This is a genomic window from Pseudoalteromonas sp. JC28 (assembly GCF_013319255.1).
GTDB lineage: Bacteria > Pseudomonadota > Gammaproteobacteria > Enterobacterales > Alteromonadaceae > Pseudoalteromonas.
Genome location: NZ_QOKX01000001.1, coordinates 807048 through 864718, shown reverse-complemented (window position 1 = coordinate 864718; position 57671 = coordinate 807048). Strand labels below are relative to the sequence as shown.

Annotated in this window: 56 protein-coding genes (2 of these 56 cut by a window edge); 25 read left to right on the top strand and 31 right to left on the bottom strand. The window is 42.1% G+C overall.

Features of this window, described 5'->3' with window-relative positions:
• From DS891_RS03725 to DS891_RS03650, 16 genes are all read left to right on the top strand, one after another.
• On the top strand, positions 1-340 hold the end of the coding sequence (locus DS891_RS03725; RefSeq protein WP_174168882.1) for a 6-carboxytetrahydropterin synthase. The gene continues 515 nt to the left of window position 1, outside the view; 340 of the gene's 855 nt are visible here — the last part of the coding sequence; its start codon lies beyond the left edge, outside the window; the stop codon is at positions 338-340.
• A complete protein-coding gene (locus DS891_RS03720; RefSeq protein WP_102056791.1) occupies positions 333-1157 on the top strand; it encodes a M23 family metallopeptidase in 825 nt (274 codons plus the stop codon). Before DS891_RS03725 ends, DS891_RS03720 begins: the two co-directional genes overlap by 8 nt.
• On the top strand, positions 1154-1588 hold the full coding sequence (locus DS891_RS03715; RefSeq protein ID WP_010372783.1) for an acyl-CoA thioesterase: 435 nt from the start codon (positions 1154-1156) through the stop codon (positions 1586-1588). Before DS891_RS03720 ends, DS891_RS03715 begins: the two co-directional genes overlap by 4 nt.
• 284 nt (positions 1589-1872) lie before the next feature.
• Positions 1873-2238 carry a response regulator gene (locus DS891_RS03710; protein ID WP_010604737.1) on the top strand — a complete coding sequence of 122 codons (366 nt, stop codon included), beginning with the start codon at positions 1873-1875 and terminating at the stop codon, positions 2236-2238.
• Entirely contained in the window at positions 2235-2816 is a 582-nt protein-coding gene (locus DS891_RS03705; protein WP_010604738.1) for a chemotaxis protein CheX, read from the top strand. The genes DS891_RS03710 and DS891_RS03705 overlap by 4 nt, the downstream gene beginning before the upstream one ends.
• A 2-nt stretch (positions 2817-2818) precedes the next feature.
• Entirely contained in the window at positions 2819-4117 is a 1299-nt protein-coding gene (locus DS891_RS03700) for an ATP-binding protein (protein WP_174168881.1), read from the top strand.
• A gap of 323 nt (positions 4118-4440) precedes the next feature.
• The gene (locus tag DS891_RS03695; RefSeq protein ID WP_174168880.1) at positions 4441-4956 is read left to right on the top strand and encodes a chemotaxis protein CheW; all 516 of its coding nucleotides are present in this window, start codon (positions 4441-4443) and stop codon (positions 4954-4956) included.
• Positions 4956-6143, top strand: coding sequence for a methyl-accepting chemotaxis protein (locus tag DS891_RS03690; protein WP_174168879.1), 1188 nt, complete (start codon positions 4956-4958; stop codon positions 6141-6143). Before DS891_RS03695 ends, DS891_RS03690 begins: the two co-directional genes overlap by 1 nt.
• Positions 6144-6151: 8 nt before the next feature.
• Positions 6152-6517, top strand: coding sequence for a response regulator (locus DS891_RS03685; protein WP_010604742.1), 366 nt, complete (start codon positions 6152-6154; stop codon positions 6515-6517).
• Positions 6518-6527: 10 nt separating this feature from the next.
• Positions 6528-6812, top strand: a complete 285-nt coding sequence (locus DS891_RS03680) for an STAS domain-containing protein (RefSeq protein ID WP_010604743.1) — start codon at positions 6528-6530, stop codon at positions 6810-6812.
• 1 nt (position 6813) lies between these two features.
• A complete protein-coding gene (locus tag DS891_RS03675) occupies positions 6814-8790 on the top strand; it encodes a chemotaxis protein CheA (protein ID WP_069020652.1) in 1977 nt (658 codons plus the stop codon).
• A 14-nt stretch (positions 8791-8804) separates the two neighbouring features.
• Entirely contained in the window at positions 8805-11039 is a 2235-nt protein-coding gene (locus DS891_RS03670) for a methyl-accepting chemotaxis protein (RefSeq protein ID WP_174168878.1), read from the top strand.
• Between the two features lie 11 nt (positions 11040-11050).
• Complete coding sequence (locus DS891_RS03665; RefSeq protein ID WP_010604746.1) at positions 11051-11851, top strand: protein-glutamate O-methyltransferase CheR; 801 nt, start codon at positions 11051-11053, stop codon at positions 11849-11851.
• Entirely contained in the window at positions 11845-12345 is a 501-nt protein-coding gene (locus DS891_RS03660; RefSeq protein ID WP_254605667.1) for a chemotaxis protein CheD, read from the top strand. The genes DS891_RS03665 and DS891_RS03660 overlap by 7 nt, the downstream gene beginning before the upstream one ends.
• On the top strand, positions 12345-13397 hold the full coding sequence (locus tag DS891_RS03655) for a chemotaxis response regulator protein-glutamate methylesterase (protein ID WP_174168877.1): 1053 nt from the start codon (positions 12345-12347) through the stop codon (positions 13395-13397). Before DS891_RS03660 ends, DS891_RS03655 begins: the two co-directional genes overlap by 1 nt.
• A 54-nt stretch (positions 13398-13451) precedes the next feature.
• Positions 13452-14303: a lysozyme inhibitor LprI family protein gene (locus tag DS891_RS03650; RefSeq protein ID WP_174168876.1), complete on the top strand. Its 852-nt coding sequence runs from the start codon at positions 13452-13454 to the stop codon at positions 14301-14303.
• A 13-nt stretch (positions 14304-14316) separates the two neighbouring features.
• On the opposite strand, the gene DS891_RS03645 is transcribed toward DS891_RS03650, so the two are convergent.
• The 19 genes from DS891_RS03645 to ggt all read right to left on the bottom strand — a co-directional run bounded on the left by DS891_RS03645 (position 14317) and on the right by ggt (position 35383).
• Positions 14317-14727 (bottom strand): hypothetical protein, encoded by a 411-nt coding sequence (locus tag DS891_RS03645; protein ID WP_174168875.1) that lies wholly within the window; start codon positions 14725-14727, stop codon positions 14317-14319.
• 62 nt (positions 14728-14789) lie between these two features.
• Complete coding sequence (locus DS891_RS03640; protein ID WP_174168874.1) at positions 14790-17087, bottom strand: diguanylate cyclase; 2298 nt, start codon at positions 17085-17087, stop codon at positions 14790-14792.
• A 2-nt stretch (positions 17088-17089) separates the two neighbouring features.
• Positions 17090-18067, bottom strand: a complete 978-nt coding sequence (locus DS891_RS03635; RefSeq protein ID WP_174168873.1) for a response regulator — start codon at positions 18065-18067, stop codon at positions 17090-17092.
• Entirely contained in the window at positions 18039-19178 is a 1140-nt protein-coding gene (locus DS891_RS03630) for a response regulator (protein WP_010604753.1), read from the bottom strand. The genes DS891_RS03635 and DS891_RS03630 overlap by 29 nt, the downstream gene beginning before the upstream one ends.
• Entirely contained in the window at positions 19168-21066 is a 1899-nt protein-coding gene (locus tag DS891_RS03625; RefSeq protein ID WP_174168872.1) for an EAL domain-containing protein, read from the bottom strand. Before DS891_RS03625 ends, DS891_RS03630 begins: the two co-directional genes overlap by 11 nt.
• A 2-nt stretch (positions 21067-21068) precedes the next feature.
• A complete protein-coding gene (locus DS891_RS03620; RefSeq protein WP_010604755.1) occupies positions 21069-21668 on the bottom strand; it encodes a response regulator in 600 nt (199 codons plus the stop codon).
• Positions 21669-21817: 149 nt separating this feature from the next.
• Positions 21818-23146 carry a Na+/H+ antiporter family protein gene (locus DS891_RS03615; protein ID WP_010372843.1) on the bottom strand — a complete coding sequence of 443 codons (1329 nt, stop codon included), beginning with the start codon at positions 23144-23146 and terminating at the stop codon, positions 21818-21820.
• Complete coding sequence (locus DS891_RS03610) at positions 23146-25089, bottom strand: DUF3488 and transglutaminase-like domain-containing protein (protein WP_174168871.1); 1944 nt, start codon at positions 25087-25089, stop codon at positions 23146-23148. The genes DS891_RS03615 and DS891_RS03610 overlap by 1 nt, the downstream gene beginning before the upstream one ends.
• Complete coding sequence (locus tag DS891_RS03605) at positions 25079-26008, bottom strand: DUF58 domain-containing protein (RefSeq protein WP_254605665.1); 930 nt, start codon at positions 26006-26008, stop codon at positions 25079-25081. The genes DS891_RS03610 and DS891_RS03605 overlap by 11 nt, the downstream gene beginning before the upstream one ends.
• 14 nt (positions 26009-26022) lie before the next feature.
• Positions 26023-26928, bottom strand: coding sequence for a MoxR family ATPase (locus tag DS891_RS03600; RefSeq protein WP_010604759.1), 906 nt, complete (start codon positions 26926-26928; stop codon positions 26023-26025).
• Positions 26925-27308, bottom strand: a complete 384-nt coding sequence (locus DS891_RS03595) for a response regulator (RefSeq protein WP_010372856.1) — start codon at positions 27306-27308, stop codon at positions 26925-26927. The genes DS891_RS03600 and DS891_RS03595 overlap by 4 nt, the downstream gene beginning before the upstream one ends.
• A 260-nt stretch (positions 27309-27568) precedes the next feature.
• Positions 27569-28825 carry a S41 family peptidase gene (locus tag DS891_RS03590; protein ID WP_174168869.1) on the bottom strand — a complete coding sequence of 419 codons (1257 nt, stop codon included), beginning with the start codon at positions 28823-28825 and terminating at the stop codon, positions 27569-27571.
• A gap of 45 nt (positions 28826-28870) precedes the next feature.
• Positions 28871-29443, bottom strand: a complete 573-nt coding sequence (locus tag DS891_RS03585; protein ID WP_174168868.1) for a tRNA-(ms[2]io[6]A)-hydroxylase — start codon at positions 29441-29443, stop codon at positions 28871-28873.
• 42 nt (positions 29444-29485) lie between these two features.
• Positions 29486-30139, bottom strand: a complete 654-nt coding sequence (locus tag DS891_RS03580; RefSeq protein ID WP_174168867.1) for a sulfotransferase family protein — start codon at positions 30137-30139, stop codon at positions 29486-29488.
• Between the two features lie 2 nt (positions 30140-30141).
• Positions 30142-30516: an MAPEG family protein gene (locus tag DS891_RS03575; protein ID WP_017217387.1), complete on the bottom strand. Its 375-nt coding sequence runs from the start codon at positions 30514-30516 to the stop codon at positions 30142-30144.
• 56 nt (positions 30517-30572) lie between these two features.
• Positions 30573-31277, bottom strand: coding sequence for an SIMPL domain-containing protein (locus DS891_RS03570; protein ID WP_174168866.1), 705 nt, complete (start codon positions 31275-31277; stop codon positions 30573-30575).
• 137 nt (positions 31278-31414) lie between these two features.
• On the bottom strand, positions 31415-31630 hold the full coding sequence (locus tag DS891_RS24765; protein ID WP_320076054.1) for a hypothetical protein: 216 nt from the start codon (positions 31628-31630) through the stop codon (positions 31415-31417).
• Positions 31631-31755: 125 nt separating this feature from the next.
• Positions 31756-33450, bottom strand: coding sequence for an NAD-dependent malic enzyme (locus DS891_RS03565; protein ID WP_010604769.1), 1695 nt, complete (start codon positions 33448-33450; stop codon positions 31756-31758).
• Positions 33451-33622: 172 nt separating this feature from the next.
• The gene (gene ggt, locus DS891_RS03560) at positions 33623-35383 is read right to left on the bottom strand and encodes a gamma-glutamyltransferase (protein WP_174168865.1); all 1761 of its coding nucleotides are present in this window, start codon (positions 35381-35383) and stop codon (positions 33623-33625) included.
• A gap of 82 nt (positions 35384-35465) precedes the next feature.
• Here ggt and rrtA point away from each other — a divergent pair, with 82 nt between their 5' ends.
• A complete protein-coding gene (rrtA, locus tag DS891_RS03555) occupies positions 35466-36050 on the top strand; it encodes a rhombosortase (protein ID WP_174168864.1) in 585 nt (194 codons plus the stop codon).
• Positions 36051-36075: 25 nt separating this feature from the next.
• Here the strand turns inward: rrtA and DS891_RS03550 are convergent, their stop codons facing one another.
• From DS891_RS03550 to DS891_RS03535, 4 genes are all read right to left on the bottom strand, one after another.
• The gene (locus tag DS891_RS03550) at positions 36076-38559 is read right to left on the bottom strand and encodes a prolyl oligopeptidase family serine peptidase (protein WP_174168863.1); all 2484 of its coding nucleotides are present in this window, start codon (positions 38557-38559) and stop codon (positions 36076-36078) included.
• A 358-nt stretch (positions 38560-38917) separates the two neighbouring features.
• Positions 38918-40066, bottom strand: coding sequence for a 5-(carboxyamino)imidazole ribonucleotide synthase (locus DS891_RS03545; protein ID WP_174168862.1), 1149 nt, complete (start codon positions 40064-40066; stop codon positions 38918-38920).
• A gap of 1 nt (position 40067) precedes the next feature.
• Positions 40068-40550 (bottom strand): 5-(carboxyamino)imidazole ribonucleotide mutase, encoded by a 483-nt coding sequence (gene purE, locus DS891_RS03540; protein WP_102056812.1) that lies wholly within the window; start codon positions 40548-40550, stop codon positions 40068-40070.
• A 132-nt stretch (positions 40551-40682) separates the two neighbouring features.
• Positions 40683-40889: a hypothetical protein gene (locus tag DS891_RS03535; RefSeq protein ID WP_174168861.1), complete on the bottom strand. Its 207-nt coding sequence runs from the start codon at positions 40887-40889 to the stop codon at positions 40683-40685.
• Positions 40890-41018: 129 nt separating this feature from the next.
• Here DS891_RS03535 and DS891_RS03530 point away from each other — a divergent pair, with 129 nt between their 5' ends.
• Together DS891_RS03530 and htpX are read left to right on the top strand one after the other, a co-directional pair.
• On the top strand, positions 41019-41543 hold the full coding sequence (locus tag DS891_RS03530; RefSeq protein WP_174168860.1) for a TetR/AcrR family transcriptional regulator: 525 nt from the start codon (positions 41019-41021) through the stop codon (positions 41541-41543).
• A gap of 148 nt (positions 41544-41691) precedes the next feature.
• Positions 41692-42552 carry a protease HtpX gene (gene htpX / locus DS891_RS03525; RefSeq protein WP_010604776.1) on the top strand — a complete coding sequence of 287 codons (861 nt, stop codon included), beginning with the start codon at positions 41692-41694 and terminating at the stop codon, positions 42550-42552.
• A gap of 43 nt (positions 42553-42595) precedes the next feature.
• On the opposite strand, the gene DS891_RS03520 is transcribed toward htpX, so the two are convergent.
• Complete coding sequence (locus DS891_RS03520; RefSeq protein ID WP_010604777.1) at positions 42596-43075, bottom strand: GNAT family N-acetyltransferase; 480 nt, start codon at positions 43073-43075, stop codon at positions 42596-42598.
• Between the two features lie 115 nt (positions 43076-43190).
• Between DS891_RS03520 and DS891_RS03515 the strand changes: the two genes are divergently transcribed.
• Both DS891_RS03515 and DS891_RS03510 read left to right on the top strand, forming a co-directional pair.
• Positions 43191-43394 (top strand): hypothetical protein, encoded by a 204-nt coding sequence (locus DS891_RS03515; RefSeq protein WP_174168859.1) that lies wholly within the window; start codon positions 43191-43193, stop codon positions 43392-43394.
• A 187-nt stretch (positions 43395-43581) separates the two neighbouring features.
• On the top strand, positions 43582-45087 hold the full coding sequence (locus DS891_RS03510) for a hemolysin (RefSeq protein ID WP_174168858.1): 1506 nt from the start codon (positions 43582-43584) through the stop codon (positions 45085-45087).
• Positions 45088-45334: 247 nt separating this feature from the next.
• On the opposite strand, the gene bioD is transcribed toward DS891_RS03510, so the two are convergent.
• The 4 genes from bioD to bioB are packed head-to-tail and all read right to left on the bottom strand — an operon-like array spanning position 45335 to position 48992.
• Complete coding sequence (gene bioD, locus DS891_RS03505) at positions 45335-46030, bottom strand: dethiobiotin synthase (RefSeq protein WP_174168857.1); 696 nt, start codon at positions 46028-46030, stop codon at positions 45335-45337.
• A complete protein-coding gene (locus tag DS891_RS03500; RefSeq protein WP_174168856.1) occupies positions 46027-46806 on the bottom strand; it encodes a methyltransferase domain-containing protein in 780 nt (259 codons plus the stop codon). Before DS891_RS03500 ends, bioD begins: the two co-directional genes overlap by 4 nt.
• Positions 46803-47945, bottom strand: a complete 1143-nt coding sequence (locus DS891_RS03495) for an 8-amino-7-oxononanoate synthase (protein ID WP_174168855.1) — start codon at positions 47943-47945, stop codon at positions 46803-46805. The genes DS891_RS03500 and DS891_RS03495 overlap by 4 nt, the downstream gene beginning before the upstream one ends.
• A gap of 3 nt (positions 47946-47948) precedes the next feature.
• The gene (gene bioB, locus DS891_RS03490) at positions 47949-48992 is read right to left on the bottom strand and encodes a biotin synthase BioB (protein ID WP_010604783.1); all 1044 of its coding nucleotides are present in this window, start codon (positions 48990-48992) and stop codon (positions 47949-47951) included.
• 148 nt (positions 48993-49140) lie between these two features.
• On the opposite strand from bioB, the gene bioA reads away from it, so the two are divergent.
• The 3 genes from bioA (at position 49141) to DS891_RS03475 (ending at position 53513) form a co-directional block, all read left to right on the top strand.
• The gene (gene bioA / locus DS891_RS03485) at positions 49141-50430 is read left to right on the top strand and encodes an adenosylmethionine--8-amino-7-oxononanoate transaminase (RefSeq protein ID WP_174168854.1); all 1290 of its coding nucleotides are present in this window, start codon (positions 49141-49143) and stop codon (positions 50428-50430) included.
• A 188-nt stretch (positions 50431-50618) separates the two neighbouring features.
• Positions 50619-51956 carry a KamA family radical SAM protein gene (locus tag DS891_RS03480; protein ID WP_174168853.1) on the top strand — a complete coding sequence of 446 codons (1338 nt, stop codon included), beginning with the start codon at positions 50619-50621 and terminating at the stop codon, positions 51954-51956.
• Between the two features lie 585 nt (positions 51957-52541).
• A complete protein-coding gene (locus DS891_RS03475) occupies positions 52542-53513 on the top strand; it encodes a transposase (protein ID WP_174168852.1) in 972 nt (323 codons plus the stop codon).
• Positions 53514-53674: 161 nt separating this feature from the next.
• On the opposite strand, the gene DS891_RS03470 is transcribed toward DS891_RS03475, so the two are convergent.
• From DS891_RS03470 to DS891_RS03460, 3 genes are all read right to left on the bottom strand, one after another.
• Positions 53675-54769, bottom strand: a complete 1095-nt coding sequence (locus DS891_RS03470) for an AAA family ATPase (RefSeq protein WP_174168851.1) — start codon at positions 54767-54769, stop codon at positions 53675-53677.
• 93 nt (positions 54770-54862) lie between these two features.
• A complete protein-coding gene (locus DS891_RS03465; protein ID WP_174168850.1) occupies positions 54863-56539 on the bottom strand; it encodes a lactate permease in 1677 nt (558 codons plus the stop codon).
• A gap of 18 nt (positions 56540-56557) precedes the next feature.
• Positions 56558-57199: a hypothetical protein gene (locus tag DS891_RS03460; RefSeq protein ID WP_174168849.1), complete on the bottom strand. Its 642-nt coding sequence runs from the start codon at positions 57197-57199 to the stop codon at positions 56558-56560.
• A 356-nt stretch (positions 57200-57555) separates the two neighbouring features.
• On the opposite strand from DS891_RS03460, the gene DS891_RS03455 reads away from it, so the two are divergent.
• Positions 57556-57671, top strand: the 5' portion of a protein-coding gene (locus tag DS891_RS03455) for an integron integrase (protein ID WP_174168848.1). Its footprint extends 844 nt past the window's final position; only the first 116 of its 960 coding nucleotides appear in the window; the start codon lies at positions 57556-57558; the stop codon falls past the right edge of the window.

Here is a 57671-nt window from a genome sequence, read left to right as displayed (position 1 = left end):
TGGTGTAAAGCTCAACGATATCAGCATGCCTAGATTACAAAAACAATGGGCGGATAAATGGCAAGATATTTATCTTGGCAGTGAAGAAGACTTGATTGATCCTAGTTTGCTTCAGTATGTAACCGCTCAAGATGAAGATTATGCATTCGCGTATACCTCGTCGCAGGGATATTTTGAGTTGGCGATCAGCAAATCACGTTGCGATATATTACCTTGCGATACAACAGTTGAATGTATTGCGGACTATCTTGCAGGCCAAATAAAGGCGCAAAATCCACATGATAAGGTTGAAGTAAGAGCGTACGAAGGGGTTGGAAAAGGAGCGATCGCGTATGCTTAAACGTGCAATTGTTATATTGCTAGCGAGCACCACATTATTTGCTGAGGCGCTTGAATTAAAAGGTAACCTGACACAAGGTGGCTTGGTCGTCGGCAAGCTTGAAAATGCAACTGAGATAAAGCTAAACGAAACAGAATTAAAGCGCTCTAAAGATGGCTATTTCGTGTTTGGTTTTGGTCGTGATGCTGAACTTAACCACATCTTGAGTTGGCAATCTGATGATGGCCAAAAGCATCGCCAAGCGATAGTGATCACGAAACGAGATTACGATATAGACAAGATCACGGGGGTGGCGAAAAAGTATGTTTCGCCACCAGAGTCGGTGCTAAAACGCATACGTGAAGAAGCACAAGCTGTGTCAAAAGCAAGGCAAGGCAATTCGGATTTATTATTCTTTAAAGACCCTGTTTTCAGGCCTGCGAAGGGCCGTATTTCAGGTGTTTATGGTAGCCAAAGATATTTTAATGGTGAGCCAAAACGACCACATTTTGGATTGGATATCGCAAATAAAACGGGTGAGCCGGTCTTAGCGCCGGTATCGGGTAAAGTGGTGTTTGCAAATCCAGATCTTTATTACAGTGGCGGCACTTTGATTATCGATCACGGTCACGGCATTACCTCTACGTATATCCACCTTAGTAAACTGGATGTTAAGGTTGGCGATACGGTAAAAACAGGCGATAAAATCGCTGAAATTGGCGCGACGGGCAGGGTAACTGGCCCGCATTTGGATTGGCGCTTTAATTGGTTCGGGGAACGACTCGATCCAGCTCTACTTATGAAAGATACACTAGCGGATAAAGCAGTAAAAAAATGACAGACGAACAAAGACAAGCCATTGTTGAGCAACGCATCAAAAGCTCAATCACACATGTAACAAAGACCGTTTTCCCAGGCCGAACAAACCACCATAACACTTTATTTGGTGGTGACGCACTGGCTTGGATGGACGAAGTTGCCTTTATTGCTGCAACGCGTTTTTGCCGCAAACCTTTGGTGACTATCTCTTCAGACAGAGTTGATTTCAAAGAGGCAATTCCTGCAGGTACTTTCGCAGAATTAGTATCGAAGGTAGTGCATGTTGGTAATACCAGCTTAAAGGTTGATGTTGAAATCTATCTTGAAAGAATGCACAAAGATGATAAACACTTAGCAATTACAGGTAGTTTTACCTTTGTTGCCGTAGATGACAATCATAGGCCAACTCCTGTTGTTTGTGACAAAATGCTAAACGGCTTTGATAGCTAGTTTTTCGCTAAGATTTTATTTTTAAAATCTCTAAAGCAAATATAGGGCTAAGCCCTATATTTTACCGACCTAAAAGAACACATCATACAAGATTGTAAAATTGCTACTCGTCAAGAACCGCTAAAACTCATTTACGATAACTAATCGAGCCATTATTTGTTATTTCTAAGTTGAATCTCTTTCGTTCAGAGGACAAATGAGTCATTTTTTACTCATAATTTTTTGACAGTCAAAAAGCCAAAGACCATACTTTTTACCAATATAGTGAAATAGGAGTGGTGCTCATGGCAATTCCAGTAACCGTTGCAGACGATTCTATGATGTCGAGAAAGGCTGTGCTTAGGGCAATACCTGAAGGCTGGGATGTCGAAGTCAGTGAGGCAAAAAATGGCAAAGAAGCATTGGTGATGGTTGAGCAGGGCAAAGCAGAGGTGTTATTTTTGGATCTAACTATGCCAGAAATGGATGGTTTTGAAGTTCTTACGCATCTACACGAACACCATGCAAAAACCGTGGTAATCGTTATTTCCGCCGATATTCAGCCCGAAGCGAAGAAGTTGGTGGATAAACTCGGCGCATTTCGCTTTTTGCAAAAGCCATTACAAAAAGAAGAGTTACATAACACGCTACAAGAGCTAGGTTTATTATGAACATGCCACTCAGTGAAGAGCAAAGGGACGGCTTGCAAGAGCTAATGAATATATCCATGGGCCAAGCAGCGAACTCTTTAGCTCGATTAATTGAAACGAAAATTAGTTTATCTATCCCTGAAATAACTTCGGTCAGCCCAAATCAACTCAATGAGATCTGTAATACCGCACATGTTTACAGAACGAGGCAGTCATTTTTAGGGGAAATTAAAGGTGAAGTCATTAATCTATTGTCACCGCAAGGCTTACAAGAAATAGCCGAACTTATGGACTACGATAGTCCACTGGATGACTCTGATCTTAATGAAGTCTTATTAGATTTATCTAATATCTTGGCTGGTGCATGTTTAAACGGCTTTTCTAGTCAGTTAGAGCTTAAAACCTCATTGACTATGCCGACTATTTACAAACATCAACTATCCGACGACATTGCCGAGTGGAAAACCACATTGGTGATGAAAATTGCATTTATAATCGAGTCTATTGCTTTTGATTCGAGAGTGATTATTTGTTTGGATGAGAAATCCATTAAAACTGTGATCCAAAAGCTCAATGCCATGCTTGGAATAGAGGACTGACTGTGTTTAACGAATTGCAGCGTTATATTCCGGTTGGAATTTGTGTACTCGACCAATCACATACGGTGGTTTTTGCGAATGAATTTTTGAAAAACCGCCTACCGGATAACACTCCCAAAAATATTGAGGGCATGTCTATCGATGAGGTATTTCCTGAAGCTGCAAAAATCATTAAGCGGAAATTGAAGAGTGTTTTTGCTTTAAAAGCAGCAAGTTTTAGCTACTGGGAGCATCGTCCTCATGTTTTTGAACTAAGCAGCAGCCGTCCTGTTACTGGTGATGAAACTTCAATGTATCAGAATATTCAATATGTGCCGATTTTTGAGCATTCTGAAGAAGTGAAAAAGGTATGCGTGATCATACAAGATGTGACGGAGCTTGCGAGCTATTATCAAGAGCAAAAACGTCTAACCGAAGAATTGGAGATAGAAAAGCAGGAGTTAAAAACACTCAACCTTAAGTTGGAAGCTGCACAAAACCAATTACTACAGTCTGAGAAAATGGCAGCAATTGGCCAACTAGCCGCTGGCGTGGCGCATGAAATCAACAATCCAATTGGTTTTGTGAATTCCAATATTCAAAGTTTAGAAGGCCAGACTAGCGGACTGTTTGCGATGCTCGATTTTTATGAATCGAATTTTAGTACACTTGCCGACAGTGATCTAGCACAGCAGGAGCAGCAGCTCCAAAGTCAGCATAGTATCGACTTTTTAAAGGAGGATGTGCCTGAATTACTGCAAGAGTGCTTAGAAGGGCTGGACCGAGTCTCTAAGATAGTTGAGAGTTTAAAATCCTTTTCTCATGTTGATAACCAGGAGTGGCAAGAGGCAGATCTCATTAAAGGGATTGAAAGTACGCTGAAAATAGCCAACAACTCAATTAAGTACCATGCGGTTATCAACAAAACTTACTCGCTTGATGATGAAGTGTTGCTATATTGTCAGCCAATGCAGATTAATCAGGTATTTTTAAACTTAATCATCAATGCAGCGCAATCAATAGCGTCAAGCGGTACGGTAACTATCTCTATCGAAGATAAACAAAACGAGGTAATTATTGCTATCCAAGACACTGGCAAAGGGATCCCAGCTGAGGACATCAATAAAATTTTTAATCCATTTTTTACCACCAAACCTGTTGGTCAAGGCACTGGCCTTGGGCTGTCTCTATCATATAGCATCGTCGCCAAGCACAAGGGTCGCATTCAAGTTGACTCACAAGTCGGTGTCGGCACAACGTTTACGGTATCCTTTCCTAAGCTCAGCGAAGCAGATTTCTCCGACGAATTTACGGATAATTAATCAATCAAACCCAGTTCATAAATAAAATTAGCCTTCATTAGGTTAGCGTTTCTTTGCAATTCATGTACTCCCTTATTGTTTTTGTTCTGATTATCCAGTTCTCAATTATTTGGCTTTAGCTTTCTGACGCTTTCATCATCATAAAATCCAATGCAAGACCGTCACAGCGACAATGCTAAATACTGAAAAATAATTTATAACCACATGTTTTTAAAGTTATTTTTACCACTCAAAAATAGATAAAATAAATTATTGCTCAAATTTTGACAGATAAGAAATACAAGACTAAAGTAACATATAAGACAAATGAGACGGGGCAAAAAATGCAAGCGATCACAGAAAACACACAGTCATTGCAATATCTCACTTTTCAGTCAAGACAGGATTGCTATGCAATTGAGATCCTGTCAATAAAGGAGATTATTGAATTGGGCTCCGTGACAAAAGTCCCTTTGATGCCTGAGTTTATTAAAGGAGTGATTAATTTAAGAGGCTCAGTCGTACCCGTTATCGATCTGTCAGCTCGGCTTTGTGGAGAAGTAATAGAAGTGGGCAGACGAACCTGCATTATCATTTGTGAATTCAGTATTTCTGACAACCTCATTGAGATGGGTGTCATTGTTGACGGCGTTAATGAAGTCATAGAAGTTGACGCAAAAGATCTAACCAACTCACCTCTGTTTGGCGCGCAAATCAGAGCCGACTTCATTGCTTCCATGGTAAGACGCGGAGATGAGCTACTCATCGCGCTAGACCTTGAAAAAGTTCTCTCAGTTGAAGAGATGGCTGAGCTGATAGAGTTAAGCGAGCGTGGTAGTCATCTTGGGGAGTCAGCATAATGCAGATACTTCCAATTAATGAGCTAAAGGCAATCTACAAGTACTACATTAGCGCTGCGGTGTTGCTCAGCCTAGTATTGTCTCTCACGCTATTGCTCAGTGTTCGCGTTGATATTTTGTCGCTATCGTCTGTGCTCATCACCAGTGCACTCTTAGCGGTAACGTTAAGGCAGCGTCATTTAACTGCAAAAGTCATTCTTGATTGTGAGGCATTTGCTAGTTATTCGAGTGAGATGCAAGAGCATTGCGAGGTGGAGCAGCACAATGCAGAATCTGTTGCCGCGATTTTAGAAACCGTTATTAATCAGGTCTACAGTATTAAAACCTTGGGTAATGGCTCGGTTTCTGGGCTGACCTTGCAGTTTTCAGAGCTAAGACAGGCACTAAATAACACGATCGAATCGGCACGAGGTTCTGTAGAAAATTTTGGTGATGATGAACACTGTTTTGCCAAACACAGTCAAGAAGAACTCAATGAAGTCCTGCATAGTTTGCGCGTGGCTCTCGGTTCAAAACTCGAGGTCGTCAATTCCAATCAAGCTGTAAGTCATGCTGCCAAAGAACTAACTGAGCAAACCAAATCCATTCAAAAAATCTCAAAAGAGATCACGTTATTGTCACTCAACGCATCAATTGAAGCTGCAAGAGCGGGGGAAGCCGGTCGGGGGTTTGCCGTGGTAGCGGAAAGGGTGCGTGAGCTTTCGGATATTACCTCAGAAGCTGCAGAGCTTATTATTGAAAAGATGAATGGCTTAACCAATGCCGTTGCTGACAATACTCAAAAGCTCACCGAATCACAGGCACAAGACGTTACGCTTATGGATGATGCTGAATTACATATCCGAAAAGTGCTCAATGAGATGGCGTCGGTCGCTAATGAGCTGACGCAATCGGTACATGGATTAGATGATACCGCAAGCAAGATAAAAGCGAACGTCGACGACGCGATAACCGATTTTCAATTTCAAGATAGAGTGAGCCAAAAGCTAGAACACATTTGCAAAGGGCTTACTTCATTAGTCTCACTATACAGGACAGAAGGTGAGCTAGGCGAGGAAGGGTTGGCTGCATTACAGCAAGAAATGTTCAACTCTTACACCATGAAAGAAGAAAGGGAATGTCATGTTTCAACCACTGAAAATACGTCTCAACACGACCATGTTGAAGATGAGGTAACATTTTTCTAGGAGGTCTTATGACTAAGAAAATTATGATAGTAGATGATTCGGCTTCAATTCGTCAGGTGGCAAAAATGACACTACTCGCTGAAGGTTATGAAGTCATTGATGCCTGTGATGGTCTTGACGCAATCAACAAGTTAGATGAAGGCAAAATCAACCTGATCATTAGTGACTTGAATATGCCAAACATGGACGGGCTGAGCTTGTTGAAGAAAGTGAAAGAAATGGGTCAATATCGCTTTACGCCTTTTTTGATGCTAACCACAGAATCGGGCTCTGATTTCGTGAGTCAAGGTAAGCAAGCGGGAGCAAAGGCTTGGATGATAAAGCCATTTAAACCCGAAAAGCTGATTAATACCGTTTCACGTATTTTGGCTTAGGAGCATAAATATGAGCAACTTAACCATTGTGCTGCCAGAAGTATTGACCATTTATGAAGTGAGCAAAGTGGCAGCAAAATGGCAGCTCATGTTAAGCGATGACACGACGGCGATAGCGATTGACCTTAGCGAGCTGTTGGAGGTGGACGCTGCAGGCTTTCAATTAGTTGTAGCACTCGCACAGTGTTGTACGGAAAAGCCGTTATCTGTGATAGGTGTCGATGAGCATCACTCACCTTGTGCCTTATGGCTACTCAATACCTTAGTTGCATCAAACTGCGCGCAAAGGAGGTAAGATGGTTGATTTATCCGAAATTCAAGCGGTCTTTATTGAAGAAGCCAAGGAGTTGGTACTTCAATTTGAAGAAAGTCTCTTGGCAATGGAGTCTATACTGCCAAATAGTGACGACGAGATCATAAACGAGGCGTTTCGTGCTGCACATACCATAAAAGGCTCAGCCGGTGTTGTTGGCTATGACCATATTGTCGATTTTACGCATTTTGTTGAAGCAACAATGGAGCTTCTTCGTGATCACGCGCTAAATCCTTGCGAAAAACTGATTTCGACTTTGCTCGAATGTAATGACCATATAAATGCGTTAATTAAGTGCTTAGAGTCAAACGAAGATTTTCCTCAGGCGTTGACCGATGCTGAAACTGGGCTGCTAGAAAGTTTAAAGTCATATAGTGGTTTGCAAGACCAAGTCTCAAGTGAGCAAACCGTTGTCGAAAATCAAGAAGCAACGCAGAGCTTTCGAGTCTCAGCGCAGTTTTATAAGGCCTGCATGGTGGATGGTTTTGATCCGCTCTCGATTATTCGCTACATCGAAAGTAAAGGTAGTACGGTAGAAGTAGATTGGCTAATTGATGAGGTACCTGCGCTTAACGCGGTCACACCAGATGAACTAGAATTATGCCATTTTAGAATGCAGCTAGAGATACATCACTCTACGCGAGAAGATATTGATGAAGCATTTGAGTTTATTGCTGCAGAATCAAATATTGAGATAGCCCCAATTGAAGATGATAAGCCAACGCCAACACTTGTCAAAACTGATAAACAGCCCACCAAAAATAACAAAGTCAAACCAAAGAATCCCGAGCGAATGATGAAAATTCCGGCGCAGAAGCTAGATGAATTAGTCAATGAACTTGGCGAGCTGGTTATCGTGTCTGCGGCACTTGAAGATCACACTAAAACAATACGTGACTCGGCCCTTACTGAAATTGTTGAACATATTCAACAACTCGTTAGTGATGTGCAAAGCAGTACACTACAACTCAGAATGGTACAGATAGGCGAAACGTTTAATCGTTTTAGCCGTGTGGTGCGAGACACCTCAAAGGAGTTAGAAAAACAAGTTTCTTTAGAAATTATGGGGGCTGAAACCGAACTTGATAAATCAATGGTTGAAAAGATAGTCGACCCTCTTACACACTTAGTTCGCAATGCCATTGATCATGGGATGGAGTCACCAGCACAACGAGCGGACAGTGGAAAGCCTGAATACGGTACCTTATCACTCAAAGCCTTTCATGATTCTGGCAGTATTGTAATAGAGATCAGCGACGATGGACGTGGGCTAGACAAAGAAAAAATTAAAGAAAAAGCAATTCAGCGTAATCTGATCTCACCTGATACTGAGCTTACCGACAAAGAAATTGCTAACTTAATCTTCGAACCAGGCTTTTCCACAGCCGAAAAAGTATCAAATATCTCGGGACGCGGTGTTGGCATGGATGTGGTGAGAAAAAACATTGAAGCGGTACGTGGAACGGTGAGTGTTGAATCTGTCGAGCACCAAGGTACGTGTTTCCAACTCAGGTTGCCGTTAACCATGGCCATTATCGATGGTTTTATGGTGAGTGTTGCTGATGCTAAGTTCGTCATTCCACTGGATATGGTTACAGAGTGTATTGAACTTCCGCTTGGCAATGGGGCAACTCGTCAAACCGATTACATTAATCTGCGCGGTACAGTGCTGCCATTTATTCATTTGAGTCGTATTTTCGACTTACCAACGAACCCTAAGATCAGACCAAGTATTGTCGTTGTGAAGTACGGTCAGTTGCGAGCAGGCATCGTCGTCGATCAGCTGTTAGGTGAGTTTCAAACGGTCATCAAACCACTCGGTGCGTTATTTGAAAAGATGTCGGGGATCAGTGGCTCAAGTATTTTAGGGTCAGGAGACATTGCGCTCATTCTTGATGTACCAAAGCTTATTCATGATTTTGCTCATGAACCTGAATCTAGAAAATTAGCTAACTCTTAATAAGGGGATACATAATGGGAATTTTACCAGCAATCTTTGACAAACAAGTTACTCAACTGTCGAAGGCAGTCGTAAACGCGATTGAACACTCAGATCTTACCCAAGTAAACCCCGCTTTATATGAAGGGGAAGCCAAAACACTCGCGACCAATGTATTAAGTTTGCTTAAAGGCAATGCAGAATTAGAGGCTATCGAGACTACAGGCACATTTGCTGCTCTCCTAGATGGTGCTGGTCGGATTGTTCATCAAAGCAATCAATTCACCCAGCTTATTGCAAATAACGCACAAAGTGATGGTGGATATATTACTGATATGCTGTCGTTGCACAATAACTTTTCCGAGCTGATAGATAAGACCACCAAAGTTAATATGCCAAGCGGATCTTATCAATTAGAAATTATGAATTTAGCACAGCCCATTGCTAACTGTAGTTTCGTGGCTAAATTAATCAGCCAATCGAGTTTGAGCGCTGGAAGTAATAGCGATTTTTATAAGCAAGCCATGGATTACAGTACCGCTTGTATTATGCTGGCTGATGAAAATTACGATATTGTTTATATAAATCGTGCCATGCGAGACATGTTACTCAGGTTAGAAACTGCGATCCAAAGCACGTTACCTACCTTTTGCGTCGACAAACTGGTGGGAGGAAGTATCGACCAGTTCCACCGTAATCCAAGCCACCAGCGCACTATGTTAGCGAGTTTAACCTCTACGCACGTTGCAAAGCTCGGGTTTGGCGAGCACAGCTTGGAGCTCATGATCACCCCCGTATTTGATGAAAGCAATAAGCGTATTTCTACTACGGTTGAGTGGAAAGACGTAACTGATGAAAAGCGCAAAGAGCGCTTGTTAGAAGAAGAGTTTGGTGTTGCCTTCCAAGCGGTAGCTTGCGGGGAATTTGACAGACGCATTGAAGCCAATGAGTTAGAGGGATCGATAGGCAGAATTGCTGAGGCATATAATAAGTCGATGGAAGTGCTGGAATCGGTACTTGAGGACAATTTTGCCGTGCTCAACGCAGTGAGTGAAGGTAACTTATCATTAAAGCCCAAAGTACAAGCACAAGGGCTTTTAGGTGAGCTGGCGCAACGTACAGCCAATCTCACCGATGTGTTAGATACCTTAGCGGCCGATATCGTCGAGTTGGTTTCACAAGCGGTCAAAGGAAACATTCAAAATCGCGCAGACACCTCAAACTATGCCGGCGCATTTAAAACCATGACTGATGGTCTTAACGAGGTATTGGAAGCGACCGAAAAGCCAATTCAAGAAATTGCTAACGTCATGGAGGGGTTAAAAGAAGGTCGCCTTGATGTTGAGATTGCAGGAAGCTATTCAGGTGTCTATGACGAGTTGAAGCAAAGCGTCAATAGTACAATCTCCAGTTTAAGTCGCATTATTTGTGATGTTCGTTCTAACTCTGAATCGCTAGCGCAGGCATCAACTGAAGTCTCCTCTACAGCACAGTCATTGGCACAGAGTGCAAGCGAACAGGCCTCATCAGTTGAAGAGACATCAGCCTCTGTTGAACAAATGACGGCATCCATTGCCCAAAATGCAGAAAACTCCAAAATCACCGACGGTATGGCATCAAAAGCGGCAGGTGAAGCACAAGAAGGCGGTAGCGCCGTGGAAGAGACCGTATCGGCCATGAAACAAATTGCGTCTAAGATAGGTATTGTCGATGACATTGCTTATCAAACGAATCTGTTGGCACTCAACGCTGCCATAGAAGCGGCTCGAGCTGGAGAACATGGTAAAGGGTTTGCTGTGGTGGCTGCAGAAGTCAGAAAGCTTGCTGAGCGTTCTCAATTTGCCGCGCAGGAAATATCTCAGTTAGCATCTGGCTCAGTGAGCAAAGCCGAGCGGGCAGGCAGTCTACTTGCTGAAATCGTACCTGCAATTGGTAAAACCTCTGATTTAGTACAAGAGATCTCCGCAGCGTCAGACGAACAAGCGGCAGGTGTTGGCCAAATCAACGACTCGATGAATCAAATCACCCAGCTAACGCAGCAAAATGCGTCATCGTCAGAAGAACTTGCAGCCACCGCGGAAGAAATGTCCAGTCAAGCAGAGACGCTTACCCAACTCGTCGCCTATTTTAAAATCGGAGACATTGAAAGCCAAAGCGAAATCCGAGTGTTAGAAGGAGGCAAGCCGCAAACAGAAGCACAACCCGTCGCCGAGCGAAAAGAAGTGAGTGCTGGGCAAGCTCGCTCAAAAGAGCACTTTGAACAGTTCTAAGGAGGTGCCACATGATTGGGGACTTTATTAGCGATCAAGAATTTACCTGTATTGCTGACTTCTTCAAAGCCGAATCAGGAATACATCTTAGGGATCATAAAAAGAACTTAGTCTGTGGACGACTAAATCAAAGACTGAGGATTTTAGGATTAAGTAGCTATGGTGAGTACATTGAGTATCTAAAGATACCCAATAACAAAGGTGAGCGAAATATGTGCATCGACTTGCTGACTACCAATGAAACCTATTTCTTCAGAGAGCGTAAACACTTTGAAAAGCTCGCAGAGCTGTTTACCACGTACTACCAAAAGTCTGCACCAGATATTTGGTGTGCGGCTTGCTCTTCTGGCGAGGAAGCATACACCTTGGCCATGTGCACGCAGGAGCATTATGGTCACGGGAATTGGGTGGTGCGTGCCAGCGATATTTCTGAGCGGATGCTGGATTTAGCGAAAAAGGCAATTTACCCCTTACATCGTGCTAAAAACATTCCTGACGAATACCTAAGGAAATACTGTCTAAATGGCGTCGGAGAGAAGACCGGCTATATCATGGTGAATGATGAGCTCTATCATAAAGTTAATTTTTTCAAAAATAATCTACTTGTGCCTTATATCGGTGGTAAAGCTGACATAATATTCCTCCGTAATGCACTGATCTATTTTGAAAAAGATGAAAAGGTAAAAATCCTAGAAAATATTTATAGGGCGATGCCGAAGCAAGGTTTTTTGTTTTTAGGACACTCCGAGAGCTTAAATGGCGTGTATGACAAATTTGAATCAATCGCCCCTGCGGTGTATGCAAAATGTTGATGCCAAACAGAGACGTTGAATCAATATTTTTGCAGCCGGGTAGTTTGGCGATTGAGTCATTTCGTCCAGCAACGCTCAATACCTTGCTGGGGTCCTGTGTTTCATTTGTTTTAGTGTCTAAGCAGCACCAACTAGTTGTTGTGAGTCATATGCTATTGCCAACCACAGAAAAACCGAATGACGATGAGCCGGCTAAATATGTCGATAAGACTTTTTCGTTGGTTCGCCAATATTTAAAGCGGTTTAGTATCCCTGAGGGTTGTGTGGAGATTAAGCTTTTTGGTGGTGGAGAGATGTTCAAAACGTCTTGTTCAGAGACTGTCGGTATGCGAAACATCGAAATGAGTCATAAGCTGATTGACGATTATGGATTTAGGCTTGTCGCGCGTGATGTTGGCGGCCCTTATTATCGGAGAATTCAAGTGGATCTCAAGGACGGCGCATGCCGGGTAGACCGTTTTCATGTTGCGTTATCGAGCAGGAGAGCAACCTGATGTCGAATAAAATTTCCGTCTATATTATCGATGACTCTGCTGTGGTAAGGCAAACGGTCACTGCGATGTTGGAGTATTCGCCTGAAATCTGCGTGACTAAGGTGTTTAGCAACCCTGTCTTGGCGCAGCCCAGCGTGTTGGCAGAGCCGCCAGATGTAATTATTCTTGATATAGAAATGCCACAGATGGATGGTATTACCTTTTTACGCTGGCTCATGGCCAATAAACCTATCCCCGTGATCATTTGTTCATCGCTAACAACCACAGGTGCTCAATTGTCGGTAGAGGCACTCTCCCTTGGCGCATTTGAAATCTTAACTAAACCAGAGTGTGGCTTAAAATCATTTCTTGAGTCTCAACGCGAGCAATTTATTAAAGTGGTTAAGCAAGCGAGATTCTACAGACCAAAGTCCTCTACGGAAGACATAAGCCGTGCGCCTGCTATCAATGTTGCAATGAGCAATACCAACCTTGCCATTAATACCACTGATAAAGTGGTAGCCATCGGCACTTCGACAGGGGGGACGCAAGCGCTTGAGTACATATTTAGTCAATTAGAACCCGAATTGCCTGGTATTGTAGTGGTACAACATATGCCAGCCAACTTCACTAAAGCCTTTGCTCAAAGGCTAAATGATATTTCAAAATTAAAGATTAAGGAGGCTGAGCATAACGAACGCGTACTGGCTAACCATGTGTACATCGCGCCAGGAAGCCATCACCTTCAGCTTGTTCGTCGTGGTGCATTCTATTACACTCAGCTCAAAGATGGGCCGCCAGTGCAGCGCCATAAGCCTTCGGTCAATGTATTGTTTCAATCTGTTGCGAAGCAAGTTAGAAGTAATGCTATCGGATTTATATTAACCGGAATGGGCGCAGATGGTGCATTTGGTTTGTTAGAAATGAAGAAATCGGGGGCGAAGACTTATGCACAAGATGAAAGCTCCAGCATTGTATTTGGAATGCCAAAAGAGGCCATTAAGCTAAATGCTCACAGTAAAGAAGTGACTCTAGCGGATGTGCCGACGACAATAACTCAATGTTTTTCATGACGTTACTGTTGGGGTGAGCTCAACTCTTGTTTACGCGATTAAAAGGAAATTAGCTTGAAAGCGACTACATTAACCCGTAATTTTTATCATGGATTGGCTGTAGTTATAGCCATCACTCTATTTGGATGTGCGTCACAAAATAGGACAGTTTTAACACCCACCGAGAAATTGAACGCTGAAGCGTTTCACTGTGGCGAGCAGTGGATGACAGAGGTCGATGATCTTTTAATAAGTGGCGATGGTAGCGGGCATGGTCCTGATCTTGGCAGCCAAGAATGGCAATCGGTCATTGAGTTTAAACTTGGTGTAAGAAGTTACTTGGATAAGCCTGACCGTAGCACGCAGGATTGGTGTCGCTATATTGACGAGCACTTAAAACAACATACCCTACATACGCCTTCATTCGCTTGTAACGAGGTAAGAGCAGGAAGCATGGAAGCCGTTATTTGTGATAGTGCGGCGTTGTCTCGACTGGATCGCAGGCTAAATTCTGTGTATAAAAAAATTGTAAAAGAGCCGCATTCGAAGCAGCTTAAAGCCGAGCAAAGAGGGTGGATAAAAGGGCGCAATGCGTGTTGGAAATCTAGCGATAGCACGCATTGCTTGAAGCAGTCGTATATTCACCGTATTGCCGAGCTTGAGGCTCGTTTTGCATTAGTGACTAGCTCCGGGCATACGACGTATCTCTGTAACGATAAGTTATTATCCGTTTTTTACTATGATACTCAGCCACTAAGCATAGTCGCAGAATTTAATGACAGTGAAAAGCTGATGTTCATCGATAACTCTGCCAGTGATACTCATTACCGCGGTGGCGATTATCACCTTAAAGTACAAAGTAATGTAGCAATATTAACTTGGGGTTATTATCAACAGCCCATCCAGTGCAAAGTTACAGTAGACTAAATTTAGAAGCAGATTAGCGCTTCGAGTTGAAGCGCGAATCACCGGTTGAATGATAGCAAATCTTGTCGAGCATCATGATAATAAACGAGTCGTCTTTTGCTTTTCCTAAGAACTCCATAGCGTTAAATTCAAACGTCCCATCAGATTTGACTTCGTATTGAAGAAGAAAATCAAACTTTTCGCCTTCTTCTTCTACATAACCATCAATATTTATGTAGTTTCTGCCCCAATCGCTTGTGAGATAATCCCAAGTGAGTTCGGTAAAAAAATTATTCATAACTTGGCGAAAAGTGTAGTCGCTACACTCTTTAAACGGTGTGTCCTGCATTCGGTCAATTTCTAACTCAGCAGTATAATCGGCATAAGCTACAGATGAGGTGACTAAAAATCCAAGTGCAGCTAGGTTAAGTGAGAGCTGTTTCATCATTTTTCCATTTTTATTTCTGACGCGAAATTAAAGTATATCAAGCAATATGAAATATTTTGTTATTCGAACCAAACTACTTTATTTTTGCCAGTATGTTTAGCCTCATACAAAGCTTTATCAGCATCATTTAAATGTGCTGTAATAGACATTTTTTCCATCTCGGGAAGTACCGCTTTTACACCAATGCTGACCGTGAGATGTATTTTCTCTTCTTCTGACAGAGTAATTTCCAAGTTGGATATAGATTCTCTGATGGTCTCGATCAGTCCGCTAGATGATCCATGTGTGGCATCAAGTAACACAAATGCAAACTCCTCACCTCCCATTCGCGCAGTAAAATCATCACTGCGTAGCGCATCCTTTATGGTGTAAGCAATCAGTTTAATAGCTTTGTCACCAGCATCATGACCGTAGGTATCATTAATAGACTTAAAGTTATCGATATCTACCATACCAATTAAATAGGGGAAGGATATCTCACCAACTTCGGCGGCTTTTTCCATAAAGGCACGTCGGTTGGGCAGGCCTGATAAGGTGTCGGTCATTGCAAGTTCAAGCAGTTTGTTTTCTGCTTCTTGGCGCTCTTTATCGAGTTTAACCGCATAGTATAAACCCGCTAGAGAATCGACCAGTGGTTGTAAGAATTTTGCATCTTCTTCGGTATAGTCAAAAAACTTATTCGCAAGTCCTATCATACCGACCAATTCGCCATTGAGCTTTATCGGCAGCCCTAAAAACTTAGAGATCCTTGGGTGTCCTTTTGGCGTGCCTTTCGACGCAGGGTGCTTGCCTCGTTCATTACTAATGACGGTTTTTCCCGTCAGGATCACTGATCCAAACAGATTATTAAAATCAGTAAAATAGAGATCGTTATCATAATATCTCTGTACCAATTGAGAGCTTAAATCATTCCACTGCATTTCTGAAATGGCATGAATAAAGAGCCTTGGTACACCGGCGGTATGCTCAAGCTCGCCGATCAGCGCAAATTGGCTATCCGCAATGTCGATGAGCTCTTCTAGAATTTCACGGCATGATTTAGACAGATCACCTGTCTTTAAATAGGCTGACTGTGCTTTACTGATAAAAGACAGTAATTGCTTTTGCTTTTGCTTTCGCTCTTGCAACTGTGCTTCCATCCGGTAGGTAATATCCCGGTGAGTACCAGCAAGGCGCAGTGCTCTGCCACTATTATCGCGTTCAACCACTTTGCCATAGGTTTCTATCCACACCCAGTGGCCATCGGCATGTTTCATTCTATAGGACGTGGTGTAGGCATCGGTTAACCCTTGTAGGTGTTTGGCTAGGTCTCTTTCTACGTGACTACGATCGGCTGGATGAATAAGTTGGCGGAAGTAATTAACACTGGTCTCAACGTATTCAAATTCAATTCCAAGCATATCACACCACTTTTTATTAACTTTATTGATATCTGCTGGAATATTCCAATCCCATGTACCTAGCTCCGAGGCTTCTAACAACAGCCGCATCTGTCGGTTCGTCTCATTGAGTTTGTCTTCGGTGTACTTTTGCGCAGTATTTTCGGTAATAAAAGCCTGAATGCTTGTCATTCTGCCGTCGTGGTTAAAGTGCGCCACGGTGATCATACGGATCCAGATCTGTTTTGAGTCTAATGCCATCTCTAGCAAAATTTCAGACGCTTCTAAACCATCCAAGTGGTTTTGTAAGTTAAAATGAAATTTCTCAACACTTGGCTCGGTGAGTAAGTCTTCAAAATGCAATTCCCCGGAGCATAAGTGAAAAGCGTCAATACCAATCACGCGCTCAATATTCGGAGAAACCGTACGAATGCGCAGCCCATTATTGTACTTCCACTTAATTAACACGATTGGTGAAAAGCGGATTAACTCTTGATCTTCGAGGTATAACGAATAGTTTTTTTGTAGCTCTAAAATATTGGTGATAAGACCGCTGATCGTCTCGAGTAAATGAACATCTCGCTCGGCATAGTTTTTCGGTTTGGTATCGATTAAACATACGCCACCGATTGGCTTGCCGTCGAGTCTAAAAGGTACACCCAAGTATGAGCGAATGTAGGGCTCGCCAGTCACGAGCGGGTTATTGGCATAATTTTCATCCAAGGCGGTATCTGGAACAAGCAAAGACCTGTTATGTTTGATTAAGCTCTTACAAAAAGCATCTTGCTCCGGTGTCCTATCGGCTAGGATCCCATGTCTGGCGATCAGATGTTGCCATTGCCCTTCGATTACAGTGACTAAAGTTATTGGTACCTCAAAATAATCAGATAGGGAGGTAAGTAGCGTATTGAGGTCGGCGAGCGGAAAGCTTGATTCGACTAAATCTTGTGTTAATTCAACTTTTGCAAAAGTATCCACGCCTACTCTCCATTATTTAAAAATGCAGCAAGTTGAGTGGTGTTACTTTGTATCTCGTGAGGTAGCGCGGTATCGAGTAACTTTTCCAACTGAATTTCTAGCTCTATCTGCTTTCTTGGCAGTAAGGATTGCTCAATGTTATCCAGTACGAATAGATAGTTATGGGTCGGTGATGGTAATATTTTGTAGTTTCTGAAAACTTCTTGAGCTGCAGCTGCCAATTTCGGTGTGGTGAGTTCGCAAGTTGGCAACGCATAGTAAGTGAGCACGGGGTTTATCGAGTAACATAATAGCAGTTCGGTGATAACTTCATAGACGTTAATTTCGTCTGTAACTTCGACTTTTTCTATGGTGATCAGATAGAACTCTTCGTCTTTTGGATTGCTGCGGATCTCACATCTTAAAACACCAAGAGGAGTGTGGTAGATGCCATTACCACTAAAGCATGCCGAGAACTCTACAAGTATCTGAGATTCTATGTCTTTGCTGAGATTATGCTCGACAACTTGGCCTTCATTATTGATTAATACCCGTGGGCAATCACGGTTTTTTAGTTGTTCCTGTAAAACCGTTTTAAAATAATTATTATTGTATACGTCTATTGCTGCATTAACTTCTTCGAGTAATTTGTCGTTCTCCCATGGTTTACACAAAAACTTATGCGCAACCTTGCTATTAATCATATCAATAAGCATATCGGAGTCGGTATAACCGCTAAGAATTAGGCCAATTGCACCAGGGTTTATTTTTTTGGCTCGTTTTAGAAAATCTCCACCATTCATGAGCGGCATTCTAAAATCAGAGATAATAACCTGAACGGGGTGCGTGTCTATGTACTCAAGAGCTTCAAAAGGATTATCAAAACTGACAACCTCTACCGAAGGCAGCCGTATGACTCGTTTTAACGCCTTAAGTATTGACGTTTCATCGTCTAATATCAGTACTTTGTAACTAACTAAAGTATTTGCTTCTGAGTTCATAGAAAAGCTCCAACCAATCTTGGCTCTTTTGATCAAAAAAGGTGTTGATCACCGTCTGATTGACTTCTTTATTGGTGATAGTGTCTATAAGCAACAATAGCTTAGTGGCATTGCAATCTGAGCTAGCCGTTTCTAGGGCATTAATGAGTGCATACAATTGATCTGTGATGGCTGACTCGTAGCCAATTAACGTGGCTGTATAAAGGGCGATGTGTAATTTCTCGATATAGCAACTCTGTGGGGAATGACATTGACTTTCGGTAATAAGCTGAGCTATTTCTGAGCCGAGCTCACCTAGAAATAATAAGGATTGAAGAAAAACAACACGCTCAGAGTCAATTGATGCGTCATGTAGCTTGTGTACCAATTCCTTAAGTAACTTGACCTTTTTAAAGTTAATATCGCTTAACTGCTCACAGTTCGCGATATCATATCTGGCTGCAACCATATTGTGATAACACACAGAGACAATAATTGCAGACACTAAATCTACACCGAGCGTCTTAATCGCGGTAGAGAGGGAGTATTGCTTCGTCGATAATCCCACATAAGCACTGTTACACAGGTGGAATAATTTAGCTTGAATGAGCACCTCTTGTTCTAGCATCGCTTCAAGCTTGTGAAAATCTAAATCAATGTCTTCAATTTTACTTAGCAAGATAGGCAATTCGTTTTCAATGAAAGTTTCATTTAACGCACGCTTTATTGCTTCTCTTAAAGGCAGCTCATTGAGTCGATAAAAAGCGGTGATAACCTCATCGAATTCTTCTCTTCGAAATGGCTTAGCGATGATAAAGGTCGCAGAAATTGAAGATTTGCACAGTACCTTGCCCGTGGTATCGCCCGTTAATAACACGGTGAGGACTTGCGGATAACGGCGCCTCACGATATTGATTAATTCAACACCGTTAATCGATGGCATAAGGTAGTCACTCACAAAGATGTCTATGCTCGCTAACGTATCTAGGGATTCTATGAATTGTTTAGGTGATGAAAAGGTCAGTATCTCAGCGCCTTCCATGCTGATTTTGAAGTGGCGGTGGAGCGACTTCAACATTAACTCATCATCATCAACGAGCACAATCCGTGGCACTTGGCTTTTAATAGACATAGTGAGTAAACTCCTCAAGCAAAACAGGTTTTCCGATGAGATATCCTTGTACTTCATCGCATTTTAACTGTTCTAGAATTTCAAGCTGTTCCACGGTTTCTATACCTTCAGCGACAACTTTTAATTCAAGGTCGTGTACTAATCGAATAACATTTTGGACAAGATCTCGAGCTGATTTTGAACTGTCGATATTTTCAATCAGGCTTTTGTCAATTTTGATAACATCCACTGGCAATTTTGAAATATAGCCCAATGAGGAATATCCCGTACCGAAGTCATCGATGGCAATGGAGAATCCGATTTCTTTTAATTGTAATAATTTAGTTTTAGCTTGCTCGAGATTTTCTAAAACAAAGTTCTCGGTGATTTCTAACTCGAATTGCTCGGGTTTGAGCGAATACCTTTCAATAATCGAATACATGGTTTGTACAAAGCAGGGATCGGAAAGTTGATAAGGTGAAACATTCACTGCAACTTTTTGGATCTCAAGTTCTTCCTTTTGCCATTCGCACAGTGCAATACATGCCTGCTCAAGTACCCAAGTTCCTATTTTTACTATTTGTCCGTCTTTTTCTGCCAACGGAATAAAATAGTCTGGTGAGTTAGCGCCGAACTGGGTGTTCTTCCAGCGAATTAACACTTCGCAACTATTGATTGAATGTTCATTTAAATTAAGCTTAGGCTGGAACCTTAGATAAAACTCATCATTATCAACGGCGTTAAATAATGCCTCAGAGACTTTATGCTCGTTTAGCTTTTCTGAAAGCAGTGATTGCGAATAACGCATATAGAAGTCAGTGCGAGACTCGCAAACAAATTGGGTATAGATAACTAAACTGTCTATTGCTTCCGAGAGTGGTTGCTTAGGCTCAATCATGGTGTACGAGACAGAGAACTTGATTTGGATATTTTTGCGAATGAAAAATTGTTTAATTGAGTTGATTAACTCATCTAAAAATTTGTGTACCTCAATTTCACTTTGTACTGAATCTAGCCAGAAAATGGCTTGGTCAAAGCTAATTTCAAGCATCGAAAAATGAGTCGCTTCGCTCAGTAGAGCATGATCTATGATTTTTTTAAACGTATCTGAATATATTGGGGTATTAGAAATAATATTCTTAACCAACAAGTCTCGAATTTTCAGGCAGATCATGACAGAGTTATCGGTGCGATTGATATGTTCGAGAAAGCCCAGTTTGCTCTGATAAAAGTTAGGATATTTATCCTGCTCGCTGGAGAGGGGTTTAATGATAAGTAGGTAGCTGGATTCTGTTTTTAGCTTGAGCTCAACTTGACATAACACCCCAGAGCTTTTCAATGTTGCAATTCTGCGTTCAGTAAAATCATCAAGGCATTTATCACTTTCAAAATTAAACAGTTGAAAGAAGTTGCCTTTATTGACCTCGTTCAACACTAATTCCGTGTAAGCGTAATTACAGTCAATGACATTACCTATGGTATTAACTTCGACTAAAGGTGCATTATTGTTACGCAATATCTGGGTTTTTAATTCGTTTTTGTGATGGTTTGTGAGTGCCGCTTCTATCGTTGTGTACAGTTCTTCGTTATTCCAAGGCTTGGATAAAAACTTAAAGGTGTTATTCGCGTTGATCAGCGACTTCATATCGTCATAATCAGCTTGCCCACTGAGCACAATGCATTCAATACTGGGATCATGCTTTTTCACTTCTTGGATAAGCTCTTGGCCATTCATGCTGGGCATTCTGAAATCAGTAATAAGCACATGCGGTTTGTGCTCTTGTATTAAACCGAGCGCTTGTCTTGGGTCATCGGTATATACCACTTCATAATGCTGTAAACGCAGAGTGCGCTTAAGCGACTTTAGAATATCAATTTCATCATCAACCAACATGATAGGTGCATTCATAGCTACCCCTGGATTAGCGCATTAATTTTTTCTAACAGAATAGAGTTATCAAACGGTTTAGAAAGGGCATCGTTGGCGCCCATCGCTTTGGCCTTTTCAAGTTCTACATCATTTAACGCAGAGATCACCAAAATCTTAATCGCTTTAAATTCTTCTTTTTCGCGGATAAATGAGATCACTTGAAAGCCATCCATTCCCGGCATGGAAAGATCGAGCGTGATTAAACTTGGTTTAAACTCAGAGATGGCAATGCCTGCCATAAAGCCATCCCCAGCTTCTTGTATCAAATAATCGTTGCCTATCACTCGTCTTATCGCTTTTCTATATTGGGGCTCGTCATCAATGATAAGCACCTTAGCTAAATCCCGTTCTTTATCAGAGTGTAGACCACTTTCTGCGATTTGATAGTCGCTAATAAAGTCTTGCGAAAGGGGGATTTTGTGCTTGTTTAAAAAGGATAAAAAGTCTTCAAGTAAGACACGGTAGTTACCGCGTCCAGGAAGCTTATGACCTTTTAATTCGCCATTGGCAATCCAACGACTTACACTGCGTTGGTGTACGTTACAGTAGCTGGCGATTTCGCTTGGTTTAAGTGTTTGCATAGTCTTATTGCTTTAATTCTCTTACCTATTGGTATAGCACAAGAAAACTAATAAGACAAAAGCGACATTAGAGACAAAGAAAATAGAGTATGTTTGTGAGCTAAAGGTATCAAGGCGGGCAGCCTTGATACCATCATGGATATATAAACCTATAACACCATCGCGGCTATCCAGCCGAAGCAGAGTAGTGGGATGTTGAAGTGAATGAATGTAGGCACCACGGAATCCCATATGTGATCGTGCTGGCCGTCGGCATTTAAGCCAGAAGTGGGTCCAAGTGTGGAATCTGATGCAGGAGAGCCCGCGTCGCCTAATGCACCTGCGGTTCCCACCAAAGCGGCGGTAGCCATAGCGGAAAAGCCAACTTCTAGAGATAAAGGTACAAATAGCGTGGCAATGATTGGCACGGTTGAAAATGAACTGCCAATTCCCATGGTAATAAGTAAGCCAACAAGCAAAATCATCGCAGCAGCGAGTGGTTTATTATCGCCAACAAAATCTGCACAACTTGCTACTAAACTTGCCACATCGCCCGTTGCTTTCATGACGGAGGCAAAGCCTTGAGCAGAGATCATGATAAAACCTATCATTGCCATCATCGCCACGCCTTTGCTGAAAACATCGGAGTTTTGTTCCCATTTCACAATGCCAAAGAGGCTAAAAATCATCACGCCAACGAGCCCACCTAATATCATTGAGCCACTGTTATTTTGTGCAATGAGAGAAGCCAGCACCGCAGCACCGCCGACGATCATGACTTTAGTTGCTTCTTGGCCTTCCGGTACTGTGTTTGACTGAGTACTTTGCTGTTGACTCACTTCATAAACTCGCTTTTTACGATAAGTAATGAAAACGGCAATCAACAGGCCAATCAGCATACCAAGCGCTGGGATCACCATAGCGTACGGCACGTCGAACTTAACCAATTCTAAACCATTGTCTACAAGGTTTTTATGCAAAATAGAGTAAAGGTAAATGCCACCGAATCCATATGGCAACACCATATAACTGGTCGCTAGGCCAAACGTTAAAATACACGCAATCGCACGGCGGTCTATCGTCAGCTTGTTCAGTACGACTAATAGCGGTGGAATGAGGATCGGAATAAACGCAATATGGACAGGCACAAGGTTTTGCGAGGCAATCGAGCAAGCCAAGATGATGACCATTATAAACATGCTTAAAAACGTTGAACCTTCGCTATCATTGGCATTAACCAATTTGAGCAGCTTTTGCGCGAGGATTTGAGTTAAGCCAGACTTTGAAATAGCAACTGCAAACCCACCTAACATGGCATAGCTTAAGGCTATTTCTGCGCCGCCAGATAGCCCATCATTAAAGGCGTTTAAGGTTGTCTTCAAATCTAAACCGGCCACTAAGCCCGCAGCTATTGCACTAACTGTCATGGCGACAATTACATTTATTCTAAAGAGGGTTAACCCCAGCATGAGCAAGACGCCCAAAATAACAGCATTCATTATTTTCTTGCCTTTCTTTTTATTGATTTATACAACCTCTTCAACTCACCAAGCTCAAGTTTATTAAGTGGTTTTTGTTGATACTGTGACTTTTCAATTAATTGATAAAACTGCCAAAGCGACGCTTCTAACTCAGGAAATAACTTACATAACTCAACAATATGTTGTTTCGCCGTAGTGCCACTTAGGTGCTCTTTGAAATCGGACACTATAGCATTGTAATAGACAAGTTCGATAGGGCGTTTATGCCGAGTAAGCTGCTTGCTAAGGTAAAATAGCGCAATTGAGAGCAAAAGCAGCATAAACAGGGAAAATATCCCAGCCCAAAATTGACCATTACTCCCAAACCACTCTTTAAACAGTGCGCCTTGCTTTTCTTTGTCAAAATTAATGACGACGCGAGTCCACTGATAGTCAAGCTCCTCGAGCTGTAATCGCAACCAATTAATAGATTGCCAATTAGACAACCCAATTAAGCTGTAGCCCAAACCACTTTTAAACTCGCTCGATAATTGTTCTAACTGAGAAAGACTCCCTGTCATGCGTTCTGGGGCAATCCAGGCAGTTGGGTCTAAGCGTTGCCAGCCAATTCCCGGTGTAAAATATTCAACCCAAGCATGTGCGTCATATTGATAAACGCTGTAATAGCCTTGATTGTCATTTTTTTCACCGCCCAGATAGCCTGATACTAAGCGAGCGGGGATACCCGCGCTTCGCAGTAGAAACGCCGCAGCAGAGGCGTAATGACCACAAAAACCGTTAAACGAGCTAAATAGAAAGTCATCAATCCTATCGCTCGATTGGGCTATAGTTGGTGTTAAGGTATAGACGAAACCATTTTGCAAAAAATAGCGCTTCATTAATTCAATGAATTGGCTCGTTGTTGTCGATTGACTGTCCCAGTCGCGCGCCAGTTGCCTTGCCTGTTGATTAATGCCGTCAGGTAATGCGGTGTTACGCCTATAATACCAAGGCCTTAACGAGTCTTGGGGTTCAAAGTCAGTGAAATCGATTTGATACTCGACAGGTTTTGCTGATAGGTTTTTCAAATAGACCGTGCCAAACACGTTACTATTCAACTTAGCGTTTTTCGAATAAGAGTATGACAGGCCATACAACCAAGGAAGTTGACTTGGCTGCGCAATAATGGTTGCTGCGCCGATCGGCTCTTTGGGCAACGCTCTGATATTAGTACCTTGATACTCAGAGACTTTCCATTGCCGTCCGTCAAATTCATCATGAATAATTGCACGCCAATAGAAAGGTCCAGTTTGTTGAGTGTTCTCAAATGACGCCCTAAACACCAAGTCGCTGGACTGGGATAAGTTTGCGATATTGAAAGGATCTACATTCTCAGATAATCCTGTTTTTGCTTGATTCTGCGGTGCAGGTAACTGCCAAAATGCCGGGAGTTTTGGTAAAAAAACGACTAATAAGGTAGCTACAGGCAGCACCAATACCAATCCCTTTGCACTTACCTTAAGCGCAGGTTTGAACCTTAGGTTTTGCTCGAGATTAAGCATGATAGCTAAATTAACAGCCAGCAAAATCAATACAAGAAATGCTGCAAATATACTTTGTGTAAAAAGAAATAAGCACGGATAAGTAAAGAAATTCAAAATACATATTTGTGTAAATTGGCGAGCTTGCGTGGCATGCACTTGTTTCAGTAGCGATGCAACCAACATCAAAGCCACAAAAACATTCACGCTGTTTTTTATACCTATTAATGAGGCCGTTGCAATGGCGCCGAGTAAAGTGACCAAGTTGATAAAGCGAATGCTTAACACGCTTGGTTTAGTCACCAACCTCGATGCTTGCCATAGTGTTAAAACGGTACATAACCCGACAAAACCGATACCAAAATCATCGACAAGAATAATGCTCAGCAGCCATAAAAATAGTGACGTGCTGTAGTACCATTTTGGGAAGCTAGAATTCACTTAATGCCTCCAAGCAACATAGTTTATGGGTTTCACCTTGACCGAACGGGATCCTGTTTTGTTGAAGTAACAGGGCATAACTTGTTTGTTGCTTATCGGCGTCAAGCACCATAGTACAAAGTTTACTCAGACGTTCTTCTTTGCTGCCTGAAAGTTTAGAATAATCGAAAATAATGCGGTGTAAATCGGCCGACTCCGGTGCATTCTGTTTAATTAACATCAGTTCCGTCTTGGCGTAATGCTTCCAAGAAACGCGGCTTAAACTCATCCCTTTTTGATATTGCGAGAGATGGTCGAACTCAACTGAACGCTCTTTCTCTTGTATGCTTTGGCTAGTATTCGAGGCACTGCCGAAGCTAAACTCTGTGTCTACAACGGGCAATGGAGTAGGGTACACGTAGAAAGCATCGTTTGGTTTTATATACGACCAGGTACGAATAAGGCCAAATGGGAAGTAGCTGAGGATTTTAATTACCCCCGTATCATATACGCCACGAGGTAATTCAGGGGCACTTAGCTCGAGAATTTTCTCATCACTCACTTCGGAAATATGGGTAGCCGTTTGGTTGTATTCACTTGAAAGTCGAAGTGATTGGATCTCTGCGCTAGATGAAATACTGAGTCTAATAGATGAACTATATGGGCTAAAATTAGCATTACTTCCCAAATATCGGACATTTGTATTGTTCAAGTTAAAAAAACCTAAAAATAGGGCGGCTATCATCATCACAGCCATAATGTAGGACACTGCAAGGATTAGATTATTCTGATAGTTGATCCCCAATACAAAATTAAGCAAAGCCACAGCGATAAAAAAACCGCCATCCTTAGATGGCAGTATGTAGATATTATTATGAGATAACCGTATTTCTGAGCGTTGATGTCGTTTATAAATATGCTGCTTAACTTTCCGTTTCAAGCGGTTAATCATGCTTAATGTACCGGTACGTTTTGAAAGACCTGTGTCTGAACTTCTGCTTCATTAGTCGTGGTAACGCCAAGTCGATGGGCACAGACTGAAGTGAAAACGGCTTGAACATCATCGGGTATGACGAAATCTCGACCACTAATAAACGCATATGCACGACTTGCGGCTGCAAGTGCGATGCTAGCTCTTGGCGACAAAGGATCGCTAAATTGACCTGAGCTTCGTGTGTAGTTAACTAAGCGAAGGATGTAATCAATAATAGCGTCACTTAGCACAATGTTAGGCACAACTTGTTGATAGGCTAACAGTGTTTTACCATCGATCACTTGTGGTGCTTGAGTCAGTTTTCTCGCTTTCCCAGCTAATTTAATTAGCTGCGCTTCTGCCATTTCCGAGGGGTATCCTAAGCTTATACGCATAAAAAAGCGGTCTAGTTGTGACTCAGGCAGTGGATGCGTGCCAGATTGATGCTGAGGATTTTGCGTTGCAATCACAAAAAATGGGCTAGGGAGCTCATGGCTTACGCCATCGATGGTTACTTGATGTTCTTCCATGGACTCCAACAACGCGCTTTGAGTTTTTGGACTTGCGCGGTTGATTTCATCGGCCAGTAAAACTTGGCTGAAAATTGGACCAGGATGGAATTCAAAAGACTGATGTTCACGGTTAAAAATAGAAGTGCCGGTAATATCAGCTGGGAGTAGATCGCTAGTAAATTGCACGCGACGATATGTCAGGCCTAACACATCAGCAAGAGAATGAGATAGCGTCGTCTTACCCATACCTGGTAAATCTTCGATTAGAAGATGGCCGCGACACAAAAGACTGCAGATCGCGAGTTTTATTTGTTCAGGCTTTTCTAAAATAACGGTAGAGAGCGCATCGGTAAGTTTCTTTATTTCTTCATTCATGTAACCAGCTCTAAACGCTTCATTACCGAATCCACTTTATGTGCATTGAAAGGTTTAGCGATAAAGCCCTTAGCACCAAGTTCCCAAGTATTTTGAACATTCTCCATACTATTATGGCCAGAGCACATGATGACATGAGCCACAGGAAAGTTTTCGTTTATGTAGGAAAGAATTTCGGTGCCATCTGTATCGGGAAGCTCAATATCTAAAAAGACAACACTGGGTTGTTTATGTTTTAGTAGCGGCTTTGCAGAATCAAAGTCTTCACAACCATAAACTTCTTCAAACCCTAAGTTCTCCAAAATCTGTGTCAGAAAATCTCTGATCTCAACAGCGTCATCAATTATCAAGATTGGTTCTAGAGGTCTTACAAATTCCATATGTCGATACTTCAAATTACAAATTCAACCACATACTATAAAAAGCGAAACCATAGCTCAATAGAAAATACAGTAAACTTTTTATTAATGTCCGATACCGTCTAGTATTGGACATTAATTGGTGATTTATTTAGCTTCTTGCTGCTGCTAATACTGGAAATAATTGCATCCTATAATTTATATTATGTTAAATACTATAAATTAAAAGAGAGACTAACTTACTCTCTTGTACAATCAAAATTACGTTGGATGTTTATGGGCTACTTTTTGACCTGCTCATCCGTTTTCGAATATAAAACTGACACTGCTGTTTCTAGCGCTACATCCTTACCATTGTTGTCCATGTCGCCAGCCACGATTATATTTGGTTCGAAGTCTTCACGATAACTACCGTTTACGTGATATAAACGTTCAAATCCAACTTCAACCCATGCGTCACTTTGATCAAGGACGAGACGTTTGATGCCGCCAAGCAAATCAGCCATCGGTGCGCCAATTACTGCGTCCGCACCCAAAGCATCAAAGCCAATTGTCATGCCTTCTCCAATACTGCCAGTCCAGCGCCCAGCAAGTACAACAAACGGTACCTTTATTTGTTGCTTTGCTGGTTTAGTGAGCGCGTCTTTTAACTCTGCTTTGTTGAATTGTACAGATCCCGTTTGAGTACGGTACTTTTGATACACGCTTGGCGCAGCAGTAAAATGTCCAAGTATGGGTTCTGCGACACCAGTATTCCCGCCGCTGGGTGTATTTCTAAGGTCAATAACATAACCTTTCACTTCACCTAAGAGCTTTAATGCAGCTTTAAACTCATCAACGGTTTGGGCGTTGCCCATGGCGTTATTAAATCGAATATGACCAAATTCATCTATTTTTTCGTAGGATACTTTAGGCCCATTACCTAGCGCATTTATCGCATCATAACTTGCGGCAAGTTCGACAGTTGCTAACTTTGTATCCCGTTGAAATTCAATTTCGCGTTTTTGATAACGTTTTCCTCCTAACGCAATATTCAGTGCGTAACTCTTCTGAGCCTTATTTAATTGACTCAATGGCACCTGCATTACGTCTTGGATGGCTTGCGATATTGTATTGCCATCTATCCTTGTCACTTTATCTCCAGGTTTTATCCCTTTAACGTCTGCATCGCTGCTCCGTTTTACGTCAATAATAAGTGCGCTGTTATCATTAAACTCGACATACATATCTGCACCTGTTGGATACACACTGTAATCCTCTTCATTTAATGGACCAAGATTGAGATGCGGATCTGTAAAGTGGCGTAAATATGCTTGGCTTAAGTCAATAAATGCTTGCTTTGAATCTAAATTATTTAACTTATTCTCAAATAGTTGCCGAGTTTGCTGGTAACCTTTAAAGTCATCTAGATATGCGTAATGGGTTTGCAAGTTATTATCGAGTTCTTTCCACGCATCCAACGCGCTAAAAGTCTCAGCACTTGCAGCAAAATTTGTTGTTAAAAGGAAGCTGAAGCATAAAAAAGCATTTAATTTCATATTATTATGTCCTTGTTATTATTATTTAATCCCAGTTATTTTATTCTAATGAAGCGCTGCGCTAAATGGAATACGCTTACAAATACCCGCTTCTGCGATGAGAATTTCCTCTAAACGTTTGTCTATCGTTAATTTGTCGAAATACTCGTAGCCGAGCTCCACAAAGAGGTTTTTGTGTTTTTCTTCTGACTTGGCAATGGCAACATAAAAGTCTTTCTCTTTGCCTTCAGGAAGCGCTTCTGCAACTAAAGAAAAACGCTCATGGCCCCTAGCCTCAATTACTGCGCCAATCAGCAATCTATCAATTAAATATTCATCTGTGCCCTGGCGGAACAATGCACGCATTTGCTTTATATAGGGGTCTTTTTGATCGTTCCCTAGTAGCGTACCACGCTCGGTTAAGATCTTAAGTACCTGTTTAAAATGGATCATTTCTTCTATTGCGAGATCAGCCATCGCTTTTACTAGCTTGATCCTGTCTGGGTAATGACCAAGCATTGCCATCGCCATTCCGGCTGCTTTTTTTTCTGCAGCGGCGTGATCTTGAAGAAAGGTATCAAAGTCGGCTAGGACTTTTTCAGTCCAGCTAAAAGGTGTGTGATATTTTAATTCAAACATAATTCTATCTTGTATATACAGCTTGTGGTGAGTATAACAAACTCAGACGCTCGAGCGAACTTGCATGCTAAAGAGCGCTGTGTCTTTATCTGCTTTGCCATTACGTGTCGATTCCACTTTATTGGGGTGTGAAAACCACTTCCATGCAGTGACTTTACCACCGATATTGACATGCGGAATGGTCACTTTTTCTTGAGTCACGCCTATAAATTCGGCAAGCGTTTGCTCGGCATCAGTTGCGGTTAGATTGACCATTATAATAGGAATATGATTCATTTTTGCAAAGCTAAGCACCCTATCATGATGCTTGCTATAACAATCCCGCCAATAACCATCGTCTTCAAAATGTTTGTCAAAATCAGGAAAAGTTTCCAAATAACAACGCTTAATGGTGTCGTTAAAGCCCCCTTTTTGTGACAGTAAATTTTCTTTCATTGCCGTCATCAAACGCTTAATTGAGGGAAGCCATTGCTCAAAATCTCGTGTCAAATGTACTATTTTAACTTCAGGATATAAAGCATATAGTTTTTCATAGTCAGCAAAAACGGGCGTGTCAGCAATAAACTCAGCGCAGTCTAACGCTTGCCTTGTGTATGCCGTGTGTGCTGTTTTGTATCCAGCACCTAATGCAGCAATACACAGACTTGTTGTGCCCGTTCGTGGTAAACCCGTTACCAGAAATTTGTGTTTTGTCATATTTAGATAAAGTAATACACGAGGTTGAATGACGCTAAAATAAGTATTACTCCATATGTTGTCGCCATCGCTACTTTTCTGATTGAAAAGTTGGTTTTACCGAGTGCAACATAGTGTGCAACTCGAGAAAACAAAAAAGCAATGCCAAAAGCATGAAGTAGATATGGGTTGATTTGTTGAGTTTCGAGTAACAACATCATTAACAGTACGAAAGGTGTGTACTCGATAAAGTTGCCGTGGATCCGAATTGCACTTTGCAGTTCATCGATACCACCATCTCCAAGCGATACTTTATGTCTGTGTCTGAGTGATATTATGTTAAAACTGAGTTTAATATAGATTAGTGCCAGTAATGCCGCATATAAACCGGTGATCATAAAAAGCCCTCCAGTGGAGGGCTTAGTGTATAAGTTTAATTAGTTCACAGCCAGTATTACTCAATTAAGTAAACAGCATAAACTTCCGCGTTCAATGTAATTGCACCTGTGTTATACGCATTTTTGTATGCGCCTTGATCTGCTTCCATTGCCATCGCTGCAGAGCGCACGTAAGGCTGAACTGGCGTTTGCATTGGTTGGAATGAAACTGAGTACAGCTTTGCCAACTCAACATCAAACTCGCCTGCTAGTTCTTTAGCTGCTTTCTTTGCATCTTTAATGGCGGCTTTTTTGAGGCTTTGCAGATACTTGCCTTCATTTTCAACACCAAATTCCGTGTTATTGAACTGATTGATGCCGCTGTCAACAAACTCTTGAAGTAGCTCCGGGTATTTTTTGATGTCTTTAAGTTTTACTGTAAGGCTACGACTTACGCGAAAACCATCAAACTCTTCTTCATTTGATTCACGATTGTAGCGGGTCTGTCTGTAGACATTCAGCTGTTCTGCGTGAATATCGTCTTCTTTAATATCGAAGCGTTTAGCGATTTCTATGGCCTTAGCCATAATCTTATCGACGTTTTCTTTAGCTGTGGGTAGCGACTTTTGCTTTTCGGTAATGGCAACACGGATGGTTGCAACATCGGGTTGTACTTGAATAAATGAAGTGCCTTTAACATATAAATGCGGAGAGTCAGGCAATGCGCCTGCAAAGCTAAATCCAGATAAACATAATGCCAGTAAGCCAGTTAAAATTCGCATCTTTTGCTCCTAAAAAGTGATACCTGCATATTCAAGCATATTTCAATTAACAACTACTGAATTGGATTTCAAGGTAACAAACTTTAACAAAATGAGTGATTATCACTCTGAGAAGTTATATGTGGTACTCTCAACTTTTACGCGTGATTGATAAACAAAAATCGCCGCCAATATGAGTTGGCGGCGATTTCTGCTTTAGCTAGGGCCTGTTGACCTTTGCTGTTTGATTTTTGTTCTTCTGAGTGTGTTTTGGTCGCGACGCTCGACTTGCCGCCTAGTAATCTAGGCAAAAGTTGAGCAACAATGAACAAAGCGCACTCAGGTGAACCCAAAGGGCAGCGCTTGACTGGCATTTCTACTGTGTTATCACCTGACTTACATAGAATAACTATGCTACGCAGGCTCTGCCTTGTATAAATACCAGTCAAACTGCTGCAAAAACAAACTTGAAAGATCAACAGGCCCTAAGTAAAAGTAATTAGACGCTACAGCGTTTGTAATTTCTATACTTAGGGAGCCAATAGTTTTTCTCTATCGCTGCCCAAATTGCGTCGTCTTCCATTTCAAGTGCAACGCCCTCTTCCATCGCTTTTTTAGCAACTGCAAAAGCAATTCGTTTACTCAACGGCTCAATTTCAGTTAGGGCTGGTAGTAAGCTACCTTTGCCCGTATTAGCACGTGGTGATGATTCAGCAAGCATTTCGCTCGATACCATCAACATGCTATCTGTAATACGATTCGCTTTAGCTGCAAGTACACCAAGGCCGATCCCTGGGAAGATATAACTGTTATTACATTGAGGTATGATAATTGTTTGCTCACCATGTACTACAGGTTCAAATGGGCTTCCCGTAGCTACAATTGCTTGACCATCAGTCCACTCAATCACATCTTTTGGATGCGCTTCAACTTGGCGTGATGGATTACTTAGTGGGAAAATTATCGGCTGTTCGCACCCTGCATGCATCGCGCGGATCACTTGCTCAGTGAATAAACCTGCTTGACCTGACACACCAATTAAGATGTCTGGTTTTGCACAGTGCATTACATCTAATAAAGATGCAAATTCACCACTGTATGTCCAATCCGCAAGGTTGGCTTGTTGTTGAACTAGCGCTTCTTGGAAATCTCTTAGCCCTTCCATGCCTTCTGTCAGAAGGCCAAAACGGTCCACCATAAACACTTGGCTTCTCGCTTGCTCGTCGGTTATCCCTTCTGAAATCATTTGGCTAATAATTTGCTCTGCAATACCACAGCCAGCAGAGCCTGCACCAACAAACACCACTTTTTGTTCCGAGAGCTTCGCTCCTTTCACGCGGCAAGCGGCTAGTAGCGAACCTACAGTAACCGCAGCGGTGCCTTGGATATCATCGTTAAAGCTACAGATTTCATCGCGGTAACGTTTCAATAATGGCATTGCGTTAGGTTGTGCGAAATCTTCAAACTGTAACAGCACATTAGGCCAACGGCGTTTAACCGCTTTAATGAATAAATCTAGGAATTCGTCATATTCAGCTTGGTTGATACGCGGGTGTCTTGCGCCCATGTACATTGGGTCGTTGAGTAACTTCTCGTTGTTTGTCCCTACGTCAAGCATAACAGGCAACGTGTAAGCTGGGCTGATCCCACCACACACGGTGTAAAGTGCCAGCTTACCGATAGGAATACCCATACCACCAATACCCTGGTCGCCAAGGCCTAAAATACGTTCACCATCTGTAACCACAATAACTTTTACTTTGCCTTTAGTGGCATTTCGTAAAATATCGTCGATTTGATAACGGTCTTCATAAGAAATAAACAAACCACGAGAGCTGCGATAGATATCTGAAAACTTCTCACATGCATCACCTACTGTAGGGGTGTAGATGATTGGCATCATTTCTTCCAAATGATCGCGTACTAAACGGTAATACAGCGTTTCGTTGTTATCCTGAATAGCACGCAAGTAAATGTGCTTGTTTAGGTTGTCGCTAAAGCTTGAATATTGCTGATAACAACGCTCAACTTGCTCTTCAATTGTTTCGTAACGAGGAGGAAGTAGTCCTGCTAAGTTGAAATTTTCACGCTCGCGTTGAGAGAATGCACTCCCTTTGTTAAGCAGTGGCGTTTCTAATAGTGTAGGACCTGAATAGGGAATGTAGAGATAATTTGGATCGGTTTGTTTAGTCATATTTACAAGCTTGACACTAATTTTTTAGTCTAAGGGTTCATTATTGTCGAAAAGGATTAAATTACAATGAATTTAGTGCTCATCAGACCATTATTAACGCGCTCCAGAGCACGTTAAACGCATTTTTCTGGAACGCAAAATTATAGCCTAAAAGCACTTAAGAAACCACGGCTTATTCGCTGCTTTCACCGAGTGCAACACCTTCTCTTCTTGGGTCTGCACCACCGATTAAATGTGTTCCACGAACCTCAATGGCATGTAGTCCTGAGTTTAAGTCGCGGATCTGTACTTCATGGCCTTTTTTCTCAAAGTAAGGTGCTTGTTTTGTCAGCTCTGTGCCTTTTTCAAGCGTTGTGTACTTATTGCGATTGGTGATTTTTGGTAAATCAATCGCAGCCTGAACAGATAACCCCCAGTCCAGTACACCAACTAAGGTTTGAGCAACATAGTTGATAATACGGCTGCCACCCGGTGAGCCGACTATCAATTTAAGCGACCCATCTTTATTAAACACCATTACAGGTGCCATAGAACTTCTTGGGCGTTTGTTTGCTTCTACCCGGTTAGCGACCCATTTATCCCCTACTTTTGGAGAAAGCGCAAAGTCGGTTAATTGGTTATTGAGTAAATATCCGTTGACCATCACCGTCGAGCCAAATGCCATTTCTATCGAGCTTGTCATAGAAATAGCATTACCCTCTGCATCTACAATCGACACATGGCTGGTCGAAGGTAATTCATAACTATCATCCATAGCATAAGCGAGTGTGCCCGAAGTCGGGTCGCCTACTGGAAAGTCGTGATTATCCATTTCACCGATAAGTTTGCTACGGCCTAATAGATATTGCTCGTTAAGCAATGCTTTTGCTGGCACTTCAACAAAATCAGGATCGGCTACGTAAAAATCTCTATCGGCAAACGCTAGGCGAGATGCTTGAGTAAAGAGGTGCAAAGCTTCTGGGTCGTTTGCCTTAAACTTACCTAGGTCGTACGGTTCCAGCAGTTTCATCATTTGCAAAACGGCAATACCACCACTGCTAGGCGGTGCCATAGAGCACACTTTATATACACGATATTCCGTACAGATAGCGTCTCGGGTTTTGCTCTTATAATGTTCCAAGTCGCTCAGCGCCAATTTTCCAGGTGCGATTTCAGACTTTTGCACAGCTTCCACTAATTGGGTGGCATTTTGCCCTTCATAAAAGGCTTGGATCCCTTGTGTTGCAACCTTGTAGTATAGGTTTGCCAAAGGCAGATTCTTTTTAAGGGCCCCTGGTTGTAGTGCTTTACCATTCGGATAGAAATATTCTTTTGCAGGACTGAGCTTTGTCAAACCAGGGTTGAGTTTTTTCTCAAGCAGCATATTTAAACGTGGAGAGACGATAAATCCGTCTCGAGCTAATTCAATCGCTGGTTTAAATAATTCCTGCCATGGCAGTTTACCGTATTTGTCATGTGCTGATTTAAACGCGTGTAAAATACCAGGCACACCAACAGAGCGACCGCCCACCACAGCCTCAATCCATCTAACCGCATTACCCGTATCATCTAAAAATAGATCAGGGCCTGCAAGTTTTGGTGCAGTTTCTCTTCCATCAAAACTAATTAATTCATTGCTTTTCTTGTCGTAGTGCAGGATAAACGCCCCGCCACCTACGCCCGAAGATTGCGGCTCAACCAAGGTAAGCACAAGTTGAGTCGCTATCATGGCATCAACCGCACTTCCCCCTTTTGAGAGCATCAATTGACCTGCTTTACTCGCATAGGGATTGGCAGCAACGACCATGTACTTTTCTGCGGTGCGTGCTTCTTTAGATTGGAAACCTGTTGCGGCTTCCGGCTCTCTAATTTCGATTTTTTGTTGCTCAGCTAAGGTGTTGGTTGAAAAGCTGAATGCGGCAATCACGGTTAGTGATGCAAGTGTATGTTTCATAATACCCACTTTGCTTACGTCTTATATTTGGCATCATAAAAGCAATTAGGCACAATATGCAAAAATAATAACGTGAAATCGTATGTTTGAACTGCCAACGAACAAAGAATATCTCATTGGCCCTGTGTCTTTGGCGATATTGTCAACAATACTAATGTTGTTCGGGCTTGGCCCACACTTAGATTTTGACAGGAATGCAATTGCTGATGGCGAAATATGGCGTATTTTGAGCGGCCAGTTTACCCATAGCAATTGGTATCACTTGATGTTAAACCTGCTTGGTATCTTATTTATTTGGCTATTACATGCCGAATATACAAGACTAAGAAAATATTGGCTGAATGTACTTTTTCTTGGCCTCTTTACCGGGCTCATGATCTTGCTATTTTCGCCAAACATTGTTGTATATACAGGCTTGAGTGGCTTATTACATGGGCTTATCGTATGGGGAGCACTTGAAGATATTAAGCGGAAGCTAACAACTGGATATCTGTTGTTTATTGGTGTGTGGGCAAAGGTATGTTGGGAGCAATATGCGGGTGCAAGTGCAGATGTAGCCAAACTGATAGACTCGAGAGTCGCCATTGAAGCACATCTATTTGGTGCAGTTGGTGGTGTGGTTTTAGCTGTTATCTATTTATTTTATAAAACAAAAAAGCCAGCTTAAGCTGGCTTTTTATCCACTCATTTGATTACAAGTTTTCTTTGAACAGCTTGTATATACGACGGTATTCATCCAACCAACTTGATGGCTGCCTAAAGCCATGAGGTTCAACTGGATAAATCGCCGTTTCAAAGTCTTCCTTTTCTAGCTCAATTAGGCGTTGCACCAAGCGCACAACATCTTGGAAAAACACGTTATCATCAACCATAGGCGCATTGATCAGAAGCTTGTTTTTCAAACCTTCAGCATGATAGATAGGTGAACTGCGTTTGTATGCAATTGGGTCTACATCTGGGCGATTAAGGATATTTGAGGTGTACGGGTCATTGTAATAGGCCCAATCGGTGACTGGACGTAAAGCTGCGCCTGCTTGGAATAGATCCGGCTGAGTAAATAGCGCCATAAATGTCATAAAGCCGCCGTATGAACCACCATAAGTACCTACAGCACCACGGTCAACATTAGCGTTGTTCACCATCCACTCAACACCGTCTGCCAAATCTTCGATTTCTGGTTTACCCATATGACGATAGATTGCCGTTCTCCAGTCTCGACCGTAACCTTTAGAGCCACGATAGTCCATATCCATGACGACATAGCCTTCGCTCGCGAGAAGTGAATGGAACATAAACTCTCTAAAGTAGTTAGACCAACCCATATGAGAGTTCTGCAAATAACCCGCGCCATGGTTAAAGATCACAGCCTTACGATTCTTACCCGTTTCGCCTTCTTGATAATCTGCTGGGTAATATACTTTTGCGTAGACAGGCTCACCTTGATGGCTTGAAGGAACCGCAACAATCTTAGGTGCAATTAACTTCTTATTTAAAAATGCATCTGAGACCGTATTAGTGAGTCGTGACACCGCTGCTTTTGGCGCTGCATCCGCCACATAAAGTTCTGGAGGCATCATGATTTTTGAGTGAGTTAACAACAGCTTTTGCTCATCTGGGCTTAGCTGGTAATCTGTCAGGCCATTTAAATCGGTTAACTGCTCATCTTCACCGCTTGCTAAATTGACGCGATAAATTTCGTATAAACCTGGGTGATCTTTATTGGCTTTGTAATAAACAAATTGACTATCGTGGGTTAAGGTTGGTTCAGAAACCACAAACTTCCCTGAAGTCATTGCTTTTGCTTTGCCGTTAAGCGGCTTAACATAAAGCTGGCTATATCCAGTTTGCTCTGAAAGATAGTACAAAGCATCTTGGTTGTTTAACCAGCCAAAATCATTGTAGGTGTAATTGATCCAAGCATTGTCATGTAGGCGGTGCTGAGAAACGAATTGTTGTTTATCAAAATCAACCGTTGCTAACCATCTGTCTTTATTATCCCAAGCACCAAGCATCACTGCGACTTGAGAACCGTCACTATTCCATTGGATAGCGGATTGACTCCAGCCCCATGTGTCGATCAAGTTGATATCACGTGGTGCTTTTTCACTCTTATATGATTCACCTTTGGCCTTAGCATTTTCGCGTTTCACCTCGGCTAGTACATCTTCATCAAAGCCAGGCAAAGTATCATAGCTCAGCGTGACTTGCTCTGATTTTGCTAAATCAATGAAAATAACATCAGAACTCATTGGTTTAGTGTCTGCAACGCGGCGGCGAGCTTTTACCGGATCAATGTCACCGTTTTGGCTCACGTAGTTAGGCATGATGTCAGAGTCAGAACGATTTGGTTTATCATCGGTGATCACGGCGATTAACTTGTCACCAGTAGGTGCTAAGCTAACTGAGATAAGCGTTTTTCCTTTACCAAGATAAAACTGATTATCTTGGATGCTTGCGTTATTCGCTTCTATCTCTTGATTTCTTTCTTCTCGATCTTTTCTGTTTTTGTGCGTTAGCGCGACGAATTGAATCAGTTCGTGTTGCTGCTCAGCGATATATCCATTTGGCTCTTTTACCCCTTCTGGCTTATCCGATAAATGTAACTTTACCAGTTCTTTGGTTAAACCTGTGGCTAAATCGAACGCAAACAGCGTATTGCCTGAACGGTAAGCTAATCGGTTATCACTTAAGAATTGCGGTGCATACTCATAGTTCGAAGAATGAGTAACTTGTGTTAAAGCGCCAGACTTCAGGTTTTTAACGAATATGTTACCCTTAAATTCATAAGATTGTAGCGACCGCTCTTTATTATAAATCGCGTTTGCAGCACCAACGGCATGCAAATCTGACAGCGAAACCGCTTCGCTTGTTTGTGCGCTACTGACTTTAAATAGATCTCTTAACTCTGAACCAGCTTGCTTACGCTTATAGAAAACGGTTTTGCTATCGGCCCCCCAATACGCGCCTTCTGGTTGTCTTCCCAACCAATCAGGATGCGCCATTGCTTGTTTTAGGGTGATCTGCTCACCACCAAAATCAACAGGAGTCGCAACGACTTGTGGGACTGGTGAATTGGCTTCAACTTGTTGTGGTTTTGGGCTTACTTCAGTGGTCTGACAACCAGAAAGGAATAAACCTGAAGCGACTGCCATCGAGATAAGAGAGAGTTTTAACATGTGACTTTCTTATAATAGTTAAATTTGCCTAATTTAAGCAGAAAGCCAGCGGAATATCGACAGATTTAAGATTAAAAGCACAATGGGTGGGACAAAAAAAGGCCAGCATAGGGATGCTGGCCAAATACTCTCTGCGCTCACATAGTCGTTGATGGACAACGAGTATGAAATGAGGCCTATCCGCGCCTCACAATAGTAGACCGCACTATCAGAAAAGAGTTCCAAAAATTACGGTAAAAAAATTAAATTTTTTATATCCAACCTGAGCTCTTCGATAAAGGAATGAGCTAACTCAATAGTTATCAGAAGCTTAGGCTTTTAGTTAACAATGGACCTTTTTTGCTAAAATACAGTAGTACTAATTCAAAATTAATTGCTGAGCGGTTTCCATAACCCCAGGGTAGTCTGCTTTAGGCAAGATGTCAGCAAGCTCTGCCAGTGCTTCACCTAACTTATGCAGTGAGTCAGCTGAAACATTGATATGCCCCATTTTTCTGCCCGGTTTCGCATCTTTGCCATACCAGTGACTGGTTGTCCCCGGAACAGCAAGAACTTGCGATGGAATGTGACTTTGCCCTAAAACATTAATCATCGCGGTTGGGCGAAGCAGCCTTGTATCACCAATCGGTAAACCGGCAACGGCACGAATATGGTTTTCAAACTGGCTTACATGGGCACCTTGTTGAGACCAATGTCCTGAGTTATGTACCCTAGGCGCTATTTCATTAACCAATAATTGACCTTCAACATCGAAAAACTCAATAGCAAGTACACCAACATAATCGAGTGCATTCGCAAGTTTCGCAAATGCGTCTTCCGCTTGCGATTGAATATTGGCTTTCTCTTTCCCGGCAATTGATAAGGTCAGTACACCATTGGTATGCTGGTTTTCAGTCAACGGATAAATTTTACATTCGCCATTTTTTGCTCGCACACCAATAATCGACACTTCACGGTCAAACGGTATCATTTTTTCAGCAACGATAGAGTGAGGCTGTGCTTCAGTGCCTGCTTGCAAAAAGTCGGACATTTCGGCCCAAATACTATCTATTTCAGACTCTGATTTTACTCGCCATTGCCCTTTCCCATCATAGCCTGCCTGACAGGTTTTAACGACCAAAGGCATGCCTAACTCATCAATCGCTGTGAGAAAATGCGCTTTATCCGTAATGATTTTGAAAGGAGCACAAGGCACAGATGTTTTATCTAGTAGTGCTTTTTCTTTCGCGCGATCACCACCGGTGGCGATTGCTTCTGCGCCAGGGTAGAACTTACCGCTTTGTTCGCAAAGCGCTAAAACATCATGTGGAATATGTTCAAATTCGGCAGTGATGGCATCAGCATTGTCAATGGCTTGCTGTAATGACTCTGGTGTTGTTGCAAAGGTAACGGGGTTTATTACCGTTTGACTGCCAACATCATAAGCCAACACTTTTATATCAAGATGAGTTGACGATAGACTCATCATACGGGCTAATTGTCCCGCCCCTAAAACAAGAATATTCATGTTATTTCGCAGGATCTGGATTAGCTAATACCGTTTCTGTTTGTTCTTTTCTGAACGCTTCTACTTTTGCAAAAACCTCAGGCTGCTGACAACCTAAAATTTGAGCAGCTAGCAAACCGGCGTTTGCAGCACCAGCGTCGCCAATCGCTAACGTACCTACCGCAACACCTTTAGGCATTTGGCAAATTGACAGTAATGAGTCCACGCCATTTAGCGTTTTTGATTTTACTGGAACGCCAAGTACAGGCAGACTTGTAAATGCTGCCGCCATACCTGGTAGGTGTGCAGCACCGCCAGCACCGGCAATGATAACTTTGATCCCACGTTCTGCTGCTGTCGAAGCATAATCCGCTAAAAGCTGTGGAGTACGGTGAGCTGAAACCACTTTAGTTTCATAATCAATACCAAATTTATCTAACATTTCAGCTGCATGTTGCATTGTAGGCCAGTCTGATTTTGAGCCCATAATGATGCCAACGGTCATAATAATTCCTCGACTAATTTTGAACGATACAGGGCTAAGGTCCTTCACACCTTAGCTGCGGGCATTATACCTGAGTTCGTCTTTAATGCGAAGAATCAACTTATTGCAATTATCACGCGATGACACCCTGAGTTATTTAGACTCTATCAATTCTTCAATACTTAATGCTTTAGCACGGTTAAAGTGAGAGAAAAACGTTTTAGGACCCATAATTAGGCATAGCACCGCGAGACCACCAGGGATCAGCACAATTTTTAAAGCTGGGCCAAGAATATAGCTGTAAAAAAAGATAAAAGGGATGAATAGAATGTATCCGATGAATAAGCTCAAATATTGCATAACAACTCCTATTGAAATTTAATGAGCACGCTCAATTATAATAATGAGCGCGCTCATTATTTGCAAACTTTATCTCTTAAATAATCTGGAATTGTGCTACACTCTCTTCGCAAATAAAAAGGTAACCATATGAAAAAAAGAGAAATTACGTACAATAAAATTCTCAGTGCTAGTTGGCAGCTTTTTCAAGACAATGGTTTTGAAAACACCACTACTCGGCAAATTGCCCAAGCAGCAAACGTGGCAACGGGAACGGTTTTCTCTCACTTCCCCACTAAGCTCGACATGCTCAAAGTCGCAATGCATAACCAAATAGATGAACTAATTAATGAAGCGAAAACATCAGATGAGCAGCATAGTGCCAGCTTAAAGTTACGCCACTATGCAAAGTATTTATTTACTTTTTATCTTAGCAATAGAGATTTCAGTAAAGAGCTGCTTTGTGGGATTATTTGGCATAGCGAATTCTTTAAGGGGCAACTCAATTTGTTCAAACACTTATTATTCAGTGAGCAGGAATACAATGAGTTGAAAGCAACCGTTATGATGGACTGCTACTTTATGACCTTATTAGAAGGGTTAAGCAATGAGCATAGTTCTGTTGACCAGATGCTGCATTCTCTATCTCAGAAGTTGAAACTGGTTAACCAATAAATTGTATGATGTGTTCTTTCTTTGAATATTCATACGAATTTACTTGTGCTTTTGAACTTCTGACCATATAAAGCATCTAGGACTAGTGTAATAAGCAAGTGCTTGGGAAAAGTTACTTAGTTCCTTATTTTTGTCTAACGAGGTCAAAATGAAACGCGTCATCTTATTCCTTATCACTAACTTAGCAGTGATGCTTGTGTTAGGAATTGTATTATCTATCTTAATGTCTGTGTTTGGTATTTCTAGCCGAAGCTATACAGGCATTATGGTTATTGCTGCCGTATTTGGATTCGGTGGTTCTTTTATCTCTCTTTACATGTCTAAGTGGATTGCAAAGAAATCAACAGGTGCCCATGTTATTGAGCAACCACGAAACGAAACTGAACATTGGTTAGTTTCTACTGTCGCAGAGCAAGCTAAAAAAGCAGGAATTGCGATGCCAGAAGTTGCGATTTACGACAGCCCTGAAATGAATGCGTTTGCAACCGGGCCGAGTAAAAATAACAGCTTAGTTGCTGTGAGTACTGGCCTACTCCACAACATGAATCAAGACCAAGCAGAGGCAGTGCTTGCGCACGAAGTGTCGCACGTTGCAAATGGCGACATGGTTACACTTACCTTGATCCAAGGTGTTGTAAATACCTTTGTTATATTCTTCGCTAAAGTATTGGCGGGTATTGTTGATAACTTCTTGAATGGCGATGAAGAAGAGTCAGGTGGAAGCTGGACATATTTTATTTTTGATATGATATTCCAGATCCTCTTTGGTATTTTGGCTTCTGTTGTTGTCGCTTACTTTAGTCGTAAACGAGAATTTGCAGCTGATAAAGGTGCAGCGGATTTAGTCGGTGCGCAAAAAATGCGTTCAGCATTAGAGCGTTTGAAGCACAACCATGAATCGCAATTAGAAGGCTCAATGATGGCTTTTGGTATTGCTTCAGGTAAGTCTATCGCAGACTTCTTTGCTTCTCACCCGCCACTTGATGAAAGAATTCGAGCACTTTCGTAACTCTTTTCACATTTGTACTAGGGCAACGATTAAGTTGCCCTTTTTATAACTCAATTTTATACAGATTATTTCCAACAGCGCAAAACCCCAAACGCTTGAGTAGGTTTAATGAACGAAGATTATCAGCCGATACATGCGCCAAAACCACATTGAGCTTAAACTCAATCTGGCTTTTGTTTGCAAATAGACAACGTAAAGCTTCAAACATCACGCCTTTACCCCAATAATCAGGCATTAATTCATAGCCAATATGTAGGCCCTCAATATCACCGTCTTCGTGATAGAAACCAATACATCCAATCACCGCTTTAGTGCTTTTACACACGAGGCAAAAACGACCACCTATACCTTCATATTGACGCTCAATATCCATTTGGATCATGCATTTAAGGTCTACTTCAGTGAGGTTATCGCCGTAATCGTTATACGCTTTTACCTGCGGTAAATTAAGTAACGCTAATAACTGCGGATTATCTTTGTGCCTTATGGGCCTGATGACTAGCCTTGGTGTTTCAAATTCCATAAAATGCTCAGGTCTAAGTATCTGCCGCAATGGTAGCACTTATTGCAGCACATATACCTTTCAATATTATGATCGCTTGCATTGCTTTATAATTTAGCATTTTTGGAGAATGAATATGAGTCAAGAGTTCACCGTTATCCCACCAACGACGAAAGTTTACTGCCCAGAGAGAGGTGAAGGCTGGACTTTAACGGGCATTACAGGGATCGATGAAAATGCATCAGTGATATTTTCTGGCGTACGCTATACCATCTCAGCAAAAGAAATTGTTGAGTCATTATTGCCAAACTTTAAAAATAGGCAAGAATCAAATAATTAGTACTTTTTAACTATTTTACTGTTGTAAAAGTGTAAATTATGATCAATTATAGCGCTAGATTGCAAAGTCAATAATGGAAGCGCCCGCCTTAAAGGATTAAGTCATCGCATTGAGTTGGACTCAATTGCGAAGACATTGCTTTGTGTTGTTTTAAGTTACAGGACATACACTTTTTAGGGTTCCTGCTATGTTAAAAGCATCACTCACAACACTTGGTTTACTCTCAACATTACTTTCCACATACACCTATGCAGATAGTTGCCCAGGTCAGGTTTTTGGTATTAACGCTGGCCGCGGCGATATTGGTATTTTGTTTGGCCTAGATGAAGGTGCAGGACAAGCCAGCGCCAATAGTTTAGCCGCTTTTAGTTCGGCAGCACTCGCCTATGATACTAGCAGTGCGCGTTGGTACTATGCATCCGCACCAAGGCCAATCGATTATAAAGTTGATACCAGTCATCTAAACTTACCAGCTGACGCAGATATTCCCATTGAAGGTAAAAAACATCGCTATGTTCAACTGGCATATTTTGATGGAACCTCTCATACCATAGTCGGTAGAACGGCTTATTTGGTGGGATTGGCATATGACAGCACAAACGATAGACTCATTGGAACGAGTTACGATTCTATTTACAGCATAGATAAAAACACAGGCGACGCGACTAAGCTCTCGGATCTCCCCTCATTGGCGGGAAAATACCGCGGCGATCTTGAGTTTTATAATGGCCGCTTAATCCTAGTTACCAGTGCAGCCGTTTACCAAGTTAATACCAACGACTTTTCTGTGACTAAATTATCTGATCACGACCTAACTGCCGTTACAGGGGCAAGCCTTAATAGCAATGGAGAGCTTATTATCAGTCGCGTTATCATTAATGACGCTGGACACACCAACAAAAGCGCGATTTATAAACTAAACCCTGATACAGGAAGCACCTGTTATATCAATACATTACCAATAAGAGTAAATGACCTTGCATATAACCCAAATGGCAGCAGTACATGCTATACCGTTTCTGGTTGCGGCGGTACACCTACACCTCCTTCGCCACCGTCTTTTACGTTAACGAGTATTGAAAACGCGGTTTATGAGGGAAGTACCCTTAGCTATAAAATTACCTTAAGTAAAGCCTTCGAGCAGGATGTCAGCTTTTCGGTGGCGGTCAATGATGTGACAACGCAATCAGATGACTACGTAGCACCACCTACCTCATTGGTAATACCGGCTGGCAGCACAACTGCTACCATTCAAATAGCAACAATAGACGATACTGAGTACACTGGCGATCGGGAACTCTCTTTGAGCGTAACAGGCGTGAGCAATACCTCAGGCAATGAAACCCTATCGGGAAACATACTCGACAATGAAACCGCATGTGTGCCTGACAACTATACGCGGATCAATTACGCGTTCGTCAGAGAAGACTCATTATTCAATAATGACTGGGGTATCAAAGTAAACGGCCAATATATTAAATTGCTTGATGAATACGGCAGTGCCGGCAGCTATGACATCCTTGAAGGACAATCCTTTACCTATGTGCTCGCTATTGATGGTAACAGTAATGCTCTATCAACCAAGTACCAAGTCTCAGGTACCAACCAACGTTGGGAAGATGAAAACGATAACGATTACAATGACTTTGAGGTCAGTGTGACAACACAAACCATTCAAAAAGGTTGTAATTAACAGACTCAAAGCGGCTTACTACCTTTAGAAGCCGCTTTGTTTAACCTGAACTCGGGATAAGAAGTTAGTTAATCCACTAAAATCACTAAGTTCAAAAGCGTAATATCACTCTAGCCAGAAGTTATTTCTTAATACAAGGCAAATTTGTGCGTCAATAGCTGGCCTATTGCAAGCAAATTTAACGCAGTAGTAAGGAATAACAGCTGCTAGAGAACAAATTGTTATCCCGAGTTTAGGTTATTTAATACTAACTGGTGCCTGATTTAAGCTCAAACAACTCTAATAACGCTGAGCGAAGCTGTAGCTTTGGTGTGCCCTCACTGTAAGGCGCTGTTGCAAGCAGCGGACAGTCTAGACGAAGCTTTAAACTTTCAAGGTTTTCTTCAAATACAGACATCTCAGGGTCAATCTGGTTTGCAATCCACCCAACCAAATTCAGTCCTTTTTGCTTGATAGATTCTGCCGTTAAAAACGCATGATTCAAACAGCCTAGCTTCATGCCAACCACTAAAATAACGGGAAGTTGTGCTCTGACGACCCAATCATACAGATATTCGTTGTCGTTAATGGGCAATGCCCAGCCACCTGCACCTTCACATAATATATACTCAGCGCCTAGTTGCTGAATTTCACTAAAGCGCTCATGTAGCTTATCGACTGTGATGTCAACATTTACCTGTCTTGCTGCAATATGCGGGGCAATTGCTGGTGCAAAACAAAATGGGTTAACTTGCTCGTAAGTACCGTGCACCGTCGCAGCTTCCATTAAACTGATAGCATCGACGTTCACTAGTTCACCAAATGCCTCTTCAGCATCCGCCGCAATCGGCTTAAAGCCAAAAGCCTTTTTGCCGTGCTTAGCCAACAGTTTCAGTAATAAAGTAGAAATATAGGTTTTACCTACTTCTGTGTCGGTCCCAGTTACAAAATATGCTTGATTCATTTCCTTAACTCCAAAAATCCGACTTGATAACTGACATCAAAACCATTTTCACTCTCAGGGTAGCTACTCAGCAGCTGAGCGTAAGCTGATTTGCCTAACAAACCTTGTCGACGAGAAGCGGTTTTTACATCGTTGGCACCGATATTTTTTACCGAGCGCAACGCCTTTAACGGTGTGTCATAACTATCAATCAATAACGCTTCATCCGCCCAAGTCACTGCGAATCCGGCCTGTAGCGCAAAAGATTTAAGTGCAGACAGCGAATAAAATGAATTGATATGGCCACACTCATCGATGGCTCGCCATGCGCTATCGATTTCGTTTAACGAGCCGTCAAGCACTGAGCTTAGCAACACTCGTCCTTCTTTTTTTAGTACTTCATACAACTGCGCAAACAACGCTTGCGGGGAATTAGACCACTGAATTGCAAAATTACTAAAGACTAAGTCGATACAATTTGACTGAATAGCGAGTTTATCCATATCACAGCAAACACTATTTGTCGTATTTTCAGCGCTTGCCAACATCGCCAAGCTAAGATCCGCTCCAACATAATGATTCGTGAAGGCGTTTAATCTATGAAAGTTTTCATGTGGCCCGCATCCTAAATCGAGCAACCTAGGAAACATACGCACAGCACCAAGCTCGCTATTTTGCTGTGTCAAACGTGAAAAGAGTACATCTGCGGCCTGTTTTTGTACGTTGGCGTGTTGAGAGTATAATTGCGCGGCTTTTGAAAAACACTTTGCTGTTTGCGTATTTTGTGCTTTGCTCATGCTCCCTCCACTAAGGCCGAAACCAATTTGTCTATATCTTCGTGACTGTGCTGTGCCGTTATTGTTATTCGCAATCGTGCGGTATTTTGCGGAACCGTTGGTGGCCTTATAGCCCCAACCCAAAGTCCCTTTTCCTTAAGTTTATGTTGCGCCGCTAATACATTTTCGCTGCTACCATACACAAGAGGCTGTATGGCCGTATCACTTGGAATGGGAGATAAGTTGGTTTGTGCAACTAACGACTTAAAATAGTCGATGTTTACTTGTAATTTGTGTCTCGCTTCAGATGCAGCAAGCAATTTATTCAACTGGCATAATGCAACGCTTGCCATAATAGGCGACAACGCCGTTGTATAGATAAACTCACGATTAAATTGCGTCATGTAATTTATCACATCATGACTTGCTAATACCGCAGCTCCTTGACAGCCCATCGCTTTGCCAAAGGTGATCACCAAAATTTCAGGTTTAATGCCGCTTTCAATCGTGCCAAGTCCTTGCGCTCCCACAACGCCAAACGCATGAGCGTCGTCGACCATAAGCCACGCAGAATGAGACTTAGCCAGCACACTGATTTCAGATATCGGCGCTTTGTCTCCATCCATAGAAAACACCCCTTCAGTCACAATGAGTTTACTGTCGGCTTTGGTTTTTTCTAATCGAGACCTTAAGTGCGTCAAATCATTGTGATTAAAGCGAACAAACTTAGCGCTACCCGCTAAACCACCGTCTAACAGGCTGGCGTGGTTGAGCTTATCTTGGAACACCGCAGCGCTTAATTGCTTTTCTTGGGGCGTGAACAATGCCTTTAACACACTGGTATTAGCGGCAAAACCGCTTGGAAATAACAGTGCTGCATCATAACCCAAAACGCTGCAAAGCTTATCCTCTAGCTGACGGTGAATATCAAGATAACCCGTAACAAGCGCCGAACTACGGCTTCCGGCTTCAGTGCATGCGAGAGCGTTAAATTCCAACGAGTCTGCAAGTCCCAGGTAGTCATTGCTGGCAAAGTTAATATATTGCTGATCAGCAATTTTAATTCTACTTGCAGAGGCCTTTTCAACCACAATGCGTTTTCTTAGCAACCCGTCAGCGTGACGAGCTGCTAAGGCAGATTGAATATACTCAAACGACATTGATTAGTTGGCTTCGTAAAATAGCTCTGATGTCGCCTTGTCCGCAATTGCAGAGCTTAACGATGCCTCATAGGCCTCATCCGAATAATCTTCACGTTTTTCAGGGTTCATCCCAAGTTTTCTGATGAGGTTCATATCGGCGTCTGCTTCCGGGTTTTCCGTGGTTAATAGCTTATCACCATAGAAAATTGAGTTAGCGCCAGCGAAGAAACACATCGACTGCATCTGTTCATTCATTGCCGTTCTACCTGCAGATAAACGCACGTAACTGTGTGGCATCATGATGCGCGCAACCGCAATAGTACGGATAAACTCAAAGTGATCGAGATCATCAACATTTTCAAGTGGCGTGCCCTTAACCTTAACAAGCATGTTAATCGGTACACTTTCTGGTTGTTTTGGCAGGTTTGCTAATTGGATCAGCAAGCCATAACGATCAGATGCCTGCTCTCCCATTCCTACAATACCACCAGAGCACACTTTCATTCCTGCATCTCTTACGTGATCAAGGGTATCGAGTCTGTCTTGATAAGTTCTTGTCGTGATAATCTGCTCGTAGTATTCAGGTGAGGTGTCCAAATTATGGTTGTAATAATCCAGGCCCGCTTCTCTTAGCGTGTGCGCTTTTTGATTATCCAGTTTACCCAAAGTCATACAGGTTTCTAGACCTAGCTCTTTAACTTCTTTCACCATTTTGGCGATATAAGGCATATCTCTGTCTTTTGGATCAGACCAAGCGGCGCCCATACAAAAACGCGTCGCGCCCTTTTCTTTCGCCAACTTAGCTTGAGTTACAACCTTTTCCACTTCCATCAAACGCTCTCGTTCAAGATCAGTTTTGTAATGACCTGACTGTGGGCAGTATTTGCAATCTTCAGGACAGGCACCCGTTTTGATAGACAGCAAAGTGGAGATTTGAACTTCATTGGGATTGAAGTGTTTGCGGTGAATACTTGCTGCATAAAAAAGTAAGTCGTTAAAAGGCATGGTGAACAGTGTTTTTACTTCTTCATGTGTCCAATCGTGTCTTAGCGCGCCTAATTCCATATTTTCATTCTCTTTTTATTCTTGCCTAAATTTACAACACGAGTATTTTCTAGTGATTAAATTTAGCGCAGTCAAACTGACGGTGATTGGCTTAGTCTACTTCTTAGCTTAGTATTGTCAACGTTACATGCGCCCACAAGGCTTACAAATGAGCAATAAACAGACAATCGATATTGAATTTGATCGCAAGCATATATGGCACCCTTATACATCGATGATTGACCCTCTGCCCGTCTATCCAGCCGCAAGAACATTCGAGAACAAAATTGAGCTTGAAACTGGCGAAACTCTCATTGACGGTATGGCATCCTGGTGGAGTGCTGTGCATGGTTATGGTCATCCAGAAATAATCACGGCGATAAAAAATCAAGCAGACACGATGAGCCATGTCATGTTTGGGGGGCTAACTCATCAGCCTGCAGTGGAGTTATGCAAACTACTTGTGGAGCTAACCCCAGCCCCACTTAATCGAGTATTTCTAGCCGACGGTGGCTCAGTCAGTGTTGAAGTTGCAATCAAAATGGCGATCCAATATTGGTTGAGTAAAGGCAAAAAGAACAAAACCCAAATAATGACAGCCAAAAAGGGCTATCACGGTGATACATTCGCGGCGATGAGCGTTTGCGACCCTGTGAATTCAATGCATGCCATGTACCAAGGCTTTTTACCTGAGCAAGTGTTTGTCGATGCCCCTAAAAGTGAGTTTTACGGCAGCCAAAGCCAAGATGAACTTAACACGTTAGAAACCGCATTTGCTGCTCATCATGAAAAGGTCGCGGCATTTATCATCGAACCGATAGTACAAAATGCAGGCGGTATGAACTTCTACCACCCTGAATATCTCAAGGCGATTCGAGCGCTATGCGATAAGTATGAGGTGCTACTAATTTTAGATGAAATTGCGACTGGATTTGGCCGTACAGGTAAAATGTTTGCCTGTGAACACGCAGGGATCTCACCGGATATTATGTGTGTTGGCAAAGCGCTTACTGGCGGAAACATGACGCTCGCGGCCACTTTGGCAACAGAAGATGTGGCTTTGGGTATTAGCCAAGGCGAAGCGAAAGTGTTAATGCACGGACCAACTTTTATGGGAAACCCGCTAGCGTGTGCTGCCGCAGTTGCTAGTCTCACTATCTTAAAGCGCCAAGAAACAATGGCCAATATTGAACGAGTCGCGAGCGCGCTTAACGCACTCAAGCGCTGTCTTAATCTAAATGCAGTAATAGATGTCAGGGTTCTTGGTGCGATTGGCGTGGTGGAAGTGGAAAGGGTTGTTGATGTTGCAAAAATCCAAAAATTCTTTATCCAGAAAGGTGTCTGGATAAGACCATTTGGCAAGCTAATTTATATTATGCCGCCTTATATCACCTCAAATGAAGATATTGAATCACTCATTGACGCGATTTATATTGCCATTGACGGCGAACACTTCTAAAACACAATAAATTTGGAATTAGGTCTATTTCATGACCTAATTCTAACAATGCAATCTAAAATCATGGCGCATAATCAATAAAATTACGTTATTTCGAACTTTCCTCGCTTTGTACCTGAAATGACATCAATGGTATGTTACCATGCTCGCTTTTATCATTAGCAAATGAGAAAAGAGACATATTATCTATGCAGCAAACCGTCAAATTGCAGCCAGCTGAAGCTTATCAGCCCCCTCGTTTTACTGTTTACCAACACCGCCAAATTGATAAGATTGAGCAATTGGATAAACTACCTGAACACCTTCGCTTTCAAATGAAAGTCGTCGCCAACGTGTTTCCTTTTCGCGTTAATAACTTTGTCATTGAAGAGCTCATAGATTGGGACAAAGTGCCTAATGACCCTGTTTTTCAATTAACTTTCCCACAGCGCGGTATGTTGGATGACGAGTCATACGAGCAAATGGCCAACTTGTTAAGTCGTGAACATACACCAGAAGAAGTGTTTAACCTCGCAACCAAAATTCGTCAAAAGTTAAACCCGCACCCAGCTGGTCAAATGGAAAAAAATGTTCCTGAGTATGAAGGTGAACGCGTAGACGGAATCCAACACAAATATAAAGAAACAGTGTTGTTTTTCCCGTCTCAAGGACAATACTGCCACTCATATTGCACTTTCTGCTTCCGCTGGGCGCAGTTTGTTGGAAAGGCAACTCGCTTCAATAATAACGACGCCGAGCTGCTCCACAACTACTTAGCCGAACACACTGAAGTGACCGATCTATTGATGACTGGTGGCGATCCTATGGTAATGCGCACCGTTAAATTGCGTAAATACCTGGAGGCGCTAAAAGAACCAAGGTTTGACCATATTCGTACCATCAGGATCGGTACTAAATCTCTCACTTTTTGGCCGTTTAGATACGTCACCGATCCGGACGCACAAGAGTTGTTAGCCTTACTAAAAGAGCTGGTTGATGCTGGAAAGCATGTGTCAATCATGGCACACGTTAACCACAAACAAGAACTGCGTACTGAAGTCACACGTGAAGCGATTAAACTCATCCGCAAAACAGGTGCACAGATCAGAACACAAGCACCGCTTTTAAATAATATAAACGTAGACGCTGACATGTGGGCTGACATGTGGAAAGAGCAAACACAGCTTGGCATGATCCCCTACTACATGTTTATCGAGCGTGATACCGGCGCTAAGCGTTACTTTGAAATCCCGTTACATAAAACGTGGGAAACTTTCCGTGAAGCTTATAAGCAAGTCTCTGGTGTGAGCCGCACAGTTCGAGGCCCTTCAATGAGTGCAGGTCCTGGAAAAGTTGAAGTGTCTGGCGTAACCGAAGTCGCGGGCGAAAAAGTATTTGTGCTGCGCTTTATTCAAGCTCGAAACCCTGACTGGGTGCAGCGTCCATTCTTTGCCAAGTTCGACGAGAATGCCCACTGGCTGGATGACTTAAAGCCAGCATTTGGCGAAGAGAAGTTTTTCTGGCAGGACGAGTACGACGCCATGTAAATGTAAAAATATCAAAAAGCCAGCAAATTTCTGGCTTTTATTTTATCTGGCGCATTTAAATAACCTAGTGTTTGAATAAGATACGAGCTAACTCATTGCTTTTAAAATCACAGTGAATTATTTCCTTATCTAGCCAGATAGTTTTGCAGATAACTGGCTGCTAAAAGCATTAATTTGAATAATGTTTAACTGTATCTATCAGGTTTGATTGCTAGGAATTAATCAAATATGACATCGCTTAAGGGCCAAACTGGGCGGTTCAACAGCAACACCATATCTTAAAACCAATTGCGATAAAGGGCACTCGACTGACTCGTATTTGGACAAAACGAGTTGGGAGAACGTCTGTATTAGGTGAGTTTCGCATAAAGATTTCTATGGCGCGAAGTTAATAGCCTTGTTAGTAGCTATGTCCAAAGCGCCCACCTGATATGAATTAAACGAATCAGCATCTGGTTTTCTTCTTGATACTTTTCTTCGCGACAAGGAATATTACAAATCGCTGACACCCACCTCTAATTTGCACCTTCCTAAGATACCACCTAAGCTTTAGCTCTGCACTCAATGGATTGAGGAAACCAAACTATGGCAACTGCCCGTAAAAGACAAATCAGTTTAACCGACACCAAATACTATCACTGTATCTCCCGTTGCGTAAGGCGGGCGTTTCTGTGCGGTGAAGATAAATTTACTGGAAAATCATATGAACACCGCCGGGATTGGGTTGAAGAAAAGCTCCTGATCTTAGGGTCTGTGTTTTGTATTGATGTCTGTGCTTATGCCGTGATGAGTAATCACACCCACATTGTTTTATATGTTGATGATAAAAAGGCGAAACGTCTGTCGGATGAAGCAATTGTGATGCGGTGGCACAAGTTGTTTAAAGGTAATTGGGTAAGCCAAAAATTTACTGAAGGTGAGCCACTCAATGAGTCGGAGCAATTGATACTAGATGAGCTGGTTGATAAGTACAGGGGAAGACTAGCGGATATTAGTTGGTTTATGCGGGTGCTTAACGAAGACATCGCCCGCCGAGCAAATATAGAAGATAACTGTACAGGCCGATTTTGGGAAGGACGATTTAAATCCCAAGCATTACTGGATGAAGCAGCACTGGCTGCTTGTCTCGCTTACGTAGACTTGAACCCCATTAGAGCCAAAATCGCCGCAACGCCTGAAACCTCAGACTACACCAGCATCAAAAAGCGAATTGACCATGCGAAATTAGGTAAACAGCCAAAAAGCCTACTACGATTTGCTGGCAGCCCACGAAAACATATGCCAAAAGGACTGCCTTTCGAGCTCAAATCCTATATTGAGTTGGTTGAACTCACAGGCCAATGTATTCGCGCCGACAAGCGAGGCTATATTTTTGAGTCACAACCCATATTCACTCGACTAAATATAGAGCCTGAGAACTGGATAAAACTCACCACGCAATTTTCTCGGGTATTTCACGGTGCAGTTGGTCGAGAGCGGACAATAACCGCTTACTGTGAAACACTGCAAAAACGACGACGGACAAACCTAACAAACTGCGAGCGCTTGCTGGCTTAGCAAAACTCACATTCTCAACTCTAGAATTTCATACTGCTGTATTTACAGCGCTTTGTCGTGCACGATAACCCAGTTTTGGTGAAGAGATTCGCCTGAGCGCTAAAAATTAGTCTATCGATGAACGTTTTTGACCAAAGTGATTGAAGTATTTTTATACTCTTTTACTTCATCTTCTTAGCTTTGATGCTAATTGTGATGGGTGTCATTTGTTTTATGCGCCTGTCACGATCAATAACGCCGTACACCTCTAAGTGGTGAATTTGTGGGTTTGCTTTCAGGGCTTTTACTGATTGGATAACCTGAGTACAGCTTCCGCGAGGTATCACAAGGAAATTAGGTAAGAGTTCTCGATAGAGAGAAACATCATAACTTCCATTTTCACCTTCAACTAAAACTACGGGTTTCCTGCTACCTAAAACCTCAATCAGAAGATCACCGGGGAGGTCCTCATCTTGATTTATCTGCTCCCACTCCCATTTGGAGCCATCGAAAGATTTTAGCCACACCATTTTAGCAGCAGACTTAGCTGCTGCAAAATCCACATCATGGGTAAGATAGACGAATAAGCAGTCTTCACGCTGTTTTTCAATAGCATCCCATAAAGGCGCTTGTATTGATTTATGCAGGTGCAACTCAGGCTCATCGATTACAATAATTCCATTTTGGGGCGCTGCTAAACACTGACCTATTAAATAAAATATTACCCTTTCGCCATCTGACATCTCGGATGAGTTATAAAGCTTGTCCTCATGACCCTTAACACATGTTTGTGTTCTTAGGCCACCGATGATTAATTCCCGATGAGGTAGAATTTCTTCCCACAGTTCTTTTACACGATCAATCTTTGTTACAGGAGGCTCAACACGACCATCATTAGCTTTACATTCCCTCTTGAATTTAGCGTTTTCCTCTGTCTCATCGGAAAATAGGTAAACCATAAGTTTTTGATAATCGTTTAGAGGCTGAGTCGCCGGCTTTTCTTTAAACTTGTAGCTTTTGTGATGATATGACCATTTAGGGTTGCCGAACAACAAGTCTTTTTCAGCCAGCTCTATCGACTGAGGGGTTATAGAATCCGGCAAAGCCAAGGATTTTTGAGCCGATATGCGGTGAACACTATCCTTCTGCGGTGAAGTTATTTCTATCCATGTACCTAGCCGAGTTTTACCCGAGCCATTCGCGCCGATTAACAATAGGCTCTGGGACGTTTCTATCTCTTCATTATCATTTTCTCTTGGAAGTACAAGCTTTTTCATATATTACGTTGCCTATTTCTGATCGGGGCATAACGCTGCGCTCACCGGTAAATTGCGAGCGCAACGAGTAATTTATCCGCGTGCAGCGCCTTGTTAGCTGCTTTGCGGCAATAAGAAAGAGCTTTCACCAAGAAACTCATCTATTTCTTCGGAAATGCGGTCGCATTTCTTTAACTTTTCATCGATATCCTTATCAAGATTTTCTAATATGAATTTGGTTTCCTGAGCCTTGATAACGCCAAGAATATCCATTTTATCTATTAAATAAGCGACCAAAGACATTGCGATAGCGGTTAATGACCCAACAATTACCGCTGTTACAATAGGGGCAAATGGCACGAGAAATGGCACGCCTAGAATAAGTTTATCAATGACTTCTTCGAGTGCTACGCCAGCAATAACAACACCTCCAGCTGCAATTAGCTTCATAGCCTCGTGCATTGTCTCTGCAAAACTCATGTCAGCAGGAGGAAAAAGTATGAGCTTCAGCGCTTTTAACAAGGAAAACACACCTTCTCTTATCATCCTAACAAATCGCTTAGCGGTAGTTACAAACATATTTACCAGCGTTGTAATTAGGTTTGATATAAAACCTGATATAAATCCAGCAGAGAAACCTTTTACCACACCCTTCCATTTGCCAGCAATGTTTCGGCCAATTCGAATCAAACGAACTTTGATGTCCTTATATAAACTCTCGCCTTCAAAGCCATTATTGTATGCGTCTTTTATTTCAACAATTGCACTTGAAAAAAACTCAACCAAAAGATACCCAAATGCTTGTTGAACTCCCATTTTGGCACCCTCAACAGCTCCTGTGCTGACAGTGTTTTTAATAAACTTTTTGCTTGTGTAGTATTCTTTATTGATAGTGTCATCGTACTCTTCCCTAGCTTCTTTTTCTTTCTCGCGCATCAATTTAGGATCAACATCATCATGTCTTTTAAGTCTCTCTAGCTCTCTCTTCTCTTGTCCTGTGAGGTCTTGCTTATTAGAAAGCTCGTCAATACGGGCTTTTCGCTCGGGAGCTGTGCGCTCCAGTTTCGCTAGGAATTCTTCTGTCGTTAACTTACCTTTACCGCTTTTATTATTAATATGCTCAGAAGTTGAGTTTAAGTTAGAATCCGCATTTGCAGCACCTGGGCCGTCAATTTCGGCCAGTATACGACCAGGATCGTTATGCACTTCACTTGCTGGGATTTGATGATCAAGGTGCCTATTTTCATTTACCCCCATTACATTGCCTGTATAAGAATCAACGAGTTTACCTTCGTCTTGTAAATTTGAATCCGCTTCGTTTCTAGCTTTATAGTCTTTATGGCCATGGTAATTACTGGAATTGTATTCGCCACGGTCATCGTAGCGTTGCTTTTCTTCTTGAGTTGCATAAACTCCAGCTCTGGCATTATGAACTGTATCTACATTCCCTCCAGTTTTGTCATAAGCACTTATTATTTTTCCAAGCCCAAATGGACCTGCGATCGATGATATGACGCCGCGCTTCGTTTCATCTATAAGCTGCTCCAATCGATCTTTGTGGAATGAAGCCCTAAGTTCGGAAAGCAAAGTCTCGACCTCTTCGGCATTTACCTCCACAGAAACGTTAAGATCAGTTGAATAACCAAGGCTTGTCACACGATCGCTATTGATGCCTTGACGAAGAAGCTTGTCGACCAGTTCTTGATCAGTAACGCCACGAACGAACGGCAGAGACTGATTTTTCTTTATTAATTCTTTCCTTTTTTTAAAACGATCAATTCTGCCGCTCATTATTTATTACTCCATGTATTATGCTGCTTTAAGTTGATTCCAAGCTTGAACAAACGCCTCTTCTTCTGGCTTTATGCCATCTATTTCCATGACAAATCTGATTAATTCCTCATAGACATCTAAAGACATACCAGAGGATTTTGCCAGCAAAAATGCTTCTTCAACACTAGGTGGATTATCATAAATATTTTGAATTTTTTCTTTTACAGCCTGAGGAATATTTTGAGCCATCATTCCCTTAACAAACTCACCAATTTCTTCACGCTCATTATCAGAGAAGTCATCATCGCACGCCGCGCAAGAGACCCCAACAGCTTCCATGGCAATAATAGCTTTGAAATGCTCATCATGAGACTTGAGTTTCTCTAGTGCTTGAGAAAGCTTGTTAACAAGTTTTTCTATCTCCAAAGCATTTTCAGCCTTTCCTTCAGCTCTTCCTTGGTCTTTGATCTGCTCCTTCTCCTTATCATCACTGTCAGCCACGGCAGCGCCAACAACCCCTCCCGCAACACCAGCCCCTACTGCGGCTGCAATAGTTCCTGCACCTGTGAGTGAAGCGATCAAAGATGCTCCACCCAATAATGAGCCTCCACCTGTAAATGGTGCGGCAGCAACCGCGCCAACACCAACAGCTGCACCTGCTAAGATCTTGCCCCACATATCTATTTTCCTTTTTTAGAGTTAATTTAAATACACATATTTTGATTTAGGCAGCTAACATTTTATTCGTGCGCATGCGCGTTTACCTCGTTGGACCAGTGAAAATGCGCACAGTTAACTATCAGTATGCAAAGAACTTATCAGCATTCTGCTAAATATACCATCTGGAAAAATGCGCATGCGCGTTTCCAAAACCTATTATTTCAAATCGAAGATACATAACCTTTTGATAAACAATAATATCTTTAATTTATTCATGCATAAACGCGCAAAAATTTTTTCATTATTTCCCTTGATATCCGAGAATTTCAGATAATACTGTATGTATATACAGCAATATGAGCTAAGGAGTTACCATGAGTCTAAAAAGCCCATTTCTGAAAGGTCTTCAGGAAGAAATGCGTATGCGTGGTTACAGCATTAGAACAGAAAAAACCTACCTATATTGGATTAAGGCATTCATTAACTTTCA

What these genes read in the sequence shown, in the direction of transcription:
- DS891_RS03595 (WP_010372856.1), bottom strand. Translation starts at nt 27,308, where the DNA reads ATGGAATTTGTAAGACCTCTAGAACCAATCTTGATAATTGATGACGCT.
- rrtA (WP_174168864.1), top strand. Translation starts at nt 35,466, where the DNA reads ATGTTTGAACTGCCAACGAACAAAGAATATCTCATTGGCCCTGTGTCT.
- DS891_RS03625 (WP_174168872.1), bottom strand. Translation starts at nt 21,066, where the DNA reads ATGAATGCACCTATCATGTTGGTTGATGATGAAATTGATATTCTAAAG.
- ggt (WP_174168865.1), bottom strand. Translation starts at nt 35,383, where the DNA reads ATGAAACATACACTTGCATCACTAACCGTGATTGCCGCATTCAGCTTT.
- DS891_RS03620 (WP_010604755.1), bottom strand. Translation starts at nt 21,668, where the DNA reads ATGCAAACACTTAAACCAAGCGAAATCGCCAGCTACTGTAACGTACAC.
- DS891_RS03570 (WP_174168866.1), bottom strand. Translation starts at nt 31,277, where the DNA reads ATGCGAATTTTAACTGGCTTACTGGCATTATGTTTATCTGGATTTAGC.
- DS891_RS03585 (WP_174168868.1), bottom strand. Translation starts at nt 29,443, where the DNA reads ATGTTTGAATTAAAATATCACACACCTTTTAGCTGGACTGAAAAAGTC.
- DS891_RS03510 (WP_174168858.1), top strand. Translation starts at nt 43,582, where the DNA reads ATGTTAAAAGCATCACTCACAACACTTGGTTTACTCTCAACATTACTT.
- DS891_RS03685 (WP_010604742.1), top strand. Translation starts at nt 6,152, where the DNA reads ATGACTAAGAAAATTATGATAGTAGATGATTCGGCTTCAATTCGTCAG.
- DS891_RS03575 (WP_017217387.1), bottom strand. Translation starts at nt 30,516, where the DNA reads ATGATCACCGGTTTATATGCGGCATTACTGGCACTAATCTATATTAAA.
- DS891_RS03460 (WP_174168849.1), bottom strand. Translation starts at nt 57,199, where the DNA reads ATGTGGGGCAAGATCTTAGCAGGTGCAGCTGTTGGTGTTGGCGCGGTT.
- DS891_RS03580 (WP_174168867.1), bottom strand. Translation starts at nt 30,139, where the DNA reads ATGACAAAACACAAATTTCTGGTAACGGGTTTACCACGAACGGGCACA.
- DS891_RS03710 (WP_010604737.1), top strand. Translation starts at nt 1,873, where the DNA reads ATGGCAATTCCAGTAACCGTTGCAGACGATTCTATGATGTCGAGAAAG.
- DS891_RS03480 (WP_174168853.1), top strand. Translation starts at nt 50,619, where the DNA reads ATGCAGCAAACCGTCAAATTGCAGCCAGCTGAAGCTTATCAGCCCCCT.
- htpX (WP_010604776.1), top strand. Translation starts at nt 41,692, where the DNA reads ATGAAACGCGTCATCTTATTCCTTATCACTAACTTAGCAGTGATGCTT.
- DS891_RS03630 (WP_010604753.1), bottom strand. Translation starts at nt 19,178, where the DNA reads ATGTCTATTAAAAGCCAAGTGCCACGGATTGTGCTCGTTGATGATGAT.
- DS891_RS03495 (WP_174168855.1), bottom strand. Translation starts at nt 47,945, where the DNA reads ATGTCGTTTGAGTATATTCAATCTGCCTTAGCAGCTCGTCACGCTGAC.
- DS891_RS03665 (WP_010604746.1), top strand. Translation starts at nt 11,051, where the DNA reads ATGATTGGGGACTTTATTAGCGATCAAGAATTTACCTGTATTGCTGAC.
- DS891_RS03655 (WP_174168877.1), top strand. Translation starts at nt 12,345, where the DNA reads ATGTCGAATAAAATTTCCGTCTATATTATCGATGACTCTGCTGTGGTA.
- DS891_RS03475 (WP_174168852.1), top strand. Translation starts at nt 52,542, where the DNA reads ATGGCAACTGCCCGTAAAAGACAAATCAGTTTAACCGACACCAAATAC.
- purE (WP_102056812.1), bottom strand. Translation starts at nt 40,550, where the DNA reads ATGACCGTTGGCATCATTATGGGCTCAAAATCAGACTGGCCTACAATG.
- DS891_RS03590 (WP_174168869.1), bottom strand. Translation starts at nt 28,825, where the DNA reads ATGAAATTAAATGCTTTTTTATGCTTCAGCTTCCTTTTAACAACAAAT.
- DS891_RS03515 (WP_174168859.1), top strand. Translation starts at nt 43,191, where the DNA reads ATGAGTCAAGAGTTCACCGTTATCCCACCAACGACGAAAGTTTACTGC.
- DS891_RS24765 (WP_320076054.1), bottom strand. Translation starts at nt 31,630, where the DNA reads ATGCCAGTCAAGCGCTGCCCTTTGGGTTCACCTGAGTGCGCTTTGTTC.
- DS891_RS03635 (WP_174168873.1), bottom strand. Translation starts at nt 18,067, where the DNA reads ATGAACTCAGAAGCAAATACTTTAGTTAGTTACAAAGTACTGATATTA.
- DS891_RS03615 (WP_010372843.1), bottom strand. Translation starts at nt 23,146, where the DNA reads ATGAATGCTGTTATTTTGGGCGTCTTGCTCATGCTGGGGTTAACCCTC.
- DS891_RS03600 (WP_010604759.1), bottom strand. Translation starts at nt 26,928, where the DNA reads ATGAATGAAGAAATAAAGAAACTTACCGATGCGCTCTCTACCGTTATT.
- DS891_RS03645 (WP_174168875.1), bottom strand. Translation starts at nt 14,727, where the DNA reads ATGAAACAGCTCTCACTTAACCTAGCTGCACTTGGATTTTTAGTCACC.
- DS891_RS03705 (WP_010604738.1), top strand. Translation starts at nt 2,235, where the DNA reads ATGAACATGCCACTCAGTGAAGAGCAAAGGGACGGCTTGCAAGAGCTA.
- bioB (WP_010604783.1), bottom strand. Translation starts at nt 48,992, where the DNA reads ATGGAATTAGGCGCGCTAAGACACGATTGGACACATGAAGAAGTAAAA.
- DS891_RS03550 (WP_174168863.1), bottom strand. Translation starts at nt 38,559, where the DNA reads ATGTTAAAACTCTCTCTTATCTCGATGGCAGTCGCTTCAGGTTTATTC.
- DS891_RS03520 (WP_010604777.1), bottom strand. Translation starts at nt 43,075, where the DNA reads ATGGAATTTGAAACACCAAGGCTAGTCATCAGGCCCATAAGGCACAAA.
- bioA (WP_174168854.1), top strand. Translation starts at nt 49,141, where the DNA reads ATGAGCAATAAACAGACAATCGATATTGAATTTGATCGCAAGCATATA.
- DS891_RS03720 (WP_102056791.1), top strand. Translation starts at nt 333, where the DNA reads ATGCTTAAACGTGCAATTGTTATATTGCTAGCGAGCACCACATTATTT.
- DS891_RS03715 (WP_010372783.1), top strand. Translation starts at nt 1,154, where the DNA reads ATGACAGACGAACAAAGACAAGCCATTGTTGAGCAACGCATCAAAAGC.
- DS891_RS03690 (WP_174168879.1), top strand. Translation starts at nt 4,956, where the DNA reads ATGCAGATACTTCCAATTAATGAGCTAAAGGCAATCTACAAGTACTAC.
- DS891_RS03695 (WP_174168880.1), top strand. Translation starts at nt 4,441, where the DNA reads ATGCAAGCGATCACAGAAAACACACAGTCATTGCAATATCTCACTTTT.
- DS891_RS03500 (WP_174168856.1), bottom strand. Translation starts at nt 46,806, where the DNA reads ATGAGCAAAGCACAAAATACGCAAACAGCAAAGTGTTTTTCAAAAGCC.
- DS891_RS03565 (WP_010604769.1), bottom strand. Translation starts at nt 33,450, where the DNA reads ATGACTAAACAAACCGATCCAAATTATCTCTACATTCCCTATTCAGGT.
- DS891_RS03660 (WP_254605667.1), top strand. Translation starts at nt 11,845, where the DNA reads ATGTTGATGCCAAACAGAGACGTTGAATCAATATTTTTGCAGCCGGGT.
- DS891_RS03465 (WP_174168850.1), bottom strand. Translation starts at nt 56,539, where the DNA reads ATGAGCGGCAGAATTGATCGTTTTAAAAAAAGGAAAGAATTAATAAAG.
- DS891_RS03535 (WP_174168861.1), bottom strand. Translation starts at nt 40,889, where the DNA reads ATGCAATATTTGAGCTTATTCATCGGATACATTCTATTCATCCCTTTT.
- DS891_RS03470 (WP_174168851.1), bottom strand. Translation starts at nt 54,769, where the DNA reads ATGAAAAAGCTTGTACTTCCAAGAGAAAATGATAATGAAGAGATAGAA.
- DS891_RS03680 (WP_010604743.1), top strand. Translation starts at nt 6,528, where the DNA reads ATGAGCAACTTAACCATTGTGCTGCCAGAAGTATTGACCATTTATGAA.
- DS891_RS03530 (WP_174168860.1), top strand. Translation starts at nt 41,019, where the DNA reads ATGAAAAAAAGAGAAATTACGTACAATAAAATTCTCAGTGCTAGTTGG.
- DS891_RS03670 (WP_174168878.1), top strand. Translation starts at nt 8,805, where the DNA reads ATGGGAATTTTACCAGCAATCTTTGACAAACAAGTTACTCAACTGTCG.
- DS891_RS03545 (WP_174168862.1), bottom strand. Translation starts at nt 40,066, where the DNA reads ATGAATATTCTTGTTTTAGGGGCGGGACAATTAGCCCGTATGATGAGT.
- bioD (WP_174168857.1), bottom strand. Translation starts at nt 46,030, where the DNA reads ATGAATCAAGCATATTTTGTAACTGGGACCGACACAGAAGTAGGTAAA.
- DS891_RS03675 (WP_069020652.1), top strand. Translation starts at nt 6,814, where the DNA reads ATGGTTGATTTATCCGAAATTCAAGCGGTCTTTATTGAAGAAGCCAAG.